Genomic DNA, 57671 nt, shown 5'->3' on the forward strand with positions numbered 1-57671 from the left:
AACTGGCTGGCTGGTACGATTCCAAACGCACGGGTCGAGTCGGATGGGAACGACTTTGGGAAGGCTGGTTTCGGCTGCAAACCCTGATAGACGGCTATTTGCTGGCTAAATCGGTTGATTTGGAGATCTGATCAAGAGATAGGTTAAGAACACCGCCTCCCCCAAACTTTCCGACCAGAAACGTTCTCGCTTGACGAGCTGGTCCCCAAAAACCATCTGGTACGTCAAGTCGATGCCGCCATTGATTTCGAATTTATCCGCGAATTAGTCGCCCTGTTGTATTGCCACAATAATGGCCGACCGGCTATCGATCCGGTCATGTTGCTCAAGATGATGTTACTGGGCTACTTATTTGGTATTCCCAGTGAACGCTGTCTGGTACAGGAAATTCAGATACAATGTCTGCTGGCGACAACAGCCAAAATATCAATAAGATAGCGTTGCTAGTCGCTACGTTTTGTTATTTTTGTTGCTGGATACAGGAGGCGTATGGTACGGCAAAGGAAAAAATGGCGCATCGGTGGGCGCTCACAGGGGTCTAATGAGGAAAATGACCACAACATTTTTCATCATGAAAAAACAAACCCCGTTCTTTGGAGGGTGTTGCAAAAGGGTTGAGGTCACTTTTTCAAGCATCAAGTTAAATTTAATCACTGACTTTGGGCAGACTGTTATTTGTATGGATAACAGGCTAAAAATAATCCCTAATATCAGAGCCACTGCTCTTGATAAGTTATAGGCCATTGCATGCAAGCTAAATTCCAGCTTTACCGCTGACAATCCCTTGTGCCGAAAGCGTTTCAGTCTCTGAATTCCCCGTAATGCCGAAAATATCGGTTCTACCAGGCTCTTCCGTTGACTCAATATCTTTTTTGACTCGGATCTGGCCATATGCAAACGAAGCGTCTCCCGCCCTTCATCTTCCGGATAACGTTTTATTTTTCTTCCTCCTTTAGCCTTTGTGCAGCCCGTTTTCTGCGAGCATCCGGCACAATTGTCAGCGCTATAAACCCGATAGGCCCGCGTTTTTTCAGTGGCTTTCACTGTACTTTGCAGGGATAATGGGGGATGGGCAGGACAAATATAGCAATCTTGCTCAGCATCATAAGTAAATAATGATTTGGGATAGATTTTTCGTGCACTCTGTCGGTCTGAATTTTCTGCACAAAACAGCAAGCTCTGATGTTTCTGCACCTCAGCAATCACATCGTCATGGAAATAACCAGCATCCAATAACAGCTTTTCCGGGTGACCTCCTGAGAGAGTGAGATTCTGCGCCAATAACGCGGTCATCACTTGGATTTCACTAGAGGGAGGTTCCTGTTTTCGAATGAATAAGGTCATAAAAGATCTGCGCTTAAAAGAAGTACGCAGATCTTAACGGATAATACACGCCTTTTGCGACACCCTCTTTGAAACGAGGTTTGTCAGCGGTCTGCCACCGACTTTAGTCGGTGGTTGTTGAGTTGAGTTTCATATTGTTATATGTTTTTTGTTTCTGTTCATTGAAAATTTTTGTCTGAGAACTCTTCACATTGGGTCTTTTTAATATTTGTGGTACGATTTTTCATAACTTATCCTACATAAATAAAAAAATATCATGAAAACAGCAATAAATCCAACTAGACGCGAAAACTTCTCTGAATGGTATCAACAAGTCATTATCCAAGCTGAATTGGCTGAAAATTCTCCTGTTAGAGGTTGCATGGTCATTCGTCCTTGGGCATATGGTATATGGGAGAATATGCAACGTGAATTAGATCAAAGACTCAAGGATTCTGGGCATGAGAATGCTTACTTTCCTTTGCTTATTCCTTTGTCTTTTCTTCAAAAAGAAGCTGAACATGTTGATGGTTTCGCTAAGGAATGCGCAGTAGTCACCCACCATCGTCTAGAACAAGCCTTGGATGGTAAATTAGTACCAGCGGGTCAATTAGATGAGCCTTTAATTATTAGGCCCACAAGTGAGACTTTGATTGGCGCTTCACTATCTCGGTGGGTTCAGAGTTATAGGGATTTGCCTTTATTAATCAACCAATGGGCTAATGTACTACGCTGGGAAATGCGACCAAGGCTTTTTCTAAGAACTTCGGAATTCCTGTGGCAAGAAGGTCATACAGTTCATGCCACTAGTGATGAAGCCATGAAAGAAACAATTAATATTGTTGATACTTATGAAAATTTTGTCATTGATTATCTTTCACTCTCAGTAACTAAAGGAATAAAGTGTTCTTGGGAACGTTTTCCTGGAGCTGTAGATACTTATACTATTGAAGCGATGATGCAGGATGGTAAAGCTTTGCAGGCCGGAACTTCGCATTTTTTGGGGCAAAATTTTGCGAAGGCATCCGATATCCATTTCATCAATAAAAAAGGTATAAAGGAATTGGCATGGACAACTTCATGGGGGGTGTCTACACGGTTAATTGGAGCTATGATCATGACTCATGGCGATGATAATGGGATGATGCTCCCACCATTGGTGGCTCCAATACAAGTCATCATTGTTCCAATCATACATAGTGAGCAGGATGCTGATGATATATATGCTTTCTGTGATAAATTACGAAAACAAATTTCTCGAAAAAAATTAAAAGGTCAAAACATAAGAGTAAAGATAGATAAACGAGATGTAAATGGCGGAGAAAAAAAATGGTATCATATTAAGCGTGGAGTACCTATTCGTATTGAAATAGGAAAAAAAGAATTAGAGCAAGATCTGGTTTCCTATTCTTGTCGAAATAATGTTAAGGAAATAATAAAAATTGATACGAGTGTTTTTTTGAAAAGCTTGATTAAAATATTGCAATCAATTCAGGTGAATATGTTTAACAATGCTAAAAATAGAATGTTAGAAAATACAATAACTGTTACTACGATTGAAGAATTTAGGCAGATTTTTAAAGAGAAAAATGCAATTAATAAATTTGTCCTAGCACCTTTTGTTGATGACGAGAGAGTGAAAGAGGCTATCAGTGAATACAGTGTAAGTGTTAGATGCATTCCATTTGTTCAGCCAAAAACTGAAGCTACCTGTTTATTTACAGGAAAACATACCAAAACCTGGGCTTTATACGCAAAATCATACTAAATAACAGGAAAAAAAGCTAAATTATTAGCCTGCGGGGTATTTATATCGGAGTTAATGTAGCTTCAAATCCCATTCCGCCCCCCTCTGTCAGAATAATGGTCACCCCAATTAATAACACTGACAGAGAGGGGAATCTCGTGCTCATAATATGTGAATTCAAGTAACTCGTTAATCCGGAAGTAAACAGGTTCGTATCCCCTTAAATAATTCATTCGGTGTTTTCCCTCCTCGTGTTTTTCGCGGGCGATTATTTAATCGGTTTACCACAAAATTTATTTCCTGATCAGTGACTTCATTAAAATCCGTTCCCTTTGGAAAGTATTGTCTGATTAATCCATTGATATTCTCATTGATCCCTCTTTCCCAGGGTGAGTAAGGGTGAGCAAAGTAAATTTGGGTTTCTCATCTTTTACTTATGATTTCATGCTCTGCGAACTCCAAACCGTTATCGAATGTGATGGTCTTAACCCTCTGTTTTAACGGATATAATACTTTTACTACCGCTTTCGTAACTTCTGATGCCCGCTTGCTATCAAGTGTAACAATAATAGTATATGGCGGATTCGACTAATAAGTGCAATTTTTTGGAAAGGGGCCAGTTGCTATGTTAGGTAAATGCAAAATAACCGGAGTATAGAATCACTGATAAATAAATATCACATGACAGGATAAACAAAGTGGGATCCTGCTATGTGATATTCATAGGAATGCTAATATGGTTTTTTTAAAAATCTTGGTTCAAAATTTCTATATAACGGTTATAAGCATACACGCGATTGCGTTTTTGGCCGGTAAGTTCAGAGACCAATACAAGATCAGCCTGAGATAAGCGTTCCATAACCTTGCCAATTGTTGCCGGTGCCAGCCCTGTAAGTTGCACCAATTTATTAATGTTGACGATAGGATGCTCAAATAATGCATCCAATATCTGGCTTGCTGAGTTCTCCATACGTCCTAATGGCTGCAACAGTTTTTTGTGTTCACGGCGTAACTGATAAAGTTGTTGAGCGATATTGACTGCTTGTGTCGCTGTAGCTGCAACAGCATCAACAAAAAAGAGTAACCACTCTTCCCAATCACTCGTTATGCGGACTTGTTGCAGACGTTCATAATAGATTTGTCTATGTTTTTTGAAAAAGACGGATAGATACAGAAAAGGCTGACTCAGAACCTTTGTTTCCACCAAAATTAAGGGAATTAATAAGCGTCCTAACCGACCATTACCATCCATAAATGGATGGATAGTTTCGAACTGAACATGAGCTAAAGCTGCTTTTATCAATGGATCTGTCGGCTCAGGAACATCGTTAATGAACTTCTCCAATGCGGCCCAATCAGCCAATTCATTAGCAGGAGGCGGGATAAAAGCAGCTTCATCAGCACGATGACCACCGATCCACACTTGGTTTTGACGGAACTCTCCAGGTCCACGGCTTATACCTCTTCCTGATATCATTGAAGACTTATGTAGTTCTTTGATTAAACGAAAAGTGATGGGATAGGACTCTTGAATACGTTGTACACCTAATGATAAAGCATTAACGTAACAAGATACCTCTTGTACATCATCCATTGGCACACCAGGCATCCCTTCCATTTCAAACAACATTAGATCGCTGAGGGACGATTGAGTACCTTCAATTTGAGAGGACATAACTGCTTCTTTACGGATGTAACTGTAAAGTGTGGTGGTCTAATAAAACCGGACACCCATTTAGGCGATCTGATCGATCGCCAGAAAGGACGTTTTCCCAATAGGATTGCGTTATTTTTCAACATTAATCAGCTCGTTACTGTGGTTCCAAATTCAACATCAGAATTTTAGAACGGCGCTGGTAGTTGTATAGCTCTTGTTTTTGAATCGGTAGCATTGAGATTTCTGCTGGCTCAAAGCCCCTTTCCTGGAACCAGTGAATGCTGCGGGTAGTCAGGACGAAAAGTTTTTCCAGCCCGAGCTGTTTAGCGTGATCCGAAATGCGGTTCATGAGTACTTCACCTTTTAAAGAGCTCCGGTATTTAGGATGAACGGCTAAACAAGCCATCTCCCCAATTTTCTCATCAGGATAGGGGTAAAGCGCGGCACAAGCGATAGTCAGGTTATCGCGTTCGATAATAATGAATTTATCAATTTCTCTCTCAAGTTGTTCTCTTGAACGGCGCACTAAAATGCCTTGCTGTTCCAGCGGACGAATAAGTTCAAGAATACCTCCGATGTCATTGATATTCGCTCTGCGTATTTGTTCCGCGCTCTCCATGACTATTTGAGTACCAATACCATCACGGGAAAATAATTCTTGAACCAGAGAACCATCTGCCTGATAACTCAATAAGTGGCTGCGGTGAACGCCACGACGACAAGCTTTTACTGCACTCCGTAAAAAACAGGCTGTACCTGAATAATAGTCACCTTCAGCTTCCAGTTCTTTAATCAGATCTGGTGCCTGATTAAGAAAAATTTCAGAGAGAATTTTTCCGTCTTTGCCCTGTACGCCTTGAGTAGAACAGAAACCAATCAGTTTTTCAGCTTGTAGTTTGATCGCTAATTGAGTAGCAACTTCTTCAAATGCCAGATTAAAACTCTCGCCGGTGACGGAAACTGCAACAGGACCAATGAGCACTATTGCGCCATTATCTAACTGACGATTTATGGCTGCCTCATCAATACGGCGAATTTTTCCGCTGTGGCAATAATCCACGCCATCATCAACACCAAGAGGTTGAGCAATAATAAAGTTACCACTGACAACATTAATATTTGCACCTTGCAATGGTGTATTATTTAAGCTCATAGAAAGACGTGCGGTAATATCCAGTTGTAATAAACCAGCAGATTGTTTGACGAATTCCAATGTTTTATTATCGGTAACACGGGTGTGTTTGTGGTAAACCGGTTCATAACAATGGGTTGCAAGGTTTTGTTCAATTTGAGGTCTGGCACCATAAACGATGAGCAGCCGGATACCCAAACTATGCAGTAATCCGATGTCGTTGATGATGTTCGGGAAGTTCTCGTGAGCAATAGCCTCTCCGCCAAGCATGATAACAAAAGTTTTGCCACGGTGTGCATTGATGTATGGAACCGAGTGGCGAAATCCCTCAACTAATTCGGTGCTGCGTTCTTTCATAACAGACTCTCGATTGAATTTTTATTCGTAATTTATGTATTTTTATTCCTTTTGAAAGGAAATGGCAAGAGGCAATTAAAACAAAAACATTGCGATATACATGTGGACGTGAATAATTTGCCAAATATAAAATGCTTATTACTGATGACAGCATAATGTTGGTTGGTTAGTATTTTCCACTTGGCTGTTTTTTAGGTGAAGGCCACTCTGAATATTGGTATTTTATGAATGGAATAAATAGTAGATGAGTCATTCAGATCTTAATCTGTCACGACGTCGCTTGTTGCAGGGAGCCGCAGCAATGTGGTTGCTTAGTGTCAGCCAAGTGGGTTATGCAGCGTCACCAAAAATTATTGCAGTTCGTATTTGGCCTGCATCCAGTTATACCCGTGTGACTCTTGAGTCCAATATTCCACTCAAATATCGCCAGTTCGTGCTGACAAATCCAAACAGAATTGTTGTTGATCTTGAAGGTATGCAATTGAATCATACTCTAAAAGAGATGGGGGAACAGATTCAATCCCGCGATCCTTATCTTAAACTGGTCAGAGCAGGGCAGTTTGATCCTAAAACCGTCCGTTTGGTGTTTGAAGTTAAACAGCCGGTCAGCCCACATATGTTTACGTTGAAACCCGTGGCGGAATTTAAGCACCGTCTGGTCTTGGATATTTATCCCTCAGCGGGCACGAATAAGGATGATGATCCGTTACTTGCTCTGCTTGAAGAGTACAATAAAGGTAATTTGGCCGAGGATTTACCTGCGGAAATACCGAAGTCAGGCAAAGCAGGTAAAGACCGGCCGATTGTTATCATGCTCGATCCTGGACATGGTGGAGAAGATCCCGGCGCTATAGGCAAATATAAAACCCGTGAGAAAGACGTTGTTCTGCAAATCGCCCGTCGATTGCGAACTATTATTCAGCGTGAACCGGGTATGAAAGTGTATATGACTCGTAATGAAGATGTGTTTATCCCGCTAAAAGTCCGGGTGGCAAAAGCACGTAAGATGCAGGCTGATTTATTCGTTTCTATTCACGCGGATGCTTTTTCTAACCGAGCTGCGCGTGGTTCTTCGGTTTTTGCACTTTCTACTAAAGGCGCAACCAGTAATACCGCCCGTTTTCTAGCCCAAACGCAAAATGAAGCCGACCAGATTGGCGGTGTAAGTAAAAGCGGTGATAAGTATCTGGATCATACTATGTTTGATTTGCTACAGACGGCGACAATCAATGACAGCCTTAAATTTGGCAGTGAAGTGCTCAAGCGCATGGGTAAGGTGAATAAACTGCATAAGAACCGGGTGGATCAGGCTGGGTTTGCGGTACTGAAAGCACCAGATATCCCGTCTATTCTGGTAGAAACTGCGTTTATCAGTAATCTGGAAGAGGAACGAAAACTGAAAACAGCGCGCTTCCAGCAGCAGGTAGCGGAGTCCATTTTCGCGGGTATCAAAGCGTATTTTAGTAATGGTGGTAATGTAAACTTATCGTAGCCCTGTTAGTGGGTAATGATGGGTTGAACTGCCAGGTGTAAGCCCATGACACGCAGGATTGTGCTTAGATTTCTGACCTCCTAGTTGCCTTCGGCCAACAAGGTACGATAGAGCTGGTTAGGATTCAACCCGGCTTCCTTTTTTCCATTCGCGCCAATATTCACATGCTCGGGCTATGTCCGCGTCCTGCTTGCGTTTATCGCCGCCACAAAGCAACAGAACGATAGTTAAGCCAGAAATGACTATAGGTGGATATTTGAATTGAATACAGATAGGCAAATGTGGTGGAGATAAAATCATCCAGAAGTTGTTTTTGGAGTTTGTATGCTGAAACGCATTAAGAATTGGTTGCGGGGGCCGGATTTGAACCGACGACCTTCGGGTTATGAGCCCGACGAGCTACCATGCTGCTCCACCCCGCGTCCGTTTTGATACTTTTAATTCTTTAATACCTGGAATCTTTTAATACCCTGAATTGCAAAAATTGGTTGCGGGAGCCGGATTCGAACCGACGACCTTCGGGTTATGAGCCCGACGAGCTACCATGCTGCTCCATCCCGCGTCCGTTAAGAACCTACTTTATGCTTTCCTGCATCATTAATGCCTGCCGGAATAGGTTCTTCATTCGCAAATATCGAACTACTTCATTATGTTGGTTGCGGGGGCCGGATTTGAACCGACGACCTTCGGGTTATGAGCCCGACGAGCTACCAGGCTGCTCCACCCCGCGTCCGATGCGGGCACTATACTCAGGATCAGATCCGTTGCAAGTTTTTTTATTAAAAATTGTTTGTTTCATTACTTTTTTGATTAGTTGCTCTGCATGTTGGTGTTTTTGTATTCGTTTTTGTCGCTATTTCGTTAAGTTATTTTTTTGTAGTAAGTTTCATTATTTTTGTTGGTTTGGTATTGTTCGCCATTAGGCAATGTCGGTAAGAGAGAAGGCAGCAATGACATTCTGGAGTAAGTATTTTCTGTGTGGGATCGTGATTTCACTGTTAGTTGGATGTCATTCCCGTCCAACAGCCCAGGGCCAACAATATAAAGATGGTCATATCACTCAGGATTTATTGCTGGTTAATCAGCCCAATGCTCAGGGCAGGCCGGTTAATGCTAAAGATTTTTCAGAACAGGTGATGCTTATTAGTCAGTCTGCTCCCCGCCTGTATAATCGTAATAGCTCAACTTTTGACGCAGTTCAGAACTGGGTGCTGGCTGGTGGTGCAACCAATAAATTAAATCTGTTTAATTTACGCGCTTACCAGATGGAAGGTGTGGATAATTACGGTAATGTCCAATTCACGGGTTATTATACGCCGGTGTTACAGGCCCGCCGCGTTAAACAGGGGGAGTTTAGATATCCCTTGTACCGTATGCCGTCTAAAAGCAAATATCATTTACCAAGCCGAGCGGCGATATACAATGGTGCCCTCAGCTCCAGCCTGATCATTGGCTACAGTAATTCTCTGATTGATAATTTTATTATGGAAGTGCAGGGCAGTGGCTATGTCGATTTTGGTGACGGTGAGCCGCTGACCTTTTTGGGTTATTCGGGTAAGAATGGACAGGCTTATCGGAGTATTGGCAGGCTGCTGGTTGAACGCGGAGAAATCGCGCAGAAAGATATATCCATGCTGGCGATTCGCAAATGGGCTGAATCGCACAGTGAGGCAGAGGTTCGTAAGCTGCTGGAACAGAATCCATCATTTGTCTTTTTTAAACCTGAAGTTGATGCCTCAGTGCGGGGAGCGAGTAGCGTTCCTCTGATTGCAAAAGCCGCTGTAGCCGCTGATAAAATGCTGGTTCCACCGGGAACAACATTGCTGGCGGAGATACCTTTGCTGAATAACGAAGGTAAATTTACCGGTCAGTACCAGATGCGCCTGATGATTGCACTGGATGTCGGTGGCGCAATAAAGGGGCATCATTTCGATATCTATCATGGTATTGGCGATGAGGCTGGTATCGCGGCGGGTTTCTATAACCACTACGGCCGGGTTTGGGTGCTGAAAGAAGAGCAGCCTGCTATGCTAATGGTCAATCAGTAATTCTTTTCCATAAATTTTATAACAGGTTTTCAGGATTGATATTCAGTGATGCAAACTTCTCTTTCTGATGCATATATGCAGCGCTTTGCGGGTACAGCCCGTTTATATGGTCAAAAAGCGCTTTCTTTATTTTCTCATTCCCATGTTTGTGTCGTGGGTATCGGTGGGGTGGGTTCCTGGGCCGCCGAGGCGTTAGCTCGTACAGGAATAGGCTCGATTACCCTGATTGATATGGATGATGTCTGTATCACCAATACCAACCGCCAGTTACATGCTTTAAAACCGCATATTGGACAGCCAAAAACGGAAGTGATTGCTGAACGTATTCTGGCGATTAATCCTGAGTGTAAAGTCACTTGTATTGATGATTTTCTTACGCCGGATAATGTTGAAAAGATGATGGCGGTTGGATTCAGTTATGTCATTGATGCGATCGATAGTGTCAGGCCAAAAGCGGCGCTGTTGGCTTATTGTCGTCGTTATAAAATTCCGTTGGTCACAACCGGTGGTGCGGGTGGGCAACTTGATCCTACCCAAATTCAGGTTGTTGATTTGGCGAAAACGATTCAGGACCCTTTAGCGGCTAAGTTGCGGGAAAGATTGAAATCTGATTATCACGTTGTGAAGAATGGTAAAGGTAAGTTGGGAATTGATTGTGTGTTTTCAACTGAGCAGTTAGTTTATCCACAAAGTGATGGTTCTGTTTGTGCAGCTAAAAGTACTGCGGAGGGAACGAAACGCATGGATTGCGCATCGGGTTTTGGTGCCGCAACAATGGTCACGGCGACATTCGGATTTGTTGCGGTTTCCCATGCACTGAAAAAAATGGTTGCTAAAGCGCAACGTCAGGGCTCGCTTTAATATAATTTTTTGCGGCACTTTGCACGGTATGGATCAGCGATTTCACGCCGTTCAACCGTGAGCCACTTAACTGTTGCTCCAGCCCAAGTTGGTGGAGCAGCGCCAACAGGTTAGTTTCCAAAACTTGTTGTGGTGTTTTTCCTTCCACTGCGGTCAATATCACCGCCAGCAAGCCTTTTACAATGCGGCCTTCGCTATCGCCATAAAAATGCAGGTAACCCTCTGCCAGTAATTGATGCCCTAACCAAACCCGGTTTTCACAGCCAGACATTTCGATATTCTGTTGTTTCAAGTTGTCAGGTAGTGCAGGTAGTTTCTTGGCTAGCAGGATTAACTGACGATAGCGATCTTCCCATTGGCGACATTGATTAAAGGTTTCAACCAACTGTTGCTGGCTAATTTCCTTGCCAAATGGATGTGGTACGGTCAGATTTTCTGCGGTTTGAGCCATATTTTATTCATCCTGTAATAGAGAAAGGCCGAATTTTACTGCCTGAACTAAAGAATCGGCATCTTGCAGATTGTTATAAGGCATAAAAGAAGCACGCAAGCAGCCGTTGATACCTAAAGCCTCAATCAATGGTTGAGCACAATGCTGACCGGAGCGTAAGGCAATATTTTGTTCTGCCAAAATAGCTGCCAGATCACTGTGATGGATATCGGCAAAATTAAAAGCCAACAGGCTGGAACCGGCAACGCGATAACTGATAAATCCGGGTAAAGCGGAAAGTTGTTGTTCAGTGTAGTCAGTGAGTGTGACCGCATGGGCTTCCGCTTTGACGATATCAACATTTTTTAGCCATTCCAGCGTGGCAGAAAAACCAATAACACCTGCAACATTCGGTGTCCCTGCTTCAAACCTGAATGGTACAGCTTCCGGTGTGAAACCGCTGAATGAGGCGTGGGTAAGCATTTTTCCGCCGCCTTGCCAGGGAGACATCGCATCAAGTAACTCACTTTTGCCGTAAAGTACACCAACACCATTTGAACTATAGAGCTTATGAGCGGAAAACGCGTAGAAATCGATATCTGATTGCTGAACATCAACGGGATTGTGAACAACTCCCTGTGCACCATCAACAACGACCAGACAACCATGTTGGTGCGCTATTTTCGTTATTGCAGTCAGATCGACGGCTCCGCCGGTTACATTGGACATTTGGCTGATTGCTATCAATCGGCTGTGTTTGTTCAGAAGTTCAGGTAGCGTGTTGATATCTGGCAATTTCCCGTTGCCTAAAGGCCATTTTATCACTCTGGCACCGATTTGTTCCGCCAGCATTAACCAGGGGATCAGGTTGGAATGGTGCTCCTGCTCACTAACGATAATTTCATCACCGGGCTGGAGATGGGGACGGAAATAATTTTGGGCAACCAGATTGAGGGATTCTGTTGTGCCTTTTGTCCAGATAATATTTTCGGCTTTTGGGGCGTTGATGAGTTCAGCAACCCGTTGCCGGGCATTTTCATAGCGAGATGTGGTTTCCAGCGCTGTGTGGTGTTGGCTACGATGTACAGTAGTACAACTGTATTGATAATAATCCTGAGTTACTTTTATCATTACTTGTGGTTTCAGGGCAGTTGCTGCACTATCCAGGAATACAGTGTGTTGTTGCAGGGCTGGGAATTGCCGGCGGAACTGTTCTGGTTCGAACTTTTTCATAGTGTTTTAATTAGGTTTCGTGGTTATTGATCAGATTATTCTGTTGTGATGATGATCCGCTTGCTTCTGACTGAATATGGATAGGTTGTTACATTGAATAATATTGCCATGTTCCAGCGATTATGACAAAAAAAGCACCGCAATCGCGGTGCATTAAAAATCACTATGGACAGACAGGGTAAATGTACAGGAAGTGAAAAAAACAGTAGCTTAAGCTACATAGTCTGGTTTTCCAGACAATTTGCAAACACAACATCACAACCACAAAGCCAAAAGTTTCATAGCGTTACAACTAATTCACTTTTCGTTCCGGCTTAGGAAGTGGCGCCACTATAGGGATTTACTGGTGTATCCTCAATGGACAATTTATAATGATTCGGATTACAAAAACTAATAATTAAATATAAAGAGTTACCGGTATCACCAACATTGCATAAGGGCTCACATGTCCAAACGTTTACCACCATTGAATGCGTTGCGGGTTTTTGATGCTGCGGCGCGTCATTTGAGTTTTACTAAAGCGGCTGAAGAGTTATTTGTGACACAGGCCGCAGTTAGCCACCAGATGAAAAGTCTGGAAGATTTCCTTGGGTTGAAGTTGTTTCGTCGTCGCAACCGATCGTTATTGTTGACCGAAGAGGGGCAAAGCTACTATCTGGATATTAAAGAAATATTCACATCAATAAATGAAGCAACGCGTAAACTTCAGGCACGAAGTGCTAAAGGTGCTTTGACTGTCAGTCTTTCACCCAGTTTTGCTATTCAGTGGCTGGTTCCAAGGTTGTCTAGCTTTAATTTCGCTTATCCGGGAATTGATGTCAGGATACAGGCGGTAGACAGAGAAGAGGATAAGCTCGCGGATGATGTTGATGTTGCTATATTTTATGGTCGTGGAAATTGGCCGGGGTTGCGAACGGATCGTCTTTATGCGGAATATTTGCTCCCCGTTTGCGCACCTTCGTTACTGACCGGGGAAAACCCGCTGAAAACGCCCGCAGATTTGGCGCACTATATGTTGTTACACGATTCTTCCCGCCGTGACTGGCAGGCTTATATACGCCAGCTTGATATGCAGCAGCAGATAAATGTTCAGCAAGGGCCAATATTCAGCCATAGTGCAATGGTGATCCAGGCCGCGGTTCATGGTCAGGGGATTGCACTGGCAAATAATGTTATGGCCCGGACTGAAATTGATGCCGGGCGTTTAGTGTGTCCATTTAATGATGTATTAGTGAGTAAGAATGCATTTTACCTTGTCTGTCATGACAATCAGGTTGAGTTGGGGAAAATCGCAGCATTCCGGCAATGGGTGCTAGCACAGGCAGCCCGTGAACAGGAGAAACTGGGTTTTATTACCAATGAATAAGAGAAGAGTAAGGTATTCGGGCTGTAAGAACTCTCAGATATAATGTGAAAAAGGAAGATGACAGTGAATAGTCGTTTAATGCTTATTTTTGCTGGCTTCAGTGGTTTTTTCTATGTGGCGTTTGGTGCTGTCGGGTCGCATTTCTTATCCCCGATGATGGCGAAATATCAGATAAGTTGGATTGATCTTGGTTTGCAATATCAAGGTGTCCACACTCTGGCAATGATGGCGATGTCTGCCATGCTGATGCGTAGAGTTATTCTCTGGTTTTACTGGAGCGGGGTCTTTTTCGCGGTAGGCATTTTGTTGTTTAGTGGCAGTCTCTATTGTATGGCCTTATTGCAGGTTAAATTTTTTGCTTATATTACCCCAGTTGGAGGGTTCAGCTTTCTTATTGGCTGGCTCTTAGTGTTAATTGGCGCTTTGCGTCTAAGGAAATCGGCGCTTCGCCATGAATAAAATTGCTTTATATTGCCGCCCTGGTTTTGAAAAAGAGTGCGCAGCTGAAATCACCGATAAAGCGGGTCGAAAAGAGATTTACGGTTTTGCCCGAGTAAAAGATAACAGTGGCTATGTCCTGTTTGAGTGTTATCAACATGAAGACGCGGATCGGCTTATTCGTGAGATACCATTCCAGGAGCTGATTTTTGCCCGTCAAATGTTGGTCGTGGGTGAATTATTGCGGGATTTATCTCCTGAAGATCGGATAAGCCCGATTATTGGTATGTTACAGGGTGTCATGGAGCGTGCAGGTGAGTTGCGGGTTGAAGTGCCTGATACCAACGAAAGCAAAGAGTTACTGAAATTTTGCCGGAAATTCACTGTTCCGCTGCGTAATGTGATGCGTCAGGAAAAGATCTTGCTGATTAGAGAAAACGCAAATCGCCCGGTAATACATGTTTTCTTTATTGCTCCGGGGTGTTGTTATGTGGGTTATTCTTACAGTAATAATAACTCGCCATTTTATATGGGCATTCCCCGGCTGAAATTTCCTTCAGATGCGCCAAGTCGCTCAACATTGAAACTGGAAGAAGCTTTTCATATTTTCATTCCTTATGACGAATGGGAAGAGCGTTTGGCTAGTGGTTTGTATGCGGTTGATTTGGGTGCATGTCCTGGGGGCTGGACTTATCAACTGGTGAAACGCAGTATGATGGTTCATGCTGTGGATAATGGCTCGATGTCGGAAAGTTTGATGGATACGGGGCAGGTTAAACATCACAAAGTTGATGGTTTTAAATTTGTACCTTCGGCAAAAAATATTTATTGGTTGGTGTGTGATATGGTGGAAAAACCAGCGAAAGTGACTCAGCTCATGACAGATTGGCTGGTTAATGGCTGGTGCCGGGAAGCTATTTTTAATCTTAAATTGCCAATGAAAAAGCGTTATGAAGAAGTGGCGTATAATTTGCAGAAAATGCATCTGCAATTAAAGGAAAATGGTATCAATACGCAAATTCAAGCAAAGCATCTTTATCATGACAGGGAAGAAATAACTGTTCATGTCCGACGTATTTGGTCTGCTAATGCAGCCAACCGGGATGATTATTGATTAACTTATGTTCATCCGTATCCCGGAATAAATTCGGAAAATAAAGCTTCCCAAATCGCCTCAGTGAACTTCTGAGGCGATTTCATTTTTCAGCATTAGTTAACATTATTTTATTTATCATTTTTATTTGGAATAAAAATACACATTAAAATAATTTATTTCATTTATTCAATAAAGAAACTATTAAACTATACTCTATGGTGAAATTATCATGATTTAATGTAATAATTAATATTGTTTTACTTTTGTCTGGTAAATGTTGATTTTTAACTTTACTTAAGGCAAATAACAAATCTAATATATAATTGTAATTTTTTAATGACATATTGGCTTAATATGAAATAATTAATTTAATTAAGACTGTAAATTATAATGAATATTTTGTTTTTTCTTATTTGGTTGTAATCTTGATTTATTTACAGAATATAGATTAACTGAATATTTATTTTATATTAGTTAATTTTAATGTCTTATTGAGATATTTATTTTCTGTTAAATAGTCATTGTGATAGGTATCAAGATAAATATAATACTCTTTCAATGCACATTAAAAATGTTAATTATTGGTTTATATATTCTATTTTTAATATTATTCAACCAACTATGTTTATATCCCTATTTGTTATTTAAAAATCATAAATATAATTTAACTTTATCGAAATGGAATTATTAAAAATAAAGAAAGTATTAATTATCCTATTATATATGTTTTATTTATTGATTTTGTTAAGTTGTTGTTACCTTTACAAATAGTAACATATAGGTCTTATATGAACATGACTTAACTCAATTTACTTTCAAGTACCTCAGAGCGCCTAATATTGCAAACAGAGGGCGTTTTTTATTTAGTATTTAATCTGTTTATTTGGTTGGCGGTGATAATTGCTAATCATAATTATCCATAATAATTCTATAAAATTTTTAAATTTTACTTTATGGATAGTTAAATAATAGATAATTTAGTTATAAAAAAATATCAATAAGAAATTAGCGGCGTTTTTTCCGCCTTAAATAGTTATGTGATATAAAACAATCGCTTATTTGTTTTATGTTATTTTTATCACGTTTATATTAAAAAAATATGTTAATTGCTTTTTACATAATTAACTTTAGTGTTACGTTGTTGTGAAAGGGATTTTCATTGTTATTTGTATGGCCAGGAGGGCCTATTGTTCTCAGGTTTTATTGACTTGTATTTAATTAAATAAAAATTCTAAGTCCTGCATTTATGGAGAGATATATGTCTTTAAAGAAGAAAATTTCATACTCGGAACTTATCGGCTCTGCAAAAGCAAATGAGCTTCAGGCACAGTTACAGGCTTATGTCCCAGGCAAGGATCCTAATATTGTTGTTGAGCATGAGCCAAGTAAAAATGCTGCAAAAGAATTAATTCGAGGTGATTATCGCTGGGGGCATCAGGGCGACGATAAATCGGAGGCTTTCCAATTAACTTATAGTTTCCTGGAGAGTAAACCGGAGAATATGCCTTGGCATATTACTGGGTTTTCCGCATTTAATGAAGAACAAAGAGCTGCTGCAAAACTGTCAATACAATCTTGGACTGATGTCGCTAATATTAAGTTCACTGAAACAACTGATTCGGATAAGGCTCACATTACCTTTGGTTTCTTTGACCTTAGTTTGAGGGGGAGCTACGCGTTTGCTTATCTTCCCAGCCCTGAATCGAAACAATCAGGAACCTGGTATAACCTGAAAAGCCGCACCTTCTCAGAGAATGATATCGGCGTGAACGGTTATGGCCGTCAAACTTTTACTCATGAAATCGGTCATACATTGGGGTTAGAGCATCCGGCTGATTATAATGCGACTGATAAGGAAAGACCGACTTATAAGACCAGCGCTACTTATTTTGAAGATAGCCGCGCTCATACTGTCATGAGTTATTTTAGTGAGAAAAATACCGGGCAGGACTTTAAAGGTGTTTATTCTTCTGCGCCATTACTTAACGATATTTCTGCCATTCAGGAAGTGTACGGCGCTAATAAGACAATCCGTGCAGATGACACGATATATGGTTTTAATTCCAACACAGATCGTGACTTCTATACCGCAAAAGATGAAAACAGCAAACTGTTGTTCACTGCTTGGGATACGGGTGGTAATGATACGTTTGATTTCTCTGGTTTTACTCAGGATCAGCGTATCAACCTGAATGAAGCTTCTTTCTCAGATGTTGGTGGCTTGAAAGGCAATGTCTCTATTGCCCGTGGTGTCACGATTGAAAATGCGATTGGTGGCAGTGGTAATGACATCCTGATCGGGAATGACGCCGACAATACGATTAAGGGAGGGGCCGGTGATGACATTATCTACGGTGGTCTGGGTGCCGATCAGCTTTGGGGCGGGGAAGGCAAAGATACATTTGTCTACCTGAGCGCTAAAGAATCACCACCTCTTGAACGTGATTGGATCCATGACTTCGTTTCCGGTGAAGACAAGATTGATGTGTCGTTGTTCGATCTAGGTGAAGCTGGGAAAGGTGGCGTTAAGTTTGTAAGGGAATTCACTGGTGCAGTCGGAGAAGCAGTGCTTCGCTATGATACGGTTAACAAGGTGAATGATTTCGCTATTAATTTGGGCGATAAATTCTCTTACGATGATTTCTGGGTGAAGATTGTCGGAGAACCGATATTAGAGTCTGATTTCATCCTAGCATAACACAACAACACAACCGCATCTGACTGGATGCGGTTATTAGTTTGGAGGCGGAATGACTTGTTCAGCCTGGTATCTGAAATTTGTGCTCGGTGTTTCTCTTGTATTCAGTGTTATCGGAGGAAGTATGGCAAGTAGTCTTCATCTCCCATACGCCAGTGAATTAAAAGGCGTGTGGCAACTGTCGGATGAACATCAGCAATGTGATGTCTCATTGACTGACCAACCATTACCTGAGGGTTCAATTTGGTCACTTAGCGGTGATAGCGCCTGCTTGACCGATATGTTTGGCGAAGTCCCTGCCGGGTGGCGACCTACTCCTGATGGCATCACAATTACCGATGAGCAGGGCAGTGGTTTGGCTTTCTTCGCTCAAGAGCCAGATGGCTGGTTTGCCCGCTTTGCGGGTGGCCGGGAATTGATGATGAAGCCCAATAAGAAAAGTGGATAGGACGGGAAACGTTAACGTCAGATGGCGATTTTTTTAGAAAGATAAAAAAAATATATCAAACAGTTAGTAAGGAAATACTGTGAAATTACATCTCCCGAAGGATGAAATTACTGATGTTATTCGTGCCCGTAGCCGGGTGTTCTGGACGATTGGGTTGTTCACTGCCTTTATTAACCTGCTGATGTTGGTTCCATCTGTTTATATGTTGCAGGTTTATGACAGAGTGTTGCCATCGGGCAATGAAATCACTTTGCTGATGTTGACTCTGATTACTCTTGGCATGTTTACCATGATGGGTATGCTGGAATATATTCGCAGCATGATTGTCATTCGTATCGGTAGTCAGCTTGATATGAAGCTGAATAATCGTGTTTATACCGCATCTTATGAATCAAATCTGAAAAATGGCACAACAGATGCAGGTCAGATGCTCAATGATTTGGCAAATATCCGTCAGTTCTTGACCGGCAATGCCTTGTTTGCTTTCTTTGATGCCCCCTGGTTTCCAATCTATCTGTTGGTTATTTTTCTTTTTAACCCTTGGCTTGGTTTACTGGCATTGGTAGGTGCTCTGGTATTAATTGCCCTTGCTGTACTGAATCAATGGTTATCAAGTCAACCTTTATCCGAAGCCAGTCAACTCTCTCTGCGTTCAGCCAGTCTTGCCAGCACTAATTTACGTAACGCAGAAGTGATAGAAGCGTTAGGCATGTTGCCGGTGCTTCGCCGGAGATGGTTTGGGTTGCATGAACGTTTTCTGAATTTCCAGCGCATTGCCAGTGAACGGGCTTCTGTGATTAATTCAGTCACTAAAACTGTGCGTATGGCATTACAGTCATTGATCCTCGGATTAGGGGGCTGGTTGGCGATTGACGGGCATATCACACCGGGAATGATGATTGCGGCTTCAATTCTAATGGGGCGTGCGCTTTCACCGATTGAACAACTTATTCAAGCCTGGAAGGGCTGGAATGGTGCCCGTTTATCATGGCAACGGTTAACAAACCTGTTAGAACAACAACCGGAACGGAAACCGGGAATGTCATTACCCGCACCAAAAGGCAATTTGGCTGTGGATAAAGTTTCCGCAGCGCCTCCCGGAAGAAACAACAAGGTTGTTTTACAGGATGTTAGTTTTACGCTGGATGCGGGAGATGTGCTGGGATTAATTGGTCCTAGTGCTTCCGGGAAATCGACCCTTGCCAGGTTACTTGTCGGCATATGGACTGCACAGGAAGGTGTTGTACGTCTGGATAATGCCGATATTTATCAATGGAATAAAGATGAACTGGGTTCATCAATAGGCTATTTGCCGCAAGATATTGAGCTATTTGGCGGCACTATCGCTGAGAACATTGCCCGTTTTAATGAAGTGGAGCCGGAAAAGGTTGTTAAGGCGGCACAGAAAGCGGGTGTTCATGAGCTGGTATTGGCTCTTGATAAGGGTTATGACACGGTTATTGGCACCGGAGGGGTTGGGTTATCTGGTGGACAGAAGCAGCGAATTGGTCTTGCCCGGGCATTATATGATGAGCCGTCATTGGTCGTGTTGGATGAACCTAATTCCAGCCTGGATGAAGCGGGGGAAAGAGCACTGAATGAGGCTATTGCCCAACTGAAAGCGCAAGGAAAAACAGTGATTGTGATTACTCATCGCATGTCGTTGTTATCACAGACAAACAAAATATTGTTGCTGGTTCAGGGAAAAATGAAGATGTTTGGTTCATCTCAGCAAGTGATAGCGGCTTTATCGCAACAAAATCAGGAACATTCTGCGGCTAAGGCAGTAGCACAGGCATCATAAGTAAATAGGCATTCAATCATAATAATATTAAATAGCTGAGACGGAGATTTCTGTCCGGGAGTGGATATGTCTGATCAGGTTACGCCGGTAAGAGATGGAAAAGGATTGTTGCCTCTGGAAGAAAAGCATTTTTTACGACTAGGATGGTTAGTGATTGGCGTGGGGATCCTGGGGTTTCTTATTTGGGCAGCATTGGCACCATTAGATAAAGGGGTTGCGTCTTCCGGCGTGGTGGTGGTGGATGGCAACCGTAAAACAGTTCAGGCCCCGGCAAGCGGTATTATCAGCCAGATTAGGGTTGTTGAAGGCGAAACAATCAAAGCGGGTCAGACACTGGTCCAGCTCAGTCAGGTGCAGGCAAAAGCCCAAGTCGATGCGCTTCAGGATCAACTGTATACCACGCTGGCAACGGAAGCCCGTTTATTGGCGGAACAGCATGGTGATGAAACTCTGATTTTCCCTGAAATATTACAGCAATTACAATCTGAACCCCGGGTGAAAGAGATCATCGTACTGCAAAAACAACTGTTTGCATCACGTCGTGAAATGTTGCAAAGCGACTTGGAAGGGCTTGAACAGTCTGTCGAAGGCACAGATTTTCAGATTAAAGGGTTGAAATCTTCTCTTGTCAGCAAGCGTGTACAGCAGGTGGCGCTTAAGGAACAGATAACTAATCTTAAATCTTTAGCGGACGAGGGCTATTTCCCACGTAACCGCTATCTAGAGCTGTTGCGTGAGCAGGCTGAACTCAACAGCGGTATAGCGGAAATGGTAGGACGTGCTGGTCAGCTTGAAAAACAGTTACAGGAAACACAGCAGCGTATTATTCAGCGCAAAGCAGACTATCAGCGGGAAGTTCGCACTCAATTGGCGGATGTGCAGGTTACTGCCAGCGAATACAGAAATAAGCTGGATACCGCACAGTTCGAACTTACCCATACCTCAATTGTCGCGCCAGTTGATGGCACGGTTGTCGGATTAAATATTTTTACGCAAGGGGGTGTTGTTGCTCCCGGCGAAAAACTGATGGAAATCCTGCCAGACCAGATGGCGCTTGAGGTAGAAACCCGTGTTGCAGTTAATTTGGCAGATAAGATTAGCAAAGGGATGGATGTGGATCTGATGTTCACTGCTTTTAACCAGAACCGGACGCCAAAAATTGAAGGAAAAGTGGTCATGGTTTCCGCAGACCGGTTGGTCGATCCAGCAACCAGCCAACCTTATTATCAGATGAGAGCTGTGGTTTCTCCTGAAGGGATGGAAAAACTGAAAGGGTTGGACATCAGGCCAGGGATGCCGGTTGAGGTCTTTGTTAAAACGGGTTCCCGCTCCCTGTTTAGTTATCTGTTTAAGCCACTGGTGGATCGGGCTTCAACATCATTGATCGAGGAGTAATTATGAAATTGAATCATGCTTCTTTATCAATGGGTTTGCTTATTCTTTTCAGCGTCAGTTTATGCTCTTTTCCTGCATGGTCGCTAAGTTTGACAGAAGCTTATGCGCTGGCATTAGAAAATGATCCTACTTTTCTTGCTGCAATAAAAGAGCAGGAAGGGGGGGCTGAGTACGAAAAAATTGGCAGAGCAGAATTGTTACCTAAAGTGATGATGTCTTATCAGAATTCACCGAAGAACTGGCAACATACGGAATATCCTGCTGGCTATGATCGCCGGGGAAATAGGATCACTGAAACCCGGGATCGCCAATATCGCAGTTATAACGCAGCGATTGTGATAACTCAGCCATTGATGGATTTTGAAATATTGGCGCGTTATAAAGCCAGTCAGGCTCACACTTTGATGAGTAATGAACGTTTTCGGGCAGATTTTCAGCAACTGGCTGTCCGGGTCGTGAATGCTTACGTGGATGTGGCTTATGCTCAGGATCAGATTGATTTAGTCGTGCGGCAGAAAATGGCTTATGAAAAACAACTGGAACTGAATAAGAAGTTGTTTACTTCTGGTGAAGGGACTCGTACTGATGTGGTGGAAACACAATCCCGTTACAGTCAGGCTGTTGCCGATGAGATAGCGGCCAACGACGATTTGGATGCGGCAATCCGCAGTTTGCAACTGATTGTTGGTGTTCCTCTGCCTGTTGATTTACCGGTACAACGATTATTGGATAAAAAACAATTTCGGATATTGAAGTTGTCGCCTGGCCGTTATGAAGAATGGGAAAAATTGGCTTTAGCTAACAATCCGGTTCTGGCCGCTTCCCGTCAGGAAGTAAAAGCGGCGTATCATGAGGTGCAACGTAACCGGGCAGGTTATTTACCCAAGCTGGAACTCTATGCCTCCCATTCTGAAAACGAATCCAGCAGCGATAATACGGTAGATCAAAAATATCGAACCGATACCATTGGCGTACGGATGAGCATGAATATCTATAATGGTGGCGGGACGTCTGCCGCTGTGCGTCAGGCAGCGGCACAATATGGCAGAACCAAATATGATCTTGATGCTCAAGCGGGAGAAATCCTTAATACATTACGACGCAACTATAATCAGTACCTAAATAGCGAAAAACGGATTAATGCTTATGAAGTAGCCGTTGAATCAGCCAGTTTGCAGGTAGATGCGACCAGTAAAAGTGTTGCTCTTGGACAGCGGGTTAATGTGGATGTCCTGAATGCAGAGCAACAGTTATATACTGCCCGGCGTGATCTTTCTCAGGCAAAATACAACTATATTAAAGCCTGGATCGGCCTGCTTAATGAGGCCGGAGAATTAAAAGGTGAACATCTGGATAAGATAGCCGGTTATTTTCGCTAGCTTGAAGTGATCAGCCGGAGTTGTTGCAGATTGCCAGTTAAAGCCAGATCGGTACGTAATGACGCAACTTCCCGGCTGATAAAAGCGATTTCTTTATTTGACTCCAGTTTGTTGCGCCATTTATCGGGCTGTTGATCGAGGTTCTGGAAAAGGTTATCCAGTGTACCGGCCTGTTGCAGTAAAGTGGTTGCGGTTTTAGGGCCGATTCCCTGGATCCCAGGGATCTTACTGCTGCTGATACCCGCCAGGCCCCAGTAATCAGGCAATTGCTCCGGTAAAACGCCAAATTCTCGTTGAACAAATGGCATATCCAACCAACGTTTCTGGAAGTAGTCCCGAATACGGATATTGGGTGAAAGTAACTGACAATAACCTTTGTCAGTAGAAACAATTGTCACATTGTGACCAGAGGAAGCGATTTTTACTGACAGCGTTGCTGCCAGATCATCGGCTTCATGCCCTTGGGCATGCCAGCAGGCAACCCCTTGTTGCTCAAATGACGCTCTGATCTGTGGCATTTCTTGTTTCAAACTTTCAGGCATTGGTGAACGGCCCGCTTTGTAGTCAGGCAATATTTGGTGGCGCCAGCTATTACTACGATCTTCTTCATCGAATACAGCAACAGCATGAGTGGGATTGGTATGTTGGATCAACTGACTTAACGCATGTTCACAGGCGGGAATACATGGGCTACCCTGCACAGCGTGAATACGGCGGATAAGGTTAAGAGCATCAACAATCAGCAGGTGTATCATATAGGTCACTATTTAGCAAAGTTATGCTCCATCCGTGGAGCAACAGAATTTTAGCGGATAATTTCATAGCAGGGCTTGTAGGCTGTGCCACCGGGTAGCTTCATCCGGTGTTGTTCCACAAAGTTTTTCAACAGATTATCCATACGGTGCATTATTTCAGCATCACCGTGGATTTTGAATGGGCCATGTTTTTCAATCGCTTGAATACCAATCTCTTTCACGTTGCCTGCAACGATCCCAGAGAAAGCACGGCGTAGCGATGCCGCCAGTTTTTCGGACGACTGTTCGGGATAGAGATTGAGATTAACCATATTTTCATGCGCTGGCGCGAATGGTTGTTGCAGATCATGGTTGATCTTGATTGACCAATTAAAGCTATATGCATCACCAGTACTGTGTCGGTTATCTCTCACTAATGGCATCGCTTTTTTCATTAATTGGGCAACTTCCGGCGCATTATCAATAATAATGTAATAGTAGCGCCGAGCCTCTTTTCCTAATGTGTGAATAATAAATTCGTCCAGGACCTGAAAATAGTCTGCGCTCTCTTTCGGGCCGGTAAGAATCAATGGCAGCACTTGCCCCTGGTTTTCCGGGTTCATCAAAATGCCGAGCAGATAGAGTAATTCTTCTGCTGTGCCGACGCCACCTGGGAAAATAATGATACCGTGAGCAATGCGAACGAAAGCTTCCAGACGTTTTTCTATGTCTGGCATGATAACCAGTTCGTTCACGAGTGGGTTAGGGGGTTCGGCCGCAATAATCGAGGGTTCAGTGATACCGATAAAACGACTATTTTTATAATTCTGTTGGGCATGGCCTACCGCTGCGCCTTTCATCGGTGCTTCCATTGCACCAGGGCCGCAGCCGGTACAGATATTGAGCCCACGTAGCCCAAGCTGATTACCGACTTTACGGCCATACTGATACTCTAGCTTACTAATTGAATGGCCTCCCCAACAGACGATCATATTGGGATCTTCATCGGTATGCAGCGCTCTGGCGTTGCGCAGAATAGAGAATATTCTGTTGGTAATATGAGCACCATTTTCCAGCTCAAGATGATGCTGTTGTGCTGAATCGGTAATTTGAGCATGAACAAACAGGATATCCCGAAGTACTGCGAATAAGTTAGCTTGTAGTGAATGGATAATTTTCCCATCAACAAACGCGTCTTCTGGTGGGTTCACCAGTTCCAATTTTACCCCGCGCTCACGACGCAATACATTAATATCAAAATTTGTGTATTTAGAGAGCAGCTCTTTACTATTATCGGTTTGGCTACCTGAATTGAGTACAGCCAGTGAGCAGTTACGGAACAGGCGATACAGATCACTTTTTGCGGTACTCTTTAGCATATCTACTTCAAGTTGAGATAATAAATCCATTGAGCCGAGTGGGTTGATATGTGTAATCAAGAATGACTCCTTATATACCTGTATGGGTTACACATCAATATCACTAAACTGAATGTATTACATTGTCTATTTCAGCTTATTTTGTACAAACGGCACTCAGAAAAGTGATTTATTGACGTGCCAGTCTGCCTGTCATTGGAATAAAGTCTTCATTATTTGTGCGCCATGGATTGATATCTAATCCTCCGCGCCGGGTATAACGCGCATAGACCGAGAGCTTTTCTGGAACACATAACTGTAGTAAATCATTGAAAACACGCTCAACACATTGCTCGTGAAATTCATTATGATGCCGGAATGATATCAGGTAACGTAACAACGCCTCCCGGTTGATTTTTGGCCCTTTGTAGCGAATTTGGATCGAACCCCAATCAGGTTGATGGGTAATCAGGCAGTTGGATTTCAGCAGATGACTAACCAAAATTTCTTCCACCAGTGGGCCTTGTGCTGCACCTTGCAGATAATCACGATTGAAATTATATTCAGTCACATCAATCTCCTGATCGTCAATACATTCACCGGTAAAAGCGGAGATGGGTTGATGACTGAAATGATCCAAATGATGAAGTGTTACTTCCACATGACCTTCAGCACAAGCGGTCAGATCGCGCTGTAGTGTTTCTTCGACAATTTGCCAGTTTTCAAAGCGGGTCTGGTTAAAGCTGTTGAGATAGAGTTTAAAACTTTTAGATTCAATCAGGTTTTTACTCGCTGCATTTAAGCTAACATGCCCGACCGCAACTTGCGGCAGCCCCCTGCTATTCAGCCATGACAGTTCATATAATGTCCAGATATCAGCACCGTGAAACGGTAAATTATCAGGGAAAATTTTCAGCGGTTCACGGTTCATATTGCGGGGTATTGCTTGCAATAAGCTAGCATCATATTGGTCACGATATGAAGTGGTTTTACCCAGCGTAAGTTGCTCAAGAGCTTGGTGATCCTGATATAACGACATGTTATTCCTTAAAATCTGATAGTAGTAATAGTAGTCATCGTTCAAGTGTAGCAAGTTACGGTGTTTGTCAGAATTTTATTTTTCTACTTTATTTTGTGATTTATTTCACATAGTTACGTTTGGTTGTGGAAAATGCAGTCACCAATAGGATGATAATTTTGGTTATGACACGATAGCATGGATTTTTTTCATCAAAATTTTCGGTAAGGATAAATCGGACGGACTAAATTATTGCGGGTTGAAAGGAGCCTCGGGCAGTTTATTGAGGAGCAGACGAAGTGACTACCACGAACTTTTTTATTATTGAGAGATAATGACTTCACATATTCATTTTAAGGAAATAACGTATTTATTTGACAAAATGCATTCATTAAACTAATAAAGCAATAAAATAAAGTATTTGAAAATACATCATTAATGACTTGGCATGGAATCTAACCGTATAGATCATTTTATTTCATTAAAGTATAAATTAAGCAGTGATTACACTTAATAATCAATCTGTAAACATGCTAACGAAGTTCTGAACATGATAAACAGTTACAAGATAATTTATCATTTCACCAATGAGGATAATTTTTATTTCCATTAACATCCCCAAGAAAACAATTAACACCAAATAACATAATAACTTGTGATTATTTTCAATATATATTAAAACAATAACAAACCATTAATACGTTGTAAATTATCGATTATATAGTATTAAACATTTAACTTCTTCAACATATAAGATAACCATTAGTCACGAAAAATAATAAAAAATCACTATGAAGCCGAATTTAATCTGCAAGACATTGATATTATTAAAAATAAATTAATGGGGAAATTAAATATCTTGATAAATTTACTGATGACACTAAATAAATTTATAATTTAATTACCATCGACATAATGATCAGATTACGAATAGATAATACCTACAGATCAATTAGAATTAAATTCATCATTCCACGTCGAAATTAAATATACATTTAAATTTTATTTAAGATTAATAAAAATAATTTTTAAATAACACCGTTGAATATAATAATTAAGTGATTTTATATCTTATTTGAAATTATAACAACCAAGATAATTTAAATACAAAAATGAATTCAGATATAATGTTTAAACATACCTTTTCATATAGATTGACATCACAGTTTCAACATTATTCAATAAAATTTAAATATCAAATAATTGCAATTGTCATTAAACAGAATACTATATTAATAGTAGAATAAAGTTTTCATTTACAATGTTTTTTAATAATTCATAAGGAAATTAATATGAAAGTAAATTCAGCAGTATTGACTAAAAAGGTGAGAATATTCATTACCTTAAATTATAGTAGTAGTGACGGATAAAATGGATAAATAACAAGGAGAACAATGTGAGAACAAACGATTACGAATTGATGACTGCACCAAACAGCGCACCCGTAAAAATGTGGACTCATAGCGTCCCAGTAGAAGCAAATGCTCGTGAACAACTACTGCACACAGAAAAAATGCCTTTTATATTCAGACAGTTGGCAGTTATTCCTGAGATACATCTTGGCAAAGGCTCAACCAGCGGCGGCGTAATCCCGACACATGGGGCGATTATTCCAACCACAGTAGGCGTAGATATTGGCTACGGAATGATGGCAGTACGTACCTCATTCAACGCCAACGATTTACTGGACAACCTCGTTCACACCCTGCATCAAGTGGTTTGCGTAAAAGGATAATCACAATGAAAGAAAAATTTGGTGTCAGTAACACCATGAAACAACACATATGCCAAAAACTGGCGCAACTTGAGACGGAACAGCAAATACGAATACTCTATGCCTGCGAGTCCGGCAGCCGCGGTTGGGGATTTGCCTCGACAAACAGTGATTACGATGTGCGTTTTATCTATGTTCATACTCCATCATGGTACCTACGCGTTGATCCACCAAGGGATGTGATCGAATTACCGATCAGCGACGAACTGGATATTTGTGGCTGGGAACTGCGTAAAACCCTGGGGCTGCTGAAACGAGCCAACCCGACACTGATGGAATGGACTGATTCACCGGTGGTCTACCATGAGGATACAGAGTTTATGACAGCATTGCGCGCCCTACTACCGGACTACTTTTCCAACAACAAAGCACGGTATCACTATCTGTCAATGGCGAAGAAAAACTTCCGTGGTTATCTGCAAGGCGAAAAAATACGGCTGAAAAAATATCTTTATGTACTGCGCCCGTTACTGGCTGTACGTTGGATAGAAGCAGGTAAAGGCGTACCACCAATGTGCTTCGACGTTCTGCTGGCGGAAACGGTTAAAGATGCAACTCTGATGCAAGAAATACAGACTCTACTTGCCATCAAACGTAACGCCGACGAAACGGATTATGGCCCACGTTTTAAGCACATCCATAACTTTATCCGCCGTGAGCTGGATCATTCATTTACTCGCCGCGAATTGAAAAAAGATGAAAAACTTCTCCCGGATACTAAACTGGATTTGCTTCTGATGAGTACAGTACTTGGCAATAATAAAGAGCATGTATGTTGAAAGAATGGCTGAAAAAGCTGTCTAATGACATAAGATCTCAACGACAAAGTTGAACATTTACAAAGGACCAGTAAAACAGATTTTTGCACCCTTGTTGACCTACAGCCAGTAATTCGAATAAGTTACTGGCTGTCAGCATATAGCTCATATCATTTCTATTCATAAGAAGTAAACAACCCCCAATGGAAGAATATTACCTAGACGACACATTGCACAAACGTGCAAGAAAAGCCAGCTATTGCTATATAGTCAGAAGCCATCAGCCCTCTCCCAGAAAGCCAACATGGAATAGCAGAAGTATTAGAGGTATTAGGATTAAGTTAGTTAGCTAAACTGTTTATAATAACATTAATATATTTCTTATATAGATTTATCCCGGCACTATATTTGACACGCTATCACTCCCAGTGCTTATATATATTTACATTATTAACTCCAATAACAAAAAATCACCTCGACAATATATTTATCGCCATGAATATATTATTTTATAAGAATACAGCCCCTGAAATCATAATCAAATAATAGCCACATCATATTAACAGGGAATATTTCCCCTAATATTATATTGACTTAATTATTACTTATTTAAATTAATTTTCATTCATGAGTTAATAACCAACACCCATTGAAATCATTATCCAAATTAAACATTAGACAGAGGCAATCTAAATAGTCACCTTACACCTTTATTATTATAACAAAACATTATCTCTAATATAATTTTCTATTTCATACTAGTAAATCTAATATTTCATAGGCTAGTACTGGCTCCCCTTTATGAGATGCCCCTATTATATTAATTGAAAAAATATCACATTATCCTTTTATCATTCCAGTTACTTTTCCTGAGTTATATTATCTTCATAAATATAATATTAGATATTCTTCTCTGCCAGTTACCTCCAACTCATTAACTTCTCTTTATTACCTAAAGCAATTTATAATCCACTTCTGGCAGAATATCATGGCATTCTCGCAACACACCAAGTACTAGCGCATGTTTCATTCAACTTACCCCAAGTTAAACCTTTAATTCTTCAGGGGTTCCATCTCTATATGGCACCAGAGTCGTCCTATCTTGTGAATCAACCGCGCAATGATTATTACCAACAACAACCATGACCAAATCGCTGGTTGCCTTAATCGCGTGATCTATTTCGCCATTCACAAAATAACAAACTCCAGGCTCTATTTCATGCTTTTCACCGGCATAAATAACATAACCCGTTCCTGCGAGTACAAATAAGATATGATGCCCTAAGTGAGTATGATTTTGCATCCCTTCATTTTTACTGAAACGAATTAAATCAGCACCAAAGCCATCAAACGAAACTAATCCCTCGCCCGTACCCATACTATTAACCATTTTATGATTTCTAGCCATTGTATCTACAACGAGATGTTCACCATTCCAGTGACAAAATCTATTTTTAATAAATTCCATATTACCTTCCTTTTATCTCTACAAATAAAATTTTATTTTAAAGTAACTATTACCTCTATTTATTAATTGAAATAATACCATCTACCTATCAAATAAAAAATATTTCCCAGCGATATTTTAATCACCACAAGCAATATCGATAAATAAATTAACTGGTTATTCACAATATATCAAATAGAAATATGTAATTCCATAGCATTATTTTACAAAGATTCACACTGTGATAAAGGTCACTATAAAATCCTTATTTTAAAGATCATCGCAGAAGATAATTTCCCTATAAAACAATCTCAATAAAAAGTTAGATTAATTACATTATTAAGTTAGGACAATAATAGCGCTAATTAAGTCAACCTTAGTTATGCCTAAAAACAGCAATTCTTTTTTTTAGTTAAAAAATATATACCATTAATCCGGCTGCCACTTTCAGGAAAAAGCTTATTGAGCGACAGTGCCTCAAATACTCTATTTGAGAAATATTCGTTAACTGCCCGGATATCGTTTCAATTAGATACTACTTTCTTCGCCAAATTGGAAAAATCATTGTCTGCACGAAAGGTCGGTCAACCCATGAATATCGCACAAGCAACGCTCTTTGCACTAACTCCTATTTGACGGGAGAGACTATTCATATTAATGGCGGGGTGATTTGGTGCAAGTACACAATTAAATCTCAGTTATTGATTCTGAATTGCTGGCAAGTACCTTGAAAACCATCATCTTTGCGAGCATGATCGCAATAACTTCAATCTATTAGCAAAACAACCTATGACAACCAGTAAAACACTGCCAGTTGCCATATCTAACCTTACCATCTGGCGTAAAGGCGATCAGCGTGCGCCGCATAAGCCATTGTTGTTACTGTATGTAGAATATTGCACGCCACAAAAAGGTAGCAAGGAACCCCCCAAACGAGAACTGATTGAAAACAACGTCGCAGGTGGATTTGATCAGGAAAGTTATCAGCTACTACGCAGTAAACCACGTCTGATCGATAAATTCGCCGGTCAGATTTTGAGCGAACATTTTCCCGAAAGTATCCAAGAAATCATTGCTAATCGTCTGGATTTTGCACTGACAGACCTGCGCAAAGAACGCGATCCTAATTTTCGTCAGTCTGTACTTCGTGCTTATAACTATCAATGTGCAATCTGCGGCTATAACCTACGACACGATAGTACGCCTGTCGGGCTAGAAGCTGCGCATATTAAATGGAAACAATATGGCGGCCCATGCACCGTCAGCAACGGATTGGCTCTTTGTTCCCTGCATCATTCTGCATTCGATATGGGTGCGATTGGGCTGGACGATAATATGAAATTACTGGTTTCTGAAGGTGTAAATGGCAGTCATATGGTTGATCGACTGTTTTGGTATTTCGCTGGGCATGCTCTATTGTTACCCAAAAACCGGGAACATTATCCTTCAGAACGCTTTGTCAAATGGCATCAGGAACAGGTGTTTAGGAAATAGTTTGGGATATATTAGGATTTTCCCCTAATATATCCGTCCATTTCTTCTGCCATTAAATTTCCTGTCATATGCAACACAATCATGCAACAAGACACGAAATGCATTCATTGTTCTTGCGACCGACCTTGCATCATGGACAATAGAGAAAAAACTTCAGGTAGAAAAATAATGGCTAACTTTTCTTCAATGGCCGCCTTTTTGTGGTCTGTCGCCGACCTTTTGCGCGGTGATTTCAAACAGTCCCAATACGGACGCGTTATTTTGCCGTTTACGGTGTTACGCCGCCGAAGCGGATTTGAGTCCAGCGTCCGTCAGTAACCACGATATGGGCTTAATCTTTGAAGATCTGATCCGAATATTGCACGTTTAACGAACCAATTTATTCTTGAAGTTTTGATGAGAGGATTGAGAAGGGAGTGAGTTTTTCTTGATCTGAATAAGCTCTTGCTTGAAATGGATATATAACGTTAAGGATATAAAAAATAATGAATAACGATAACCATCAGCAAATGATACGGATTTTACAAAGCTGGCATTTGATAGAATTTTTTCAGCCATATTCTTTACCCGATAAAGAAACGGATAATGGAGGAAGAGTCAATGTTACTTTTGATGAACTAAGATACTCTCGTGAAAGCATTCTCCCTTGGTTAAGCGCCCAAACTCGACGCCGTCTACGTATCAAAACCGATCAAGTCCGATATACACTTTACCTTGGTATCTTTGATAAATCGCTACTCAATAAAATTGCTGATGAATGTATTGCTTCAGAGACCAATGAAATAGAAAAATTAGAACTAGAACAACGGTTAGATCTTGAAGGAGAAACTTGCTTCGCAAAGTTGACGATAGACAAGTATGGTGTCCCTAACTTCGGTGAGATGTCATTGAGTACTCTACCTTGGGCACTCGGTCATTTACAGGCTGGAACTGCGGGCACCCTATCTCTACAGGCTTACGATCAACGCTGTACTCTTCTAGCTGAACAACTAAAACGTATCGAAAATCTCCTTCCCTATCATTCTGAAAAGCCGGATGTAAAAACACTTTCTTCTGAGGGGATTGTCAAACTGCTAAAAGCTCTTTGCCAATGGGCTCAGTTCTATCCAGAAAATACGGAATGGGCATTTATTCTTGATTGGAAAGAACTTAAAGATAAAAAAGAATCACACGATAAACTGGAAGATAATCAGAATAACATAAAGAAAATCGCCCATTCGCCTCTCAATGAAGAAACCGATGACGATGAAAGTGATGAGGCTGATGAACGTATTATGCCTATTCTAAACAGCTTCTATATAAACGATATAGAAAAAGCAATACGCTCATTCTCAACAGGAACAACGAGCCGTTCTCTTATTGATTACCTTACCGTCACAACCCAAAAACACGCTGATCTTTATAGCCAACCAGGGCTAAAACTTATCATCAACCACTTGGCTCCATGCCATACCCCATTAGGACGCTGGCCCTCAGAACCGACACATAATATGTCCTTAATGCAACAATTTGCCATAAACACGGCAGTGATGGAGCTCACCGCCAGCGGTTTATTATCCGTAAATGGCCCGCCAGGAACAGGTAAGACAACTCTGCTACGTGATATTATCGCTTATAACCTTGTTGAACGGGCCAGAGCCCTCGCTAGATTCTCTCAAGCTAAGGATGCACTGGATAAAGAAGGATATCTGTGTACTGATCTGACAGGTTTTGAAATGGTCGTTGCTTCTTCAAATAACGCTGCTGTCGAAAATATTTCCCGTGAGCTCCCACAGCTGAAAGCTCTTGGCCAACCTTACCAAATGGTGAATTATCTTAAATCCGTTGCCAATCAGTTGAATGCCGAAAGTCGTAAAGGAAAACTACAGCCAATAACATCCCTTGAGGAACGTTGCTGGGGCACTATTTCTGCCGTGCTTGGACGCAAAAAAAACAGGATAAAATTCAAACAACGCTTCTTCTTCGATAAATACTATGAAAAATATAGCCAAGAAGAAACTAATCGCCCGGCATCAAAAGATTTTTTGAACTTCTGGCGTTGGCGAGAACTTCAAACCAGAGAGAGTTTCTCTGACACTAAAAAACGTTTTAATCAAATACTAAAAAATCTAGAACAGCTCATAGCAAGTTGTCAGTCAGCCAATGAAATAGCCTTATTTCTTAAAAAGAATAACCTTGAGACTTGGTTACAAACAGTTAAGCAAGCCAGAGACGAAGCGGCTTTTGATTACACCAATCTCCAACAGAGATTGGCACAACAAAGTCATCATCTGGAAGTATTAGAAAGCCAGATAGAAATTGAAGATTTACATGCAGCAGAGCAGGAGCGTAATAAGCCTAATATTCTTATCCGAATTTTTAATCGCTCCCGCTACGTTAGCTATCTAAAGCACGTCAGTGACATTAATCTTCAACAGCGGACATTAAAGCAACAACGTATAGATTTACTCAAAGAAATTGGTACTTGTACTCAACAACAACCGTTATTGTTACAAAAGCAGCGAGAAGCAGAACAGTTACTACAGGAAAAACACGACGCATATACACTTAAACAGCAGAAACTTGCGCGTTTCTGTCATGAACATCCTGAGATGAAGCTTCCGAGCACTGAAAAATACATTAATGATAGTGAGCTACAAAGAAATGCCTACTGGCAAGATCCAACAATAAACCATCTCCGCTCACAGCTTTTTATCGCTGCACTTGACTTACACCAAGCCTGGCTTTTAGAAGTACTAAAGCATGAAATATTCCGCAAAAAAGTTTTCAAATTGCCAGAGATGCTTGATGGAAAGATTGATCCTAACGATAAAAAAATATGGCAGCTGCTATTTATGATAGTGCCTGTAGTATCAACAACTTTTGCCTCCTTAGGTTCAATGTTTAGAAGCTTAGGAAGTGAAGAACTTGGTTGGTTATTGATTGACGAAGCCGGACAAGCTATACCTCAGGCTGCGGTGGGAGGTTTATGGCGAAGTAAAAGGGCTATCGTGGTTGGAGATCCTTTACAAATAGAACCTGTTTTCACCACCCCGCCAAAGTTGGTTGAATATATCAGTGGTACCATACTTAAAAAAGATGCGGAGGAATGGAACCCTAACAGATGGTCAATTCAAACTATTGCTGACAGAGCAAATCGTTACGGTTGTGAACTTCCAATCATGGATAAAACAGCTTGGATTGGAATTCCCTTATGGGTTCATCGCCGCTGTATTGAACCTATGTTTAGCCTGGCAAACAAAATCGCTTACGATAACCGCATGATTCACGGTGAATCAGCAAGTAAAATCGAACCTCAACCTCATCCTATATTAGGCAATAACCGTTGGATTCACTCTGGTGGGAGCTGTACTCTAAAACAGTACAAACCATCATTGGCTCAAGAAGTCTTAACGCTATTAACTACATTAATAGAAAAAGAAAAAAATCTTTCTCAGATTTATATTATTTCGCCATTCAAAGCAGTTAAACAGCAGTTAGGTACAGAACTATCGTCCCATAAAGATTATTTTCATCAATATATTGAAGGGGAGAATAAAAAGAAACAATTCTCTAAATGGATTAGTCAAAATATAGGAACCGTACATACCTTTCAGGGGAAAGAGAACCATACCGTAATATTTGTCCTTGGATGTGATATTCAAAATGCGGGTGGCGCAGTGTGGGCTGCAAGTAAACCTAATTTACTGAATGTTGCTCTCACTCGTGCCCGTAAAAATATTTATATTATTGGTGACATTAACGTTTGGCAGGATAAAACCTACTTTAGTATGGTAGCATCAGAATTAAGCACAAAAAACAGTAGCCACAGCGATAATATGAACTACTATCAAGACCAATTTAAGATGACGCCTTAAAATATAGGAATATACGGAGAAGAAATCATGGATAAATTTTCTATTACCCGCTCCTCATACTATCACCGTGTAACGCGATTAGTAAATCCTGTTGGGTATTTCTACCTTGCTAAAGAAATAGATAATTACTGGGCAAAGATACAAAAACATTATCGAAGAAGTAAAATATCACTTAGCATTCCCAATATATCTCCTACGCTAAGAGCAATTGAACTCAGCAAGTTTAGTGAACTATATGAGAAGCAATACAAAAATGAAAGCTTAATAAAATATGGACTAAATCAAGTATCATCACGAATAATCAAAAAATCTAACTGGGACGTCTTTGAAGCCTATTTACTCAAGTGCAGATTTAGCTTCCCTAACACACTTCAAATTATTGCAAATATCTTAATAACCTATCATCATTACAATTATGATATGAACTACACAGCCATAAAAAGGTTTTGTAATAACCTAATGGAAGCTCACTCAATTTCTGACCATCATAACGAAGTTTCTTGGCTTCTATGGATATGTAAAGAACTTAGATTAAATCTAAAAAAAGATGTAATACGGAATATAGAAGAAATGTCAAGTTCAATCTGTGTACTAATCGTTCTCGACCTTTTCAATTCAGAAATTATAAAAAATAATATACATGAAGATTATTTAAAACAATTTCACAATAAAGAATCTTTATACTCTGAAAGCTGGCTATTAGCATATGAAGCAGGAAAACGTCTTTGGCTCAAAAATGAAGATCATAAATTCATTACACATGATACTACTTATAATGAGTACTGTACTTGATGATAGCCTATTGATGGTACCCTTGCGATTGGCAGATGCATCGGAATATGTCCGGAAATCTGCCATGAGACTCTAAACCCTAGTCCCGACCAGATTATGGTTGGTATTAATAAAGGCACAGTAAATAAATATTTACTTAGATAAGGATGATGTATAATGAAAAGTCACCTAGTTAAATCCGACATAAATAAAAGGTATTACTCAAGAGCAAGAGGCTACGTTCAAGATATTTTGTTAGCCTTGCTAGGCACTGGATTATATTGTGTATTAACTGGCAAAATTAATCTGAACGCACCGCCAAACTGGTTTATTAATGTTGTGGGTTTTACCCTATTTTTATGGTTTATTTTTTGGGATTTTAAGCATCATCGAACCAAGATATTTATACGTCCAAGCAGAAGCAATAATAAAGATGCTATAAGTAATCGAGTAGATGTTGTAATTAAGCTAATAATTGGAATAATATGCACATCCTTCTATGACTGGATGCTAGCTAAGCCAGAAGAAGCTCTTAAAGCAGTTATAGTTTTCTTAGAATTTTATTCCATTTTTTGCTTGTGTATATTTTTATTTGGTTATTATACAATTAGCTTATCTGATGGTAATGAGTCCTAATATTTTACACATATAAAACTTACTATACTGCTAATTTAATAAAGCGCCAAACTGGTGCTTTATATACCCACTTCATAAAAATCGCAATTAACCACAACCTACAATTTTATGCGTTTTAATAAAATGTATAACGTAAAGAATATTACGTTGCATTAACATCATCATATTTAATTTAACTCTATAAAACATTATAATCTAATATCTTTTGGGGGCACATTCTTAATCGAATCAGAAGATGCCCCTAATTATCCCACAGATATGTGGATTGCCACAGACGATAATAGACCTTGATAGACTATTCCATTTGATTTATAAGGAGTTTTCTTAGGTAAATGGGAAGGCCGGACTCGCACATAATGATTAATCCTTTGATTTAAAAGCAATAAAAAATAAAATTTAGATAATGTACCAACATCGATACCAACACATTAAATCGTTGATTTTGGGACTCGAATCGGGGCTAGGGTTACCAGGGAAGATGCTCACAATCGAGCATATCTCTGGCGCTATGCATCAATCACATCCAATACCGTTTTGCGAAAACAGGTATAGGCCTCTTCCCAAGAAACGTGGCTTTCACCGAAGACCATTGGCGTAACAAACTGCAGATAGCGTTCCTTATAAACAGGGTTGCTAACGAGTTCTTCCAGCCCCATTTTCAGTTCTTCAATAGGTGATTCACAGAACTCAGGGTACTGGACACCGTAACGTTCAATATCCTGCTCAATGCATTCCTGAACGAAGTGCTTTAAAACAGGAACGTCAGCACCTTTTTCTCTAACAATACAAAAATTGTCGTAAATATGACGTACCAGTGACTCATCCACTGCACGTTCCACATCACGCAAGCTTGCAGCCGTTCTGCGCATCATCGAAATCAGCTTTTCAGCCTGCGTGCTGGCGATAGTTGCGCAGGGAAAAGCCCTCACTACTTCACCCTTCTTTGTTAGATCCATTACCAATGAGCTAATAGGACGGTTTTCCGCAGCTTCAAGCAAATCCGTTTCCATCAGTTCCAGTTTGATAAATGGCCTTAAGCAGGGAACTTGTGCATATTCCTGCGGGTAACGCACCGGAATTTCATTATAGCGATATTCATCACGAGTAACCTTTGGATACTCTTCATCCATGCGAAACGTACCTGAGGCTGCAATCGTTTCGATAATGGCCTGAATAATCCTTTTACGAATGTTTTTACGCTGACCTCTGGAATATTGCTGGAAAAAACCGGCGACAGGGACAAGCTTAATGTCCACGTCCTCCGACATCCTGTTCAAAGATATCCCCGCTTTTGACAATGCCGTTCCACCGGCAAAAACCAGTTGATGCGTATCAAAGGCCAGGGATTGGAGCAATCGCAATAACTCAACGATGTAATGATCTTTCTCTACAATTGCAACTGATTCAATGCCCAGAGCATCGGCAACGTCTGGGAATAGCTTTGTGAAATTATCCATTTAATTTGCTGTTCCCTACTGACAATGTTCTCTTAAAACGTGGTGAGGTTTTGATTTCCAGTGACGCGGGGATCTGGGTAGATTTACCACTATTGTAGGCGCTTGTTGCTCCTACCAGGCGATAATCCACTTTCAGACGTTCCAGCGCTTCAATCACTACCGCAGCAGAACCTCCGGGAGCAGCAGGCATCAACTTACCGGTAATCGTATTTTGCCGCGCTTTGGTATAGACACCATAGCCCACTTTCAGCAGTTGCCCTTCTTTCACCAATGTGCGCAGTGCTCTACCAATCTGATCGTAGCCAGCAAGATCCTTGAAATCGTCACGAGTGAAAACATAACGCTTTGAGCGTCTTAGCCGTGACTGAATACGAGCTTTTGTAGTCATGCTATCCTCCTTTGGTTATTTCTTCATCATAGCAAACATACGACACTTAACCTACCTTGCAACCAGCATTTCTGGATAGTACTTAGCAATAATGTTATTCATCCTTATCTATCAGCTCCGGGCACTTGAACGTCAGATGCCGAAAAAATCATCTTCGTAAAACTGCTTACCTGTATGATCGCTATGCCCTCTAAGCCTGTAGCAATCTACCATGTCTATAAATTCGATTTTTACGTTAAAAAACTATAAAAAAGAATGTGAATTACGTAAAATATAACGTAATTCATACTTACTAAAATTATTTAAAAAACGGACAATCGTAATGGCTAACATTGATGTAGACTACTGCTATTCTTTCCCTGCTATACGTGGCATTCAAGCAGGAAAACCCTTTTATGTCGCTATGTGCCGTATGCGCGTTATCCCAAAAATTTTTAACTTTGATGAAAATGAAGTACCACCAGAGCTACGGGCCCAGCGAATCTTGAACAAATCGCGTATCCCTGAGATGGCACGTTATCTACTTGAAAACCCAAATGATTATATCTTTTCCGCATTGACAGCCTCGATTGCCATTGATATACAATTTGATGAGTTTCCCGGTTCAAATAACCTTGGAACGCTACGCGTGCCTATGGAAGCGCAAATCCTCATCAATGACGGTCAGCACCGACGCAAAGCAATTGAAGACGCACTAGAGCAACGCCCTGAACTGGGGCAGGATAATATCCCAGTGCTATTTTTTGTCGATGAAGGGCTAAGACGTAGCCAGCAGATGTTTGCCGATCTGAACAAATATGCGATTCGTCCAAGCCCTTCATTGTCTGCGCTATATGATCACCGTGATATTAGCTCAAATATTGCTCGTTATCTGGCGATGTCAGTCGAGCCGTTTATCGGACTGACTGAAATGGAGAAGTCCAGTATTAGCAAATTATCCAATAAATTGTTTACCCTTAGCAGCATTAAACAGGCTACTCGAGCGTTATTAGGTAAAGACCCAAAAGAAGACGATTTGGAAGAAAATACCCAAACCTCCACACTGTACTGGCAAACTACATTTCAAGTTATGCCAGACTGGCAGCTGGCAGCTAAAAAAGAAGTCTCTCCCGCACAGTTACGTCAGGATTATGTCCACGCCCACGGTATAGGCCTTCAGGCACTAGGGTTACTGGGACGCAGCCTATTGGCTGAACATCCTGATTGTTGGCAGCAAAAGATGATCGAACTTAAAGGATTTAACTGGCGCAAAAACAACCCGGAACTGATTAAACGCGCGATGCAACACGGGAAATTGAGTAAGTCTAGTACCGCTATCCAGTTAACTTGTAATGCACTAAAAAAAGCATTGTCACTTCCCCTCACTCCTGAAGAACAGGAGCTTGAAGCTCAAATGGTTGTCTCATGAGTAAATTAGTTCAGGCCTTCGATCTTGCCGAGTATGAAGATTTTATTAATCAGGAACATTTTGCTGGTCGCCCTTTGGCAGAATACGTTTCTGAAGTTCAGAGAATTTATTGTGCTGACAAGCGCCCGTGGGTGATTGGCTACAGCGGCGGTAAAGACTCTTCGGCGGTGATCACACTGGTTTATCTGGCCCTACTAGGCCTGCCACCTGAAATGCGCAACAAAGATGTATTTGTAGTGTCATCCGATACGCTGGTGGAAACTCCGGTCGTAGTCGATTTGATCAAAAAAACTATGTTGCAAATTGAGTCTGGTGCAAAGCGTAACGGTCTACCCATTACTCAGCACGCCGTGATGCCCAAAACCCATGAAACGTTCTGGGTTAATTTATTAGGTAAAGGGTATCCGGCTCCTACCCGCAGTTTTCGCTGGTGTACCGAGCGCATGAAGATCAACCCGGTCAGTGATTTTATTAAGGATAAAGTCAGCCAGTTTGATGAGGTTATTGTTGTTCTGGGCTCACGTAGCAGTGAAAGTGCATCTCGTGCGCAAGTCATCGCGAAACATAAAATTGACGGTTCACGTCTTGCCCGGCACACCACACTGTCTAATGCATTTATCTATACACCGATTGATAACTGGGATGTGGAAGACGTATGGAAGTTGTTGCGCGGCGCATTCCGTTATGCACAGGACGATGAGATCGAAGAGTGGGAAAGCCCTTGGGGGGGAAATAACCGTCCGTTATGGACGCTATATATGGATTCTTCAGCACAAGGCGAATGCCCGCTGGTGATTGATGACAGTACTCCCTCCTGTGGTAATTCACGTTTTGGCTGCTGGACCTGTACTGTTGTCACCAAAGATAAGGCAATGGAAAGTCTGATCCAGAATGGTGAAGATTGGATGTCACCATTGCTGAAATACCGCGATCTGCTGGCATTCACCACCGATCCAGTTAATAAAGACACTTTCCGTAATCATAAACGTCGAACCGGTAAGGTTAGTTATCAATACGCTAAAGATGGTGAAGAAATCAGTGCGGAGCGGAAGCATGTTCCTGGCCCTTACTGGCTTAAATACCGCCAGCAATGGTTGAAGGAATTGCTGATTATTGAACGCGATTTGAACGCTCAGGGGCACGCTATTACGTTAATTACTGAGCCAGAACTGCATGCGATCCGTCAGGAATGGCTGAAAGACCCCAATGAGCCTGATTGGTACGATACGTTGCCCGGTATTTACCGTGAGGTATATCAGAAGGATTTAGATTGGGTAATTGATGATCAATCTCGCTTTGATGCCAGTGACGCCGACTTACTCGCACAAATAGCTCAAGGGTTTGATATTGTACCTGAGATGGTGATGAAGCTGATTGAACTGGAAGTTTCAATGGAGGGGTTAAGTCGCCGCCAGGGTATTTTTGACAAACTCGGCACGATTCTCAAGCAGGACTGGGGAAGTCTGGAAGAAATTAAAGAACAACAGGTAATGTTACAGAAGCGCAACGAGCGGGATATTCACCAAGAAGAGGTCACAAAACTGGAAGCTGAACTTCAGATCTTACAGCGCAGAATTGCCGATGCTGGTGAAGCATTACGGCCTACCGGTGAGGAAAACGAACATGCTTATTAAACAACTGGTGTTGCGCAATTTTCGAGTATTTAACGGTACACACACGATCGATTTAGCCCCCAGAAAACGCCGACATGAAGATAATCCCCGTCCAATCATTCTGTTTGGTGGCTTAAATGGGGCGGGAAAAACCTCGATTTTATCGGCGATCCGACTAGCGTTATATGGTCGGCTGGCATTTAGTCCAGCGACTCAACAGCAGGAATATATCGAGCAGCTCAGCGCCTTGATCCACAATGGAGCGTACAATATTGAACGTCCAGAAGAAGCGGCGGTAGAGCTGACCTTTACCTACAATAAAGGCGGCCATGAAGCGGAATTTACCGTCACACGAGCTTGGAAAAAAGGCCGTAAAGATCGTCTTTCTCTACAACAGGATGGGCAGCTTCTTGATGAGTTAGATTATGATCAATGCCAGGGATTTCTTAATGAATTAATCCCCCATGGTATTGCCGACCTGTTCTTCTTTGACGGAGAAAAAATTGCAGAACTGGCGGAAGATGATTCCGGTAATATACTGCAGACTGCTGTGCGCCGTTTATTGGGTCTAGATCTGATATCCAAACTGCGTAATGACTTAATGATTTTTGTTAAGCGTCAACAATCCAGCCAGCTGGCAGTCTCTCATCAGCAACAGCTAACTGAGCTTGAAGCTCAAATTAAACAGCTAGGCTATCAAACTGAGGAATTACTGGAAAAAGCTGATTTTACTAAAACGCGGATCGATTTTCTGTCTAAAGATATTACTCGTTACGAAGGCCTATTGAATGCTCAAGGTGGGGCATTTGCCCAGACGAAAGCTCAAGAAAAACATAAAGTCGAAACATTGCTGAAAGACAAAGAGCGTTTGGAAAAGGCGCTACGTCAAGAATGCGATGGTTCACTGCCTTATGCTCTGGCTCCAAATATCTTGTCTCGGTTGCTGGAGCAGATTGCTAACGAAACACAGATCAAACAGACGAAAAGCTTTGAGAAAGAATTAAATCTGTTTTTAACACAACTCAAAAATGACATAGCGTTCCGTTCTGGCAGTACTGGAAAAATAGCCGCTGAATCGATTGCTGACAATCTCAAAGACTACATGGCAACCAAGCCCAAAGGCGATTTGCTGTTTGACATTTCAGAACGCGAATCAGGCATGCTCCAGCAGTCTATTGAGAAGGACAGCAAGAAAGCATGGCAACGTTTTGACCTTTATCGAAACCAGTTGGCTGATGTTGAACAACAGCTAGAACAGGCTGCTGCCAATATTGCTCGCGCACCGGAAGACGAACAGCTTCTAGATATTTTTGAAAAACTACGGGATCTCGACCGACAGCGAGAAACTCTGGGTCAGAAATATCGTTCACTACTAGAAGATGCTAAACATACAAAACAAAAGCAATTGGATTGTGTTCGTCAAGTTCAAAAAGCACATGATGCAGTACGCAATCAACATGGTTCTAGCAGTGCTTTTAAAAACGCTCAAGAAACGATAAATTTGCTTGATAGCTACAGTGAAGTATTAATTCAGGCACGAGTGAAAACACTGTCAACTAATTTTGAACTCTCCTATCGCAAACTAGCACGTAAGGAGGATTTGCAGCTAAATGCGCATATCAATCCTGATACGTTTGATGTTGAATTGATAGACGAAAAAGGCTCAGTAATTAACCGTAAGCTGCTTTCAGCTGGTGAAAAACAGATTTATGCTATTGCGATCCTTGAAGCACTAGCAAAAACCTCTGGCCGCGATTTGCCGGTGATTATTGATACTCCGTTGGGACGTCTGGATTCTCAGCATCGGGATAAACTCATTAACCATTACTTCCCAGAGGCTAGTCATCAGGTTGTGCTGTTATCTACTGATACAGAGGTAGATGAACGTTATTTTGTCGATCAACTACGTGATGATATTTCTCATGCTTATGAGATCGTTTTTAATGCGCATACCAAATCATCCACGCTGAAACCTGGCTATTTCTGGGAATTAACTAAGGAGGCAATCTGATGCTCCCGAACAGAATGCAGCTTAGCCGTCAAACTGAAGAGCAGCTTAAAAAGTTAAAGGGATATACTGGAATCACGCCCAATGTTGCCGCCCGACTGGCATTTTTCCGCTCGGTAGAAAGTGAGTATCGTTATTCGCCGGAGCGAAATGCTAAGAAGCTGGATGGTTCTTTGGTGCTGGATAAAATTACGTGGTTAGGTGAAACACTACATGCTACAGAGCTGGTGCTGAAGATGCTATATCCTCAGATGGAGCAGAAGATGTTGATTAGAGCATGGGCGGCGCATGTTGAAGATGGGATTGCTGCGTTGAGGAATTATCGTAGTCTGACGCAGTTAGTAAATAATCTTTAGTTAACTAACCTGAGGTTTGCTTAAGAAGGGAACTAAGTGCCTGAGGCACGATCAAAGTTTTTGTCAAAGAAAACAAAATCGTGGAGATCCTCAGGCATGTCTAATTTAGAAGAACTTTATTGCTGCGTCGATGACTTTTGCCAAAAATTTATTCCTCTCTGGCATCAACAGTTAATTGAAAATGGTTTGCTCAAACGTCGCCGCGAAGCTTCCCTTTCTCTCAGTGAAGTGATGACGCGCCTCATTTTATTCCACATGAGCCATTATCGTGATTTTAAAACGTTTTATATTCAGCATGTTAAACACTATCTTAAGGCCGATTTTCCCCGGTTGGTCAGCTACACCCGAATGTTAACCTTGAAGCAAAGGGCGCTCATTCCTCTCTGAACTTTTTTTCGTCATGCAAGGCTGAAACCCAGGGGATCGCTTTTATTGATTCAACCAAAATTGCCGTTTGCCACAATCTCCGTATTCCCCGTTATCGCGTATTTCAGGGCGTCGCACAGCGAGGGAAAACCCGTACAGGCTGGTTTTATGGCTTTAAACTTCATCGGGTTATCAATGATTATGGTGAACTTTTGGCGGTTAAGTTGACCTCAGGAAATAAAGATGATCGTCATCCCGTCAAAGCGCGGGGACAAGGATTAACAGGGTGTTTGTATGGAGATAAAGGGTATTTGTCACAAGCCCTGTGATGAACTGGAAGCAGAAGGAATAACGTTAATCACTCATGTCCGTAGTAACATGAAGGCAAAAGCGTTATCTCTCTGGGATAAACTGATGCTAAGAAGGCGATTTCTGATAGAAACGGTCGTGGATCAGCTCAAAAATATTTCTCAGATAGCGCATTCAAGACACCGCAGTCAGCTCGGTTTTTTATTGGAAATCGTCGCTGGCCTAATTGCTGACATTCCAACCTAAAAAACCGAGTTTGAATTTACGGGATTGTGATATCGCTATTTTTAAACGAAGCTGAGGTTAAATAGGTATTTATAAACAGTTAAACCAACCGTTCAAAAGAACAGTTGGTTTAACTGGTAACTAATTATTAAGCATCTTCATCTTCATAAAGTGCTAAGTTATCACAAATCATATCGTAGATAATTTTAGCACTTTTAGAAACTGCATCCAATTGCATAAATTCATCTTCATCAAGATCCCCACCATCAAGTATCTGATAATAGTCGTCGATTGACAATATTCTTAAAGCATCAACATCGTACCGCTCATTCATATAAGAAAGAATGTCTTTTAAGACTCTAAAAAGAGCTATCAGTCCTATAGTTTTATTTAAAGATGATGCTTTATTTGACTTCGCCCATGCATTTGGCCATAAGCTCATCACTGCACTAAAAAAGTTAGATACATTTGCTGCTATTACAGAGTCTTTTTCAGAAATAAAACTTTTACGCAATGGATACCTTATTAAACTTGCATTATCAATTTTCTCAAGGTTATATTCCTTGGAAATTTTACCACCTTTTTCTTTAGCTAAAAAATAGTTTCGGTCAGACTTTGCATCAAATGTTATTAGCTTTAAAAGATTTTCAACAAACGCTGCTTGCGTTAGTATTTCATTCAATATTTTTGGTGTGGCAACACCCAATCTTTTTATTCTTTTTTCAAATGGACCATTTTTCTCCTTATTTAAAAGAACGGCTATATCATGGCAAGTTTTTTCTGGACTTCTAGAATAAGCCAAAGACTCCAAATCGTAAACTAAGCTTTTGTTAACTTTAGTTTGAGCCAAATTAACTGTCGAGAAAACATTTGCTTGCGTTGATATATCAGCATCAACAAAAACTGTAACTAATAATTCGAATTCTGATTCTTCTCCAAGTTCATTGACAAATGTCATATTATCCTCATAAAAACCAGCAATCCTATGCTGCCCATCTAATATTTTGGCTAGTTTATCAAAATCACCATCTTTATTAGGCTTAATAATAAAGTCATTATTGATTTCATTCCAAATAACATTATCAGAACTCATTGCAATTATTATTGAGTTTGGGAAGGAAGAATCAACACCTGAGATAAAACTCCTAATGGCTTTAACTCTAGACTCGATCAATGGACGTTGAATACCAATATAGTCATCAAGCTCACGATTTCCCGAATCAGACATACGCCTAACATCTGAGAATGTAATATTTACCAAATCGCTAGCTTTTATTTTACCACAATAGAACTCACCAATAGGTTGAGAGACTTTAAATGCTTTTATTTTTATAGAGCTCATCTAATCACCCCCTAACTTCACTGTATTCTTCAGACAACTTATCAGCCTGAGATGTTCTTATTTTAGAGTATGCTTTTGAAGATTTATTACTCATGTATGCAGAGTAATACCATACGGAAAGGGACGATATATATATTGCCCATGCCCATCCACCTAACCTAGCAGAGAATATATCCAACATCAAACTTGAATTTTTTGCAGCCAAAATAGCACCTGTCCTATAGTAAATAAAAGCGCCTAACCCAGCCAGAAGTGAGACTATAGTTAAAGCAAATATATAACCTATATAAGGTAGCTCGTCATTCTCTTTGTTATTGGTCGATAAGTTTTTAACTAAAAAATAAAAGAAAGGAGTAATTAATGCAGATGTAAAAAGGAACACCTCCCCACCTTTTATATTTTCTGATAAAGCGGAAATAAAAGTCACTTTTAAGCACCAGACTCTAAAAACAGAATCTACAATAATGGGGAGAAAAGAACCGAAAAGCATCCAGCAGCATTCGTGCAACGTAATTTTATGAGCATCTTTATTCGCTAGAATCCTATTCCATTTACTTTTTAAAAATAAAATCACTTTGTCGAGTTTTGTTGGGACATTAGTTTTAACTGGCGAAACAGCTACTGTTTCCACAACAACATCGTCCAAATTTATATATAAGGAATTTTTTCCTTCGCCGGATTGTATTTTAAATAATTTATTCTGACTTGCGCTTGGAAAATTCAATCCTAAGGTATGAATTCTTAGCTTTACTCTTACTATAGATTTAGGATCTTTAGCTCCGAACTCATATAGCCTCTTATCCAAAATTTCTTGATAAATCTCTTCATATGTCGATGGTTTACCAAGATTAGTCAAAGCAATCTTTATAGCGTCAGCAATAGTCATTTATAGCTCCCAAAACGCCTTATCTCGCATCTTCTTAGCCTTCTTATCTCCATCTACATACAGGCTAAAATGCTTCTCAAGCTGCCGAATCTGCCCCATCAAAGACTCCTGTTCACCTTTATCATCGACGTTAAACACCGCCTTGATATCCGCATTTTTAATCTCCGACACGCGATGAACCACCCAAGTCAGAATATAAGATGCGTAATTGTTTTCCCCGGTCTTAAAGTGGGTAATTTCCTGTGTTGACAGGATCGCGCCAACACCATACTCACGACCTTCCTTAAGGATCTTACGCAAGCTGGCAAAGTCTTGGCGCATAAAGTTATCAGCTTCATCCACCAAAATCATTTTGGTTAACTGACGATAATCACCCCGCACCACCGGCTTGCCCCGTTTTTGCATCTGAGCGTAAAACAGATCCAGCGTTAGCGCGACAACCAGGTTTTGAATTTCTGAAGGATAACCAGCCAATTCAATAACGGTGACACCATCAACCAGATCGTACAAGCTGGTCATTTTTTCAGGATTTGTTTCAAAGATTTGGAAACCCGCCAGATTATAAAGCGCCGCATATAGTGAATCTTCGTCTACTTTCTCCTGAGCCAGATAACGTTGCCAGACATCTTCAATGGTGGGGGCAATACGATTCCAAGTTGAACGATCATGAGGAACGATACCTGCTAGTTCATAGCACTCCATGATCAACGTAACCAGTTTCATACGCTGTTTTACACCAAGGTTGTAGGCTTTACCCATTGTTTCAGCAAATGCCATCGTCGTGTGTCTTGGCAACATTGGCATATCACCGAATAATGACAATGGATTATAAGGCAGCAGAGATAACTGATATTTCTTAGCGCCGGTGGCTTCCAGAAAAGCATCGTCTACATAGTCCGATTTGTAGTCGAAGATCAACAAGCCAACCGGTTTACCATCAACGTTACAGGACTGATTACGCATCAGTTGTGTAACAAGCGACTTGGTAAATTGGGTTTTTCCGGTACCCATCGTACCGATAATGCCGGTATTGGTGTTCATGAATTTCGCGGTGTTGATCGGCTCCCAGTACAGCGGACTCTGGCGTATAGCATCATGTCCAAACAGAATCTGTAATGGTGTATCTCTGATCTCAGGAGCCAGCGTATGTGCATCAGGCTCTGGCGGTTCCGAAATGGATTGTTCCTCACCCGGGGATGTCGTATCTGCCACTAAAGCAGATTTTGACGGCTCTACATCACAATCAGGCTTAAGCCGGTATTTTTCTGGCACCCGATAACGTTCCGCGAGTTGCTGTTCATCCCCTTGCGTGGCGATTAGCGAAGGTAGCAGTGAATAAGGGATTTCAATCTGTAAGATGTTATCCGCCGTCTCTTTATAAGAGAGATCGAAGCAGGTCCCGCTGTCCACATGCGCCACGACAAAACCATCCGCATAGTCGGTCAACTCGCCCAACTGGTAGTCACCCGTTAACCACCATTCGCGTCGTTCCAACAAGGGAGACAATTTGTCGCTATCCAGTACACCATACAGACGTAGCTTCTCTACTTGCATCAGCACCTGCCGAATAAAGAGCGCCCGATACAGTTGTGATGCCAGCGTTTGTGGCTCCAGAATATCCTGTTGCAAATAGCGTTTAAGCTCACGAGCCTGCTGCCCTGCATAGTTATAATCAGGCCGCGCCCCGGTTTTGACTTCCAACGGCAACAGATAGAGGCGGTTTTCTTTGAATCCAACAAAGAGCACATCATCAGAGATCGCGCCTTTACGATACCCCTGTAGATTCCTGGATAAATCGCTTTCCTTCATTTTCAGTCCGACGTTGCCGGACACACGGATCATTTCAGCCACCGATAGCGGAACCCAACAAATATCAGACTGATGCAGCATAGATTGCACAAATTTGTACGCGCCAATAATGCCGTGCTTCTCTTTGCGTTCCCGTTCACTGGAGCGCAGCATTTTCAACAGCCATTCGCCGTTAAAAGCATTAAATTCAGCAAGTAAATGCTGGCTGTCAACGGCGGGTTGCCCGGACTGACTTTCGGTCTGGAGAAGGCGCAGGAACAAATCAACCTGCTTCGTGACGGTCACTGCATCGTAGCCTGCACAACTGGTGTACTGATCTGAATAGTGGATGAGTACCACATCTTTCTGACTAGTGAAAAAGTCTAGGGTGACTTTAGGGTCAATAATAGTGGTCCAGAGTGCACTGTTGTAGGAGTAATTAAGTAGTTGTTTGAAACTGCCGCTCACTGCAAGGCCGATCCCCTGCCCGTGGTACTGGCTGTTGCTCTGACGCGCGGGTTGCCACAAGCAACCCACTAATCGGGCAAGACGTAGGGCACAGTAGGGGCCGGTATCAACATCGCGCAGGCCAAACGCGGTAAAGTAGGCATCCCCCTGTGTTTCCGCTCCTTCTCCGGCAATCAACCCATGACATAGCACCCCGCTGGACGCATCTTCAATGCGGATCTGGGGGCAATCCACCGGTGCTGTATTGGTGAAAAACGCCAGATGCGCATAGGCCAGTTTGTCGCTTTCTGACGGCAGGACAAATTTGCTGAACGTTAACCGACTGCGCAGCAGGTCAATCAGCATATCGGCTTCTGCCCGCCATGCACCGCTGTTCAGGTCAAGGTCGTTTTTAAGCTGTTCATAGCTGCCACTTTCAGCAAAGTGATCAAACATGTTGGGCAGCAGGCGTTCATCATAGCAGTTCACATGCACCGAAATGGCATGCTCTTTTTCCTGCTTAAAATACTCCACTAACCCCAGAAACAGCTCTTTAGCTTTTCCCTGATTAATGGCATTAATAATCAATGCGTTGTTTCCTGCACTTTGGAACAACCGGGCATAAGTGTCCGTGAATTCATTAAGTTTGTCTTTTACCAGGCGTTTAACGTAGTCATGACTCACCTTGCGCTGGGGAACAACGTCAATCCAGAAGCGGTTTTCATCCACGGGCTGTAATTGCGCGTATTCATGTTCACTGTGGTAAACAAACGGCATTAAGCCAGAGACCATCAGACGATCGAGGGTAATCGGCGGTAATGTGGCAAATGAAACCGAGGCGTGCTGCTCCGACTCAGCGACGATAGTTTCCGCCAGTTGTAAATGATAGGCCAGCACTAAGGGATGCAACGGCGTAAGGCGTTCATTGGTATCACCCCGACAAACCCCCAGATGCAGGAGTCGCTTTTCCTGCACCGTCAGTGCTCTGCTCAGACCAATTTGCTGGAGTGCCTGTTCAAACGTGGTAACAATGTAGCTGATTAGTGTGCGGTATTCCTCTGACCACGACACCAAGCTTGGCAGGGTGCTACGTTGCTGATAGTAAGTAAACAACTGGTCATAGGCGTTATGGAGATCGGGGTGGCTGGCAAGGAGTTCATCCAGCGCAAAAACATTGTCATCACTTCCTGTACCAAGCAGACGTTGTTCAATCAGAAAGGCTTCCCGCATCAACAACTGCTGACGCACGCCAACTACCTTGTGTTCAGTGTTATCCTGAATAATACGCCCTTTCAGCCGATTGTAGGTCGCATTCCCCTCTTCCTTGAACAGTTTATTGAAACGACTCTGGTCGAAAAGCAGCGGCAGCGTTAGCCCTTCCTCTGCCCCCGGCCCCTCAATATTAAATGACAGACGTGAATCACCTGAAACCAACGTAAATCGAATCAAGTCACTTTGATTCGCCAGCGTCTCAAAATTCACCTGAGCATAATGCTGGCAGTCGATGTCGTTGCTCTCTTCATCCAACATACAAGTTAGGTCGCCCAACTCGGCAATGCGCAACTCGTTGTCTTCCAGTTGTAGCGTCAGTTGCTCTTTACCCGGCTCGACACGGTAACAGTGCTGAATATCGTTCAGCCAGAATTGCCCTTGCTCGACTAGCAACAGGCGAAATTTGTATTCTTCGGCTGAATTATTGCGGTTGGTCAGTTCGAGGCTGAAGAAACAGGGATGCCCATCGAAAGGAACCGACGCAGTAATGCGGGAGATTTTCCCCCCGGCCCGACTAGTGCGCCAGAAGTGCTCTTTCTTTAATTGGCGATGATGGGCAATCTTTATCTGGTTATCCTGAAGATCGTTTCCCTGAAAGCTGAACTCTAGGTCAACCTGCAATTGTCCTGGTTGCACCTGCACCAGCAGGCTGATATCACGTTTACCTGCCTTACTGGCGCTTTTGGTCCGTTGCCAAATTTCACCGTTTTCGACAGAGATGTTATCCAGCACCAGTTTTTGTTCGCTGTTTTGTTCTTTCTCATTCCGGTAGTCGGAGAAATCAAGATCACGCCAATCGTCTTTATCGACGAAGTGCTCCTGGATGAATTTTGTACCGAATTCGGTCAGCACATTTTCCAGTTGTCCGCTGTAACGTTCAACGCTGTCTTCTATCTGGCGATATAACTTCCGGTTTTCATTCAGCCGGGTACGTAGCTGCTTCTGGCTAAAGTTCAACAGTTCATCATCTTTAAAAAGATGAAGTTCTGAGAAATCCAGATTGCCATCGTCCAGCAGACGGTAGAGCGACGAGAAACCAAATACGGTTGCGCCTTCGTCCAGTACCGTTGTCAGTTGATCTTCCAGCAAGCAGCGGGACAATTCTGAACGATTACTGTCAGTGGTAATTAGTTTTTCCAGTTGACGACAGAAGGTTTTGGGATACCAGATAGCATCTGGAGCAGCCACGTCTTTCGTGCTGTTAATCAGGGTATCAAGCATACTGTTATGAATAATCAACAGCGCCGTTTGGGCAAAAACTCCGCTGCGACCAGCCACTTTATCGCGCAGGTGGGAAATATAGTTCTCCGTAAATGCCGGAGCGGCGGTACCATGCAACACAGGTATAAGCTGGACGCCATTGCAGGAGAGGCAGGCAAGATAGTGCTCAGGCGCAATTTCCAGTTGATTCCCGTTCTCCAGGGAGACAAAAGTCTGCCAGAGTTTTAAGGCATTATCGGGATCGGGAGATTTGAACTGATAGCGCTCACCCGGCTGGATAATGCCGCTAACCCATTCAATAAAGGTTTCCGCCAGATAAGTTTCATACTGTTTTACGGACATACACGGCATCTCCACTGTCACTCATTCGCTCCACATTCCCCATGCGCTCATAAAACGCTACCAGCGTTTGCGCTGACTGGTTATCCAGATAAAATCCGCGCTGTTCAAAACCGCGCAGCAGCTCATGCAGACGGAGTTTATCATTTTTGCCCACGGTGAGATTGGTCAGCAACAGCAGACGATCCTGATTCAACACCAGCACTTTCCCCGCTCGACCACGTACTTGAATGAAATCAGCGCAAATCTGATTTTCCAGCTCATTGATGTATTTACGATTAACTGATGCTCGATCTTTTTTATCTTGAAATTGTTCAATAGCAACAGATAATAGCTGGTTAAAAGCACTTTCCAAGTTTACTGCTCGTTCTCGAGGCGGGAGTTTGCGATTCTCAATAAACTCCTGCAAATAATCATTAAGTGCATTTAGCATCTGAGAAGAAGGGTCTGGATCATTCAGAGTGTCCTGATAAACCTGCCATAACGGACGCTTTTTCTCTCCTTTCTCCCACTGTAAAACTTCCAACGCAGAGAGCATTGGAAAAAGCTTTTCACTTTGGCTGGAGAACAGCTTATAGCCATAACGTTTTATTTTTTCTCGTTCAGAACTGGCTTTTTCAGTATCGAGAATAAAAAATAACGATTTGCTTTGCGGCTCACCGTCCTGCCAGTTGTCCAGATTGAGCGCCAGTTGCGCGCACCAACTAAAGGCGTACAATCGTAGGGTATTAGTCAGTTCTTGTAAAAGATACTGTGGATGTTCCGCCAGAAATGCCAGATCCGACTGAAAGCACGTCACCATATAAGGCAGATAAGGTTGCTCTTCAGCAAATGGGCCTCTACCAAAAAACGGTATTACTTTTTCATCAAGTTTTTTCAATATTTGCTGTTCAATGAAGTTCAACTTATCCTGTATCGGATAACAAAGGCTGAAATCCCCCATCAAGTTGGAAAACAGTGTCCCAAGACGTTTATCCGCCATTGAACCAGCACTTATTTTTTCGCCGTCAAATTGGGCGTGAAACAGTAAAAAAAGTGGAGAAACACGGAAAATATCCTGGCTGGAAAAGTACATCCGCTCCAGTACTGACCAGAACGCAGGTTCATCAAGCAGCTCTTGCAGGTGTGTTTTACAATCATCACGGAACTGATTGAGATCGTAGGCTTCGATTTTATGTTTGAGTGCATAGCTGAGTACTAAACCAGTTACTATTTTCCAATCAATATTATTATTGCTATTACGTACCGGTAAATAACTATCAAGTGAGTTATTTCCAACTTTCAACTTTTTCAATGTGATGGGATACATTATGTTATCCCTCCATACCGCTAATGGTAATCATATCGTCATCTGCCTTTGCACGATAAACCCGCTGCCCGCCATCATAAAATTTAATTTCACTGCTGAGTTTTGCCTGGTCCGCAATAAACTCAACAATTTCATCCAGTAACACTATGGCGTTTTTATCGTATTTATTCGGGCGATAGCCACTATTCAGTTTGTTCAATAATTCAAACAGATTGAGCCCAATACGAACAGGCAACAGTGAGTTTTGCCCTACTTTTAAATGAACATCGAAACCGGTTGGAAAGGCTGTATGTTTATTGCGAATAGCGTCCCAGTCAGGTTTCAGCGATACTGATGCAATTATTTTAACCCCGCCAAACTCACCCAAAAAGAATTCTTCTTTTTGCATACTTAATTCAGGTGCTTTACGGTTCGCATAGCGCTGGATACCCGCGATAAGATCGGAGGCGTAAAAGCGATTCAGTGATTTTTTCTGTTCTGAGTCAGCGGTGTAGTTTTTATGCAGATGCCAGATTTCTGAGTAGCGTTCAAACAATGATTCATTAAAGAACGCCGAAAATTTCCGGTGATAATTATTCCCTAATGATTCATGTTGTAACAGCCAGAAGAGCCGAACCAACGAGGCAGAATCACCTGGCTTAACGCACTGGCGATCAAACTTAATATGTAACGGTTCAAGTGCGGCTAAAAAATCGTCCAGCTCGGGATCAACCAACCCAAGCTCGTAACGCAAAATGAATTGATCGAGTTCATAGGTGTGTAATCTGGCGGGATCAAAATCAGAAACCTTTTTAATAAGGTCATTTTCTGCACCGGTGAAGAGATTATCAAATATATAACCCGGCCCCATCAATAGGTGATGAAAAAAATCCAGCAGTGTTCTAGTCGTTACAAACTGATCTTTAATCAACCGGGCTTTAAAGAGTTGCGTGATTAACACATGCTGAACGCCCAGCATGCAAAGTAGTTTAAAATTGGCGACCTCTTTCAAGTCAGAGTTAACTGACTCATCATGCCTAAAAATAAACTGAAATAAGTTACTATCATCATCACGTGTTAAATTATCTAATAATGTTTTAATAAATAATGAATATTCTTTATTTTCATTAAACTGGAATTTAGGGTAATGTTCAAAGTCAAAAAAAGAACAATTTCCGTTGCGGTAAAGGCGGCTTCCTTCCTGCTGTTCTGATAAAAATGAGTCAATCGCAGATCGGATCGCTTGGTGGCATTCAGCGCCCTCTCTGGCAAAATTGGCAAGCATTCCGGTGTTGATGCCGATGAGCAGAGGATATGATTGTTGATGATGATCACTAAATAAATCATTCAACGCATCAATAGCAGATTGTCGGGGGGCAAAGCTATGCGTGGCATCCAGATGAAAGCTAAATCGCTGCTGATAACGCGGGTCTGACTTACAGCGGGTTAAAATTTCGGACTTTCCATCCCCACTACTACCGCACAAAAAAATGATTTCACCTGGCTTAGCAACATTCAGATAACGTTGCAATTCAGTTTCAATTTCTTGTTTAACAAAGAGTTGTTCCTTTAACTTATCGAACTCATCCCTTTGCCGATGACTCTCCGTAGTTACAGAAAATGAAGAGGATTTCGCAAGTACACCCAATGCTTGCCGTAATGTGATTGCGCTCATAACCGCATGGTCTCTGAGGAAAAATAATAGCTATTCTATATTAAATGAGTAAGTTAACTCTACCTAACTTTGTAATGTCTGAGTTGGTGCTGTATGGACCGTTTTGATGATAAGCCAGGAGCTCGCTCCTGGCTTATCATTAGAGATTAATTTTCGCGAAATTAAACGGACTCACCGCCTTCTCCCGATTCGCATCCAGAAAATCAGCCCGCCACTGCAGCATTAGCCTGCATTCATCCAGATGTTCTACCTTATGAATGTAAGCCGCACGCACAGAGTTACGCTCCATATGGCTCATCTGCCGCTTGACCGCATCTCTTGACCACAATCCTGACTCAATCAAAGAGCTACAAACCATAGTCCTGAAACCATGGCCGCAGACTTCAACCTGTGTATCATATCCCATTACTCGCAAAGATTTGTTCACCGTGTTTTCATTCATCGGTTTACGAGGGTTATGGTCACCAATAAAGATCAGCTCACGATCGCCGCTGAACGCCTTTATCTACTCCAGAATCTCCAGTGCCTGTCGGGAAAGCGGTACCAGATGAGGTGTACGCATTTTTGAACCACGCTGTGAATGCTTTACTCCTTCGATAGCTTCTCGTTCTACTGGTATCGTCCACATGAATGTTTCAAAATCAATCTCCGACCAACGAGCAAAACGCAGTTCACTGGAACGAATGAAGACAAGGAGAGTTAGCTCAACAACAAGACGAGTCAAAGGCCTGCCGGTATAGCTATCAATGCGCTGCAGAAGTTCGGGGATGCGCTTCAGCTCAAGGGTCGGTCGATGCTGTCTGTTACTTGAAGCTACAGCACCTGCCATCTCCTGCGCTGGGTTGTAATCAATCAAACCGCTCTGTACGGCATACCGCATGATTGCCGTAGCACGCTGTTGAAGTCGCGATGCCACTTCAAGACGCCCAGAGAGTTCAACAGCCTTAATAGGGGCCAAGAGGTCTCGAGTTTTGAGCTCGGCAATATTACGTTTGCCGATGGCAGGAAAGAGGTTGTCCTCCAGGCTTTTCAATATCCGCCGACTATGTTCTTCCGACCACTTTTTATTCGTGGCATGCCACTCAACAGCGATCTCTTCGAAAGTACGAGCTTCTTCCTGTTCAATCTTATCGTTTTTCTTTTTATCTCCCGGATCGATGCTGTTTGCCAAAAGCTTTCGAGCCTCATCACGACGGGTTCTGACATTAGCTAGGGATACATCAGGGTAAACGCCTAAAGCCAGCATCTTTTGTTTTCCGCCAAAGCGGTACTGCAGACGCCAGTATTTAGAGCCATTAAAGTGGACGAGAAGATGCATACCGTTGCCATCGGTTAGCTTGTATTGCTTATCCGTTGGCTTGTTTGTTCTGATTTTGATATCTGTTAGCGCCATGCTTATCCCCTCCCTGTTGGTACAAGCATTATCAAACCGGAAATACCATCATCTGTACCAACATCTGTTGGTAGATGTACGTTGAAGTCGGTTGACCTTGAGAGAGTTAATATAACGAGAAAAGTGAGTAAATGCTGGATTTTAGGCATAAAAAAAGACGTCTTTAGACGCCTATTTACATACTAATGGTGCGAAGGCCGGACTCGAATAATAAAATAAGATATTGTTTTTAACACAATTTATTAAAAAATATTATTTTGATGCCCCTTTTTATGCCCCCAAACAAAAAATTATTTACTACTACTTCATGTAACTAATTAAATTTAAATAAAAAATCAATACAACAGATATGGTGTGATTTTATTTCATTTGAGATACAAGATAACTCTGTGTTTTTTCAATTCTCTTAGTTGACTTGTTAAATTTTTTAACAAGTCAACTAAGAGAGGACAAGCGTAGCGCGTCAGCTAGAAAATGCCCTGTTATAGTCATCAGTCAGTTGATTTCGTCAGAGTATCTAATCAATAGTCTAACTAACTGATTAAATTATCTGTTCCCTATTGCTACGTGTTACATCCTGCGCTAACCTTGCTACACTTAATTGCTGTCATCGACAGCCGCCAATGTTTCCGAGGGATCTGTGAGGAAACGCTTTCGAGTGATCCGCTATTGCTGCCATTGACAGCACTCAATGCTTCTAAAAGGTCTGTGAAGAAGCGCTTTCGAGCGACCATATCTAAAATTCTCCCTGATCTGAAAAGAGAAAGCCGTCAGATAGCATGAGGCTGATAACCCCGCTTATCCTTTGAGAGTGGGGATCGCGAAATGAAAGCGATGAAGGTGCATTTATACATTTAACTCACTCACGGGTCTTCTATCCCAGAGGAAACGAGTTCTTCTTATATCCAAGCGTCAGACAGGACAGCTTTACCCGCCTTTCGCTCTAATGAGATTAAGCCACGAGTTTAGCCTCATTTCATTTACGTAAGCTAAAGCACCCGGTTTGCTTGGCTCACACCTTAACTAACTGCTGCCTGAGTTATCAGGCGGTCAGGTCGGCTATTTCTCAATATCAGCATATTGCGACAGTTCTACACTGCTACAGGCAACACTTTGCCATGCCATTAGGCACCAGCAAG

Annotated in this window: 37 protein-coding genes, 3 tRNA genes and 6 pseudogenes; 25 read left to right on the forward strand and 21 right to left on the reverse strand. The window is 41.8% G+C overall.

Annotation, left to right across the window (positions count from 1 at the left end; genetic code table 11):
* Positions 1-186: 186 nt before the first annotated feature.
* Positions 187-396 (forward strand): annotated as a pseudogene (locus C5471_RS09870) (transposase); the annotation flags it as partial.
* 132 nt (positions 397-528) lie between these two features.
* Here the strand turns inward: C5471_RS09870 and C5471_RS09875 are convergent.
* Positions 529-1344 carry a transposase gene (locus C5471_RS09875; RefSeq protein ID WP_133813737.1) on the reverse strand — a complete coding sequence of 272 codons (816 nt, stop codon included), beginning with the start codon at positions 1342-1344 and terminating at the stop codon, positions 529-531.
* Positions 1345-1600: 256 nt separating this feature from the next.
* On the opposite strand from C5471_RS09875, the gene proS reads away from it, so the two are divergent.
* Positions 1601-3091, forward strand: coding sequence for a proline--tRNA ligase (proS, locus tag C5471_RS09880; RefSeq protein WP_133813738.1), 1491 nt, complete (start codon positions 1601-1603; stop codon positions 3089-3091).
* 168 nt (positions 3092-3259) lie between these two features.
* Here the strand turns inward: proS and C5471_RS09885 are convergent.
* The 3 genes and pseudogenes from C5471_RS09885 to argA all read right to left on the reverse strand — a co-directional run.
* Positions 3260-3646 (reverse strand): annotated as a pseudogene (locus C5471_RS09885) (IS30 family transposase); the annotation flags it as partial.
* A 169-nt stretch (positions 3647-3815) separates the two neighbouring features.
* Positions 3816-4763, reverse strand: a complete 948-nt coding sequence (locus C5471_RS09890; protein ID WP_339959277.1) for a Fic family protein — start codon at positions 4761-4763, stop codon at positions 3816-3818.
* A 118-nt stretch (positions 4764-4881) separates the two neighbouring features.
* On the reverse strand, positions 4882-6216 hold the full coding sequence (gene argA, locus C5471_RS09895; protein WP_133813740.1) for an amino-acid N-acetyltransferase: 1335 nt from the start codon (positions 6214-6216) through the stop codon (positions 4882-4884).
* 244 nt (positions 6217-6460) lie between these two features.
* On the opposite strand from argA, the gene amiC reads away from it, so the two are divergent.
* Complete coding sequence (gene amiC, locus C5471_RS09900; protein WP_133813741.1) at positions 6461-7708, forward strand: N-acetylmuramoyl-L-alanine amidase AmiC; 1248 nt, start codon at positions 6461-6463, stop codon at positions 7706-7708.
* 345 nt (positions 7709-8053) lie between these two features.
* Here the strand turns inward: amiC and C5471_RS09905 are convergent.
* The 3 genes from C5471_RS09905 to C5471_RS09915 form a co-directional block, all read right to left on the reverse strand.
* Positions 8054-8130 (reverse strand) — tRNA-Met (locus tag C5471_RS09905).
* Positions 8131-8193: 63 nt separating this feature from the next.
* Positions 8194-8270: transfer RNA gene (locus tag C5471_RS09910), tRNA-Met, on the reverse strand.
* A gap of 91 nt (positions 8271-8361) precedes the next feature.
* Positions 8362-8438 (reverse strand) — tRNA-Met (locus C5471_RS09915).
* Between the two features lie 220 nt (positions 8439-8658).
* On the opposite strand from C5471_RS09915, the gene mltA reads away from it, so the two are divergent.
* On the forward strand, positions 8659-9756 hold the full coding sequence (gene mltA / locus C5471_RS09920) for a murein transglycosylase A (protein WP_133813743.1): 1098 nt from the start codon (positions 8659-8661) through the stop codon (positions 9754-9756).
* 48 nt (positions 9757-9804) lie between these two features.
* Complete coding sequence (gene tcdA, locus C5471_RS09925) at positions 9805-10617, forward strand: tRNA cyclic N6-threonylcarbamoyladenosine(37) synthase TcdA (protein WP_133813744.1); 813 nt, start codon at positions 9805-9807, stop codon at positions 10615-10617.
* On the opposite strand, the gene csdE is transcribed toward tcdA, so the two are convergent.
* Complete coding sequence (csdE, locus tag C5471_RS09930; protein WP_133813745.1) at positions 10589-11068, reverse strand: cysteine desulfurase sulfur acceptor subunit CsdE; 480 nt, start codon at positions 11066-11068, stop codon at positions 10589-10591. The genes tcdA and csdE overlap by 29 nt on opposite strands.
* Before the next feature lie 3 nt (positions 11069-11071).
* Positions 11072-12280, reverse strand: coding sequence for a cysteine desulfurase CsdA (gene csdA / locus C5471_RS09935; RefSeq protein ID WP_133813746.1), 1209 nt, complete (start codon positions 12278-12280; stop codon positions 11072-11074).
* A gap of 445 nt (positions 12281-12725) precedes the next feature.
* Between csdA and C5471_RS09940 the strand changes: the two genes are divergently transcribed.
* The 8 genes from C5471_RS09940 (at position 12726) to C5471_RS09975 (ending at position 22904) form a co-directional block, all read left to right on the forward strand.
* Positions 12726-13646, forward strand: a complete 921-nt coding sequence (locus C5471_RS09940; RefSeq protein WP_133813747.1) for a transcriptional regulator GcvA — start codon at positions 12726-12728, stop codon at positions 13644-13646.
* A gap of 63 nt (positions 13647-13709) precedes the next feature.
* Entirely contained in the window at positions 13710-14105 is a 396-nt protein-coding gene (locus C5471_RS09945) for a DUF423 domain-containing protein (RefSeq protein ID WP_133813748.1), read from the forward strand.
* Positions 14098-15198 (forward strand): 23S rRNA (cytidine(2498)-2'-O)-methyltransferase RlmM, encoded by a 1101-nt coding sequence (rlmM, locus tag C5471_RS09950; RefSeq protein WP_133813749.1) that lies wholly within the window; start codon positions 14098-14100, stop codon positions 15196-15198. Before C5471_RS09945 ends, rlmM begins: the two co-directional genes overlap by 8 nt.
* 1228 nt (positions 15199-16426) lie before the next feature.
* Positions 16427-17878 carry a serralysin gene (prtA, locus tag C5471_RS09955; protein ID WP_278250151.1) on the forward strand — a complete coding sequence of 484 codons (1452 nt, stop codon included), beginning with the start codon at positions 16427-16429 and terminating at the stop codon, positions 17876-17878.
* 52 nt (positions 17879-17930) lie between these two features.
* A complete protein-coding gene (locus C5471_RS09960) occupies positions 17931-18326 on the forward strand; it encodes a protease inhibitor Inh/omp19 family protein (protein WP_207627283.1) in 396 nt (131 codons plus the stop codon).
* Between the two features lie 79 nt (positions 18327-18405).
* On the forward strand, positions 18406-20130 hold the full coding sequence (locus tag C5471_RS09965; protein WP_133813751.1) for a type I secretion system permease/ATPase: 1725 nt from the start codon (positions 18406-18408) through the stop codon (positions 20128-20130).
* Between the two features lie 66 nt (positions 20131-20196).
* Positions 20197-21525, forward strand: coding sequence for an HlyD family type I secretion periplasmic adaptor subunit (locus C5471_RS09970; protein WP_207627284.1), 1329 nt, complete (start codon positions 20197-20199; stop codon positions 21523-21525).
* Between the two features lie 2 nt (positions 21526-21527).
* Positions 21528-22904, forward strand: coding sequence for a TolC family outer membrane protein (locus C5471_RS09975; RefSeq protein ID WP_133813753.1), 1377 nt, complete (start codon positions 21528-21530; stop codon positions 22902-22904).
* Here C5471_RS09975 and xni read toward each other — a convergent pair.
* The 3 genes from xni to queF form a co-directional block, all read right to left on the reverse strand.
* Positions 22901-23659 (reverse strand): flap endonuclease Xni, encoded by a 759-nt coding sequence (gene xni / locus C5471_RS09980; RefSeq protein ID WP_133813754.1) that lies wholly within the window; start codon positions 23657-23659, stop codon positions 22901-22903. The two genes, C5471_RS09975 and xni, sit on opposite strands and share 4 nt — an antisense overlap.
* A 50-nt stretch (positions 23660-23709) precedes the next feature.
* Entirely contained in the window at positions 23710-25077 is a 1368-nt protein-coding gene (ppnN, locus tag C5471_RS09985; RefSeq protein ID WP_133813755.1) for a nucleotide 5'-monophosphate nucleosidase PpnN, read from the reverse strand.
* A 109-nt stretch (positions 25078-25186) separates the two neighbouring features.
* Positions 25187-26035, reverse strand: a complete 849-nt coding sequence (queF, locus tag C5471_RS09990; RefSeq protein ID WP_133813756.1) for an NADPH-dependent 7-cyano-7-deazaguanine reductase QueF — start codon at positions 26033-26035, stop codon at positions 25187-25189.
* Positions 26036-27434: 1399 nt separating this feature from the next.
* Between queF and C5471_RS09995 the strand changes: the two are divergent.
* Positions 27435-27731: pseudogene (locus C5471_RS09995) on the forward strand (RtcB family protein); the annotation flags it as partial.
* A 23-nt stretch (positions 27732-27754) separates the two neighbouring features.
* Entirely contained in the window at positions 27755-28567 is an 813-nt protein-coding gene (locus C5471_RS10000) for a nucleotidyltransferase domain-containing protein (RefSeq protein ID WP_133813757.1), read from the forward strand.
* A 1024-nt stretch (positions 28568-29591) separates the two neighbouring features.
* Here the strand turns inward: C5471_RS10000 and C5471_RS10005 are convergent.
* A complete protein-coding gene (locus tag C5471_RS10005; RefSeq protein WP_021324965.1) occupies positions 29592-30014 on the reverse strand; it encodes a cupin domain-containing protein in 423 nt (140 codons plus the stop codon).
* 768 nt (positions 30015-30782) lie between these two features.
* Between C5471_RS10005 and C5471_RS10010 the strand changes: the two genes are divergently transcribed.
* From C5471_RS10010 to C5471_RS10025, 5 genes and pseudogenes are all read left to right on the forward strand, one after another.
* On the forward strand, positions 30783-31487 hold the full coding sequence (locus tag C5471_RS10010) for a phosphorothioated DNA-binding restriction endonuclease (RefSeq protein ID WP_133813758.1): 705 nt from the start codon (positions 30783-30785) through the stop codon (positions 31485-31487).
* Positions 31488-31655: 168 nt separating this feature from the next.
* Positions 31656-31772, forward strand: a pseudogene (locus C5471_RS24305) (type I restriction-modification system subunit M N-terminal domain-containing protein); the annotation flags it as partial.
* Between the two features lie 200 nt (positions 31773-31972).
* Positions 31973-35344, forward strand: a complete 3372-nt coding sequence (locus tag C5471_RS10015; RefSeq protein WP_133813759.1) for a DEAD/DEAH box helicase — start codon at positions 31973-31975, stop codon at positions 35342-35344.
* 27 nt (positions 35345-35371) lie between these two features.
* Entirely contained in the window at positions 35372-36136 is a 765-nt protein-coding gene (locus tag C5471_RS10020; protein ID WP_133813760.1) for a hypothetical protein, read from the forward strand.
* A gap of 156 nt (positions 36137-36292) precedes the next feature.
* A complete protein-coding gene (locus C5471_RS10025; protein ID WP_133813761.1) occupies positions 36293-36751 on the forward strand; it encodes a hypothetical protein in 459 nt (152 codons plus the stop codon).
* A gap of 506 nt (positions 36752-37257) precedes the next feature.
* Here the strand turns inward: C5471_RS10025 and C5471_RS10030 are convergent.
* A complete protein-coding gene (locus tag C5471_RS10030; protein ID WP_133813762.1) occupies positions 37258-38208 on the reverse strand; it encodes a nucleotidyl transferase AbiEii/AbiGii toxin family protein in 951 nt (316 codons plus the stop codon).
* Entirely contained in the window at positions 38201-38596 is a 396-nt protein-coding gene (locus C5471_RS10035; protein ID WP_133813763.1) for a DUF6088 family protein, read from the reverse strand. The genes C5471_RS10030 and C5471_RS10035 overlap by 8 nt, the downstream gene beginning before the upstream one ends.
* Before the next feature lie 322 nt (positions 38597-38918).
* Here C5471_RS10035 and dndB point away from each other — a divergent pair, with 322 nt between their 5' ends.
* The 5 genes and pseudogenes from dndB (at position 38919) to C5471_RS10060 (ending at position 44957) form a co-directional block, all read left to right on the forward strand.
* Positions 38919-40004 (forward strand): DNA sulfur modification protein DndB, encoded by a 1086-nt coding sequence (gene dndB, locus C5471_RS10040; RefSeq protein WP_133813764.1) that lies wholly within the window; start codon positions 38919-38921, stop codon positions 40002-40004.
* Positions 40001-41638: a DNA phosphorothioation system sulfurtransferase DndC gene (gene dndC, locus C5471_RS10045; RefSeq protein ID WP_133813765.1), complete on the forward strand. Its 1638-nt coding sequence runs from the start codon at positions 40001-40003 to the stop codon at positions 41636-41638. Before dndB ends, dndC begins: the two co-directional genes overlap by 4 nt.
* Positions 41628-43628, forward strand: a complete 2001-nt coding sequence (gene dndD, locus C5471_RS10050; protein ID WP_133813766.1) for a DNA sulfur modification protein DndD — start codon at positions 41628-41630, stop codon at positions 43626-43628. Before dndC ends, dndD begins: the two co-directional genes overlap by 11 nt.
* A complete protein-coding gene (dndE, locus tag C5471_RS10055) occupies positions 43628-43981 on the forward strand; it encodes a DNA sulfur modification protein DndE (protein ID WP_133813767.1) in 354 nt (117 codons plus the stop codon). The genes dndD and dndE overlap by 1 nt, the downstream gene beginning before the upstream one ends.
* A 96-nt stretch (positions 43982-44077) precedes the next feature.
* A pseudogene (locus tag C5471_RS10060) lies at positions 44078-44957 on the forward strand (IS982 family transposase).
* Between the two features lie 72 nt (positions 44958-45029).
* Here the strand turns inward: C5471_RS10060 and C5471_RS10065 are convergent.
* The 6 genes and pseudogenes from C5471_RS10065 to C5471_RS10090 form a co-directional block, all read right to left on the reverse strand.
* Positions 45030-46223: a DGQHR domain-containing protein gene (locus C5471_RS10065; protein ID WP_133813768.1), complete on the reverse strand. Its 1194-nt coding sequence runs from the start codon at positions 46221-46223 to the stop codon at positions 45030-45032.
* A gap of 4 nt (positions 46224-46227) precedes the next feature.
* Positions 46228-47109, reverse strand: coding sequence for a hypothetical protein (locus C5471_RS10070; protein ID WP_133813769.1), 882 nt, complete (start codon positions 47107-47109; stop codon positions 46228-46230).
* Entirely contained in the window at positions 47110-52179 is a 5070-nt protein-coding gene (dptH, locus tag C5471_RS10075; RefSeq protein WP_133813770.1) for a DNA phosphorothioation-dependent restriction protein DptH, read from the reverse strand. It lies immediately after the preceding gene.
* Positions 52160-53485 (reverse strand): DNA phosphorothioation-dependent restriction protein DptG, encoded by a 1326-nt coding sequence (gene dptG / locus C5471_RS10080; RefSeq protein WP_133813771.1) that lies wholly within the window; start codon positions 53483-53485, stop codon positions 52160-52162. Before dptG ends, dptH begins: the two co-directional genes overlap by 20 nt.
* A gap of 4 nt (positions 53486-53489) precedes the next feature.
* Complete coding sequence (gene dptF, locus C5471_RS10085) at positions 53490-55139, reverse strand: DNA phosphorothioation-dependent restriction protein DptF (RefSeq protein ID WP_133813772.1); 1650 nt, start codon at positions 55137-55139, stop codon at positions 53490-53492.
* Between the two features lie 139 nt (positions 55140-55278).
* Positions 55279-56532 (reverse strand): annotated as a pseudogene (locus C5471_RS10090) (tyrosine-type recombinase/integrase).
* Positions 56533-57671 lie beyond the last annotated feature (1139 nt).

The organism is Photorhabdus tasmaniensis (genome assembly GCF_011189505.1).
In the GTDB taxonomy this organism is placed as follows: domain Bacteria; phylum Pseudomonadota; class Gammaproteobacteria; order Enterobacterales; family Enterobacteriaceae; genus Photorhabdus; species Photorhabdus tasmaniensis.

Bases quoted from the DNA above. Each gene is read 5' to 3' on its own strand.
- C5471_RS10025 (WP_133813761.1), top strand. From the start codon at position 36,293: ATGAAAAGTCACCTAGTTAAATCCGACATAAATAAAAGGTATTACTCA.
- C5471_RS10020 (WP_133813760.1), top strand. From the start codon at position 35,372: ATGGATAAATTTTCTATTACCCGCTCCTCATACTATCACCGTGTAACG.
- amiC (WP_133813741.1), top strand. From the start codon at position 6,461: ATGAGTCATTCAGATCTTAATCTGTCACGACGTCGCTTGTTGCAGGGA.
- C5471_RS10035 (WP_133813763.1), bottom strand. From the start codon at position 38,596: ATGACTACAAAAGCTCGTATTCAGTCACGGCTAAGACGCTCAAAGCGT.
- dndE (WP_133813767.1), top strand. From the start codon at position 43,628: ATGCTCCCGAACAGAATGCAGCTTAGCCGTCAAACTGAAGAGCAGCTT.
- tcdA (WP_133813744.1), top strand. From the start codon at position 9,805: ATGCAAACTTCTCTTTCTGATGCATATATGCAGCGCTTTGCGGGTACA.
- dptF (WP_133813772.1), bottom strand. From the start codon at position 55,139: ATGAGCGCAATCACATTACGGCAAGCATTGGGTGTACTTGCGAAATCC.
- prtA (WP_278250151.1), top strand. From the start codon at position 16,427: ATGGAGAGATATATGTCTTTAAAGAAGAAAATTTCATACTCGGAACTT.
- C5471_RS09970 (WP_207627284.1), top strand. From the start codon at position 20,197: ATGTCTGATCAGGTTACGCCGGTAAGAGATGGAAAAGGATTGTTGCCT.
- C5471_RS09875 (WP_133813737.1), bottom strand. From the start codon at position 1,344: ATGACCTTATTCATTCGAAAACAGGAACCTCCCTCTAGTGAAATCCAA.
- C5471_RS10030 (WP_133813762.1), bottom strand. From the start codon at position 38,208: ATGGATAATTTCACAAAGCTATTCCCAGACGTTGCCGATGCTCTGGGC.
- dndB (WP_133813764.1), top strand. From the start codon at position 38,919: ATGGCTAACATTGATGTAGACTACTGCTATTCTTTCCCTGCTATACGT.
- queF (WP_133813756.1), bottom strand. From the start codon at position 26,035: ATGTCGTTATATCAGGATCACCAAGCTCTTGAGCAACTTACGCTGGGT.
- dndC (WP_133813765.1), top strand. From the start codon at position 40,001: ATGAGTAAATTAGTTCAGGCCTTCGATCTTGCCGAGTATGAAGATTTT.
- rlmM (WP_133813749.1), top strand. From the start codon at position 14,098: ATGAATAAAATTGCTTTATATTGCCGCCCTGGTTTTGAAAAAGAGTGC.
- C5471_RS10065 (WP_133813768.1), bottom strand. From the start codon at position 46,223: ATGAGCTCTATAAAAATAAAAGCATTTAAAGTCTCTCAACCTATTGGT.
- C5471_RS09960 (WP_207627283.1), top strand. From the start codon at position 17,931: ATGACTTGTTCAGCCTGGTATCTGAAATTTGTGCTCGGTGTTTCTCTT.
- dndD (WP_133813766.1), top strand. From the start codon at position 41,628: ATGCTTATTAAACAACTGGTGTTGCGCAATTTTCGAGTATTTAACGGT.
- xni (WP_133813754.1), bottom strand. From the start codon at position 23,659: ATGATACACCTGCTGATTGTTGATGCTCTTAACCTTATCCGCCGTATT.
- C5471_RS10010 (WP_133813758.1), top strand. From the start codon at position 30,783: ATGACAACCAGTAAAACACTGCCAGTTGCCATATCTAACCTTACCATC.
- C5471_RS10015 (WP_133813759.1), top strand. From the start codon at position 31,973: ATGAATAACGATAACCATCAGCAAATGATACGGATTTTACAAAGCTGG.
- C5471_RS10005 (WP_021324965.1), bottom strand. From the start codon at position 30,014: ATGGAATTTATTAAAAATAGATTTTGTCACTGGAATGGTGAACATCTC.
- C5471_RS10070 (WP_133813769.1), bottom strand. From the start codon at position 47,109: ATGACTATTGCTGACGCTATAAAGATTGCTTTGACTAATCTTGGTAAA.
- proS (WP_133813738.1), top strand. From the start codon at position 1,601: ATGAAAACAGCAATAAATCCAACTAGACGCGAAAACTTCTCTGAATGG.
- csdE (WP_133813745.1), bottom strand. From the start codon at position 11,068: ATGGCTCAAACCGCAGAAAATCTGACCGTACCACATCCATTTGGCAAG.
- C5471_RS10000 (WP_133813757.1), top strand. From the start codon at position 27,755: ATGAAAGAAAAATTTGGTGTCAGTAACACCATGAAACAACACATATGC.
- csdA (WP_133813746.1), bottom strand. From the start codon at position 12,280: ATGAAAAAGTTCGAACCAGAACAGTTCCGCCGGCAATTCCCAGCCCTG.
- mltA (WP_133813743.1), top strand. From the start codon at position 8,659: ATGACATTCTGGAGTAAGTATTTTCTGTGTGGGATCGTGATTTCACTG.
- argA (WP_133813740.1), bottom strand. From the start codon at position 6,216: ATGAAAGAACGCAGCACCGAATTAGTTGAGGGATTTCGCCACTCGGTT.
- C5471_RS09940 (WP_133813747.1), top strand. From the start codon at position 12,726: ATGTCCAAACGTTTACCACCATTGAATGCGTTGCGGGTTTTTGATGCT.
- dptG (WP_133813771.1), bottom strand. From the start codon at position 53,485: ATGTATCCCATCACATTGAAAAAGTTGAAAGTTGGAAATAACTCACTT.
- C5471_RS09975 (WP_133813753.1), top strand. From the start codon at position 21,528: ATGAAATTGAATCATGCTTCTTTATCAATGGGTTTGCTTATTCTTTTC.
- dptH (WP_133813770.1), bottom strand. From the start codon at position 52,179: ATGTCCGTAAAACAGTATGAAACTTATCTGGCGGAAACCTTTATTGAA.